This is a genomic window from Bradyrhizobium sp. 2S1 (assembly GCF_011516625.5).
GTDB lineage: Bacteria > Pseudomonadota > Alphaproteobacteria > Rhizobiales > Xanthobacteraceae > Bradyrhizobium > Bradyrhizobium septentrionale.
In genome coordinates this window covers 6,871,924-6,929,594 of record NZ_CP147717.1, presented here as the reverse complement: position 1 = coordinate 6,929,594, position 57,671 = coordinate 6,871,924, and the positions used below count along the sequence as shown (strand labels likewise).

The 57,671-nt window shown below is 60.9% G+C and carries 53 protein-coding genes and 4 pseudogenes; 26 read left to right on the top strand and 31 right to left on the bottom strand.

The features are described 5' to 3' along the window. Positions 1-59: 59 nt before the first annotated feature. The 11 genes and pseudogenes from HAP54_RS32470 to HAP54_RS32420 all read right to left on the bottom strand — a co-directional run bounded on the left by HAP54_RS32470 (position 60) and on the right by HAP54_RS32420 (position 6,996). Positions 60-572 (bottom strand): hypothetical protein, encoded by a 513-nt coding sequence (locus HAP54_RS32470; RefSeq protein ID WP_166294340.1) that lies wholly within the window; start codon positions 570-572, stop codon positions 60-62. A gap of 11 nt (positions 573-583) precedes the next feature. Further along, entirely contained in the window at positions 584-979 is a 396-nt protein-coding gene (locus HAP54_RS32465) for a DUF3085 domain-containing protein (RefSeq protein ID WP_035977338.1), read from the bottom strand. After that, positions 972-1,295 (bottom strand): hypothetical protein, encoded by a 324-nt coding sequence (locus HAP54_RS32460; RefSeq protein WP_029082603.1) that lies wholly within the window; start codon positions 1,293-1,295, stop codon positions 972-974. Before HAP54_RS32460 ends, HAP54_RS32465 begins: the two co-directional genes overlap by 8 nt. 18 nt (positions 1,296-1,313) lie before the next feature. After that, the gene (locus HAP54_RS32455; RefSeq protein ID WP_166294338.1) at positions 1,314-1,664 is read right to left on the bottom strand and encodes a superinfection immunity protein; all 351 of its coding nucleotides are present in this window, start codon (positions 1,662-1,664) and stop codon (positions 1,314-1,316) included. A 14-nt stretch (positions 1,665-1,678) separates the two neighbouring features. Beyond that, positions 1,679-2,023, bottom strand: a complete 345-nt coding sequence (locus HAP54_RS32450) for a hypothetical protein (RefSeq protein ID WP_166294336.1) — start codon at positions 2,021-2,023, stop codon at positions 1,679-1,681. Beyond that, positions 2,002-2,391, bottom strand: a complete 390-nt coding sequence (locus HAP54_RS32445) for a hypothetical protein (protein WP_224741680.1) — start codon at positions 2,389-2,391, stop codon at positions 2,002-2,004. Before HAP54_RS32445 ends, HAP54_RS32450 begins: the two co-directional genes overlap by 22 nt. 60 nt (positions 2,392-2,451) lie before the next feature. Beyond that, positions 2,452-3,039: a hypothetical protein gene (locus HAP54_RS32440; protein ID WP_166293418.1), complete on the bottom strand. Its 588-nt coding sequence runs from the start codon at positions 3,037-3,039 to the stop codon at positions 2,452-2,454. Between the two features lie 266 nt (positions 3,040-3,305). Further along, a complete protein-coding gene (locus tag HAP54_RS32435) occupies positions 3,306-4,640 on the bottom strand; it encodes an IS1182 family transposase (protein ID WP_166202952.1) in 1,335 nt (444 codons plus the stop codon). A gap of 96 nt (positions 4,641-4,736) precedes the next feature. After that, a complete protein-coding gene (locus tag HAP54_RS32430) occupies positions 4,737-5,054 on the bottom strand; it encodes a hypothetical protein (protein ID WP_166294332.1) in 318 nt (105 codons plus the stop codon). Positions 5,055-5,867: 813 nt separating this feature from the next. Then, positions 5,868-6,634 (bottom strand): annotated as a pseudogene (locus tag HAP54_RS32425) (IS5 family transposase). Positions 6,635-6,756: 122 nt separating this feature from the next. After that, complete coding sequence (locus HAP54_RS32420; RefSeq protein WP_166293416.1) at positions 6,757-6,996, bottom strand: hypothetical protein; 240 nt, start codon at positions 6,994-6,996, stop codon at positions 6,757-6,759. A gap of 229 nt (positions 6,997-7,225) precedes the next feature. On the opposite strand from HAP54_RS32420, the gene topA reads away from it, so the two are divergent. Genes topA through HAP54_RS32400 form a run of 4 tightly spaced genes read left to right on the top strand, consistent with a single transcriptional unit; the run spans position 7,226 to position 13,563 of the window. Beyond that, positions 7,226-9,985, top strand: a complete 2,760-nt coding sequence (topA, locus tag HAP54_RS32415; RefSeq protein WP_166294330.1) for a type I DNA topoisomerase — start codon at positions 7,226-7,228, stop codon at positions 9,983-9,985. Next, complete coding sequence (gene rnr / locus HAP54_RS32410; RefSeq protein WP_166294328.1) at positions 9,986-12,349, top strand: ribonuclease R; 2,364 nt, start codon at positions 9,986-9,988, stop codon at positions 12,347-12,349. Further along, positions 12,340-12,777, top strand: a complete 438-nt coding sequence (locus tag HAP54_RS32405) for a DUF983 domain-containing protein (RefSeq protein ID WP_166294327.1) — start codon at positions 12,340-12,342, stop codon at positions 12,775-12,777. The genes rnr and HAP54_RS32405 overlap by 10 nt, the downstream gene beginning before the upstream one ends. Before the next feature lie 36 nt (positions 12,778-12,813). Beyond that, complete coding sequence (locus tag HAP54_RS32400; RefSeq protein ID WP_166294325.1) at positions 12,814-13,563, top strand: NUDIX hydrolase; 750 nt, start codon at positions 12,814-12,816, stop codon at positions 13,561-13,563. Between the two features lie 29 nt (positions 13,564-13,592). Here HAP54_RS32400 and HAP54_RS32395 read toward each other — a convergent pair whose 3' ends face one another. Then, complete coding sequence (locus HAP54_RS32395; RefSeq protein WP_224741681.1) at positions 13,593-14,108, bottom strand: GDSL-type esterase/lipase family protein; 516 nt, start codon at positions 14,106-14,108, stop codon at positions 13,593-13,595. A gap of 147 nt (positions 14,109-14,255) precedes the next feature. Between HAP54_RS32395 and HAP54_RS32390 the strand changes: the two genes are divergently transcribed. Next, on the top strand, positions 14,256-15,581 hold the full coding sequence (locus tag HAP54_RS32390) for an LLM class flavin-dependent oxidoreductase (protein WP_166294323.1): 1,326 nt from the start codon (positions 14,256-14,258) through the stop codon (positions 15,579-15,581). A 20-nt stretch (positions 15,582-15,601) separates the two neighbouring features. Here the strand turns inward: HAP54_RS32390 and HAP54_RS32385 are convergent, their stop codons facing one another. Continuing rightward, a complete protein-coding gene (locus HAP54_RS32385; RefSeq protein ID WP_166294322.1) occupies positions 15,602-16,150 on the bottom strand; it encodes a hypothetical protein in 549 nt (182 codons plus the stop codon). A 220-nt stretch (positions 16,151-16,370) separates the two neighbouring features. Between HAP54_RS32385 and rpmG the strand changes: the two genes are divergently transcribed. After that, a complete protein-coding gene (gene rpmG, locus HAP54_RS32380) occupies positions 16,371-16,538 on the top strand; it encodes a 50S ribosomal protein L33 (protein ID WP_018271988.1) in 168 nt (55 codons plus the stop codon). Positions 16,539-16,645: 107 nt separating this feature from the next. Then, a complete protein-coding gene (locus HAP54_RS32375; protein ID WP_166294320.1) occupies positions 16,646-17,176 on the top strand; it encodes a hypothetical protein in 531 nt (176 codons plus the stop codon). Here HAP54_RS32375 and HAP54_RS32370 read toward each other — a convergent pair. Next, positions 17,173-17,301, bottom strand: a complete 129-nt coding sequence (locus tag HAP54_RS32370; RefSeq protein WP_256375187.1) for a hypothetical protein — start codon at positions 17,299-17,301, stop codon at positions 17,173-17,175. The two genes, HAP54_RS32375 and HAP54_RS32370, sit on opposite strands and share 4 nt — an antisense overlap. A gap of 71 nt (positions 17,302-17,372) precedes the next feature. Continuing rightward, positions 17,373-18,767 (bottom strand): ammonium transporter, encoded by a 1,395-nt coding sequence (locus HAP54_RS32365; protein ID WP_166294318.1) that lies wholly within the window; start codon positions 18,765-18,767, stop codon positions 17,373-17,375. Between the two features lie 295 nt (positions 18,768-19,062). Between HAP54_RS32365 and HAP54_RS32360 the strand changes: the two genes are divergently transcribed. Beyond that, positions 19,063-20,397, top strand: a complete 1,335-nt coding sequence (locus HAP54_RS32360) for an IS1182 family transposase (RefSeq protein ID WP_166202952.1) — start codon at positions 19,063-19,065, stop codon at positions 20,395-20,397. A gap of 54 nt (positions 20,398-20,451) precedes the next feature. Here HAP54_RS32360 and HAP54_RS32355 read toward each other — a convergent pair. Beyond that, positions 20,452-20,566: pseudogene (locus tag HAP54_RS32355) on the bottom strand (IS5/IS1182 family transposase); the annotation flags it as partial. A 1,286-nt stretch (positions 20,567-21,852) separates the two neighbouring features. Here HAP54_RS32355 and HAP54_RS32350 point away from each other — a divergent pair. The 3 genes from HAP54_RS32350 to asnB all read left to right on the top strand — a co-directional run bounded on the left by HAP54_RS32350 (position 21,853) and on the right by asnB (position 27,609). After that, a complete protein-coding gene (locus HAP54_RS32350; protein WP_166204319.1) occupies positions 21,853-22,917 on the top strand; it encodes an IS630 family transposase in 1,065 nt (354 codons plus the stop codon). Between the two features lie 111 nt (positions 22,918-23,028). Next, complete coding sequence (locus HAP54_RS32345; protein ID WP_166294316.1) at positions 23,029-25,647, top strand: glycosyltransferase; 2,619 nt, start codon at positions 23,029-23,031, stop codon at positions 25,645-25,647. Between the two features lie 48 nt (positions 25,648-25,695). After that, positions 25,696-27,609: an asparagine synthase (glutamine-hydrolyzing) gene (asnB, locus tag HAP54_RS32340; RefSeq protein WP_166294314.1), complete on the top strand. Its 1,914-nt coding sequence runs from the start codon at positions 25,696-25,698 to the stop codon at positions 27,607-27,609. A gap of 196 nt (positions 27,610-27,805) precedes the next feature. Here asnB and HAP54_RS32335 read toward each other — a convergent pair whose 3' ends face one another. Then, positions 27,806-29,149, bottom strand: a complete 1,344-nt coding sequence (locus tag HAP54_RS32335) for an IS1380-like element ISBdi2 family transposase (protein ID WP_166204320.1) — start codon at positions 29,147-29,149, stop codon at positions 27,806-27,808. Positions 29,150-29,456: 307 nt separating this feature from the next. On the opposite strand from HAP54_RS32335, the gene HAP54_RS32330 reads away from it, so the two are divergent. The 4 genes from HAP54_RS32330 (at position 29,457) to HAP54_RS32315 (ending at position 35,850) form a co-directional block, all read left to right on the top strand. Continuing rightward, a complete protein-coding gene (locus HAP54_RS32330; protein ID WP_166294312.1) occupies positions 29,457-30,377 on the top strand; it encodes a class I SAM-dependent methyltransferase in 921 nt (306 codons plus the stop codon). A gap of 185 nt (positions 30,378-30,562) precedes the next feature. After that, positions 30,563-31,345, top strand: a complete 783-nt coding sequence (locus tag HAP54_RS32325) for an ABC transporter permease (protein ID WP_166294310.1) — start codon at positions 30,563-30,565, stop codon at positions 31,343-31,345. Between the two features lies 1 nt (position 31,346). After that, positions 31,347-32,864: an ABC transporter ATP-binding protein gene (locus HAP54_RS32320; protein ID WP_166294308.1), complete on the top strand. Its 1,518-nt coding sequence runs from the start codon at positions 31,347-31,349 to the stop codon at positions 32,862-32,864. 91 nt (positions 32,865-32,955) lie between these two features. Then, complete coding sequence (locus HAP54_RS32315) at positions 32,956-35,850, top strand: glycosyltransferase family 4 protein (RefSeq protein ID WP_166294306.1); 2,895 nt, start codon at positions 32,956-32,958, stop codon at positions 35,848-35,850. 384 nt (positions 35,851-36,234) lie between these two features. On the opposite strand, the gene tnpC (HAP54_RS32310) is transcribed toward HAP54_RS32315, so the two are convergent. The 3 genes from tnpC (HAP54_RS32310) to ltrA are packed head-to-tail and all read right to left on the bottom strand — an operon-like array spanning position 36,235 to position 39,204. After that, positions 36,235-37,899, bottom strand: a complete 1,665-nt coding sequence (gene tnpC, locus HAP54_RS32310; protein ID WP_166294304.1) for an IS66 family transposase — start codon at positions 37,897-37,899, stop codon at positions 36,235-36,237. Positions 37,900-37,944: 45 nt separating this feature from the next. Then, the gene (gene tnpB, locus HAP54_RS32305; RefSeq protein WP_166294302.1) at positions 37,945-38,139 is read right to left on the bottom strand and encodes an IS66 family insertion sequence element accessory protein TnpB; all 195 of its coding nucleotides are present in this window, start codon (positions 38,137-38,139) and stop codon (positions 37,945-37,947) included. Positions 38,140-38,172: 33 nt separating this feature from the next. After that, positions 38,173-39,204, bottom strand: a complete 1,032-nt coding sequence (ltrA, locus tag HAP54_RS32300; RefSeq protein WP_166294300.1) for a group II intron reverse transcriptase/maturase — start codon at positions 39,202-39,204, stop codon at positions 38,173-38,175. Positions 39,205-39,301: 97 nt separating this feature from the next. Here ltrA and HAP54_RS32295 point away from each other — a divergent pair. Next, a protein-coding gene (locus HAP54_RS32295) for an IS630 family transposase (RefSeq protein WP_166293914.1) occupies positions 39,302-40,248 on the top strand; the annotation gives its coding sequence in 2 pieces (ribosomal slippage) (positions 39,302-39,641 and positions 39,641-40,248; 948 coding nt in all). A 13-nt stretch (positions 40,249-40,261) separates the two neighbouring features. Here HAP54_RS32295 and HAP54_RS52620 read toward each other — a convergent pair. The 6 genes and pseudogenes from HAP54_RS52620 to HAP54_RS32265 form a co-directional block, all read right to left on the bottom strand. Further along, positions 40,262-40,453 (bottom strand): annotated as a pseudogene (locus HAP54_RS52620) (group II intron reverse transcriptase/maturase); the annotation flags it as partial. Positions 40,454-41,014: 561 nt separating this feature from the next. Further along, positions 41,015-41,233, bottom strand: a complete 219-nt coding sequence (gene tnpB, locus HAP54_RS32285; RefSeq protein WP_166294299.1) for an IS66 family insertion sequence element accessory protein TnpB — start codon at positions 41,231-41,233, stop codon at positions 41,015-41,017. Further along, a complete protein-coding gene (gene tnpA / locus HAP54_RS32280) occupies positions 41,230-41,625 on the bottom strand; it encodes an IS66-like element accessory protein TnpA (RefSeq protein ID WP_166202956.1) in 396 nt (131 codons plus the stop codon). Before tnpA ends, tnpB (HAP54_RS32285) begins: the two co-directional genes overlap by 4 nt. Positions 41,626-41,633: 8 nt before the next feature. Next, the gene (gene tnpC / locus HAP54_RS32275; RefSeq protein WP_224741683.1) at positions 41,634-42,935 is read right to left on the bottom strand and encodes an IS66 family transposase; all 1,302 of its coding nucleotides are present in this window, start codon (positions 42,933-42,935) and stop codon (positions 41,634-41,636) included. Positions 42,936-42,989: 54 nt separating this feature from the next. Beyond that, a complete protein-coding gene (tnpB, locus tag HAP54_RS32270) occupies positions 42,990-43,340 on the bottom strand; it encodes an IS66 family insertion sequence element accessory protein TnpB (RefSeq protein WP_166202960.1) in 351 nt (116 codons plus the stop codon). Further along, positions 43,337-43,504 carry a hypothetical protein gene (locus HAP54_RS32265; RefSeq protein ID WP_166294297.1) on the bottom strand — a complete coding sequence of 56 codons (168 nt, stop codon included), beginning with the start codon at positions 43,502-43,504 and terminating at the stop codon, positions 43,337-43,339. Before HAP54_RS32265 ends, tnpB (HAP54_RS32270) begins: the two co-directional genes overlap by 4 nt. Before the next feature lie 167 nt (positions 43,505-43,671). Between HAP54_RS32265 and HAP54_RS32260 the strand changes: the two genes are divergently transcribed. Further along, a protein-coding gene (locus HAP54_RS32260) for an IS3-like element ISRj2 family transposase (RefSeq protein WP_166204126.1) occupies positions 43,672-44,801 on the top strand; the annotation gives its coding sequence in 2 pieces (ribosomal slippage) (positions 43,672-43,924 and positions 43,924-44,801; 1,131 coding nt in all). Positions 44,802-44,950: 149 nt separating this feature from the next. Here the strand turns inward: HAP54_RS32260 and HAP54_RS32255 are convergent. The 3 genes and pseudogenes from HAP54_RS32255 to HAP54_RS32245 form a co-directional block, all read right to left on the bottom strand. After that, positions 44,951-45,106: pseudogene (locus tag HAP54_RS32255) on the bottom strand (transposase); the annotation flags it as partial. 122 nt (positions 45,107-45,228) lie between these two features. Then, on the bottom strand, positions 45,229-45,378 hold the full coding sequence (locus HAP54_RS32250) for a hypothetical protein (RefSeq protein WP_166294293.1): 150 nt from the start codon (positions 45,376-45,378) through the stop codon (positions 45,229-45,231). Positions 45,379-46,755: 1,377 nt separating this feature from the next. Continuing rightward, the gene (locus tag HAP54_RS32245) at positions 46,756-48,090 is read right to left on the bottom strand and encodes an IS1182 family transposase (RefSeq protein WP_166202952.1); all 1,335 of its coding nucleotides are present in this window, start codon (positions 48,088-48,090) and stop codon (positions 46,756-46,758) included. Between the two features lie 182 nt (positions 48,091-48,272). On the opposite strand from HAP54_RS32245, the gene HAP54_RS32240 reads away from it, so the two are divergent. Beyond that, a complete protein-coding gene (locus HAP54_RS32240) occupies positions 48,273-48,890 on the top strand; it encodes a calcium-binding protein (protein ID WP_166294291.1) in 618 nt (205 codons plus the stop codon). A 6-nt stretch (positions 48,891-48,896) separates the two neighbouring features. Beyond that, positions 48,897-49,391, top strand: coding sequence for a calcium-binding protein (locus HAP54_RS32235; RefSeq protein ID WP_166294289.1), 495 nt, complete (start codon positions 48,897-48,899; stop codon positions 49,389-49,391). An 843-nt stretch (positions 49,392-50,234) separates the two neighbouring features. Here the strand turns inward: HAP54_RS32235 and HAP54_RS32230 are convergent. Beyond that, the gene (locus HAP54_RS32230; protein ID WP_166294287.1) at positions 50,235-50,609 is read right to left on the bottom strand and encodes a helix-turn-helix domain-containing protein; all 375 of its coding nucleotides are present in this window, start codon (positions 50,607-50,609) and stop codon (positions 50,235-50,237) included. After that, complete coding sequence (locus HAP54_RS32225; protein ID WP_166294286.1) at positions 50,609-50,920, bottom strand: type II toxin-antitoxin system HigB family toxin; 312 nt, start codon at positions 50,918-50,920, stop codon at positions 50,609-50,611. The genes HAP54_RS32230 and HAP54_RS32225 overlap by 1 nt, the downstream gene beginning before the upstream one ends. Positions 50,921-51,506: 586 nt before the next feature. On the opposite strand from HAP54_RS32225, the gene HAP54_RS32220 reads away from it, so the two are divergent. The 7 genes from HAP54_RS32220 (at position 51,507) to HAP54_RS32190 (ending at position 57,667) form a co-directional block, all read left to right on the top strand. Continuing rightward, positions 51,507-52,370, top strand: coding sequence for a YqaJ viral recombinase family protein (locus HAP54_RS32220; protein WP_224741685.1), 864 nt, complete (start codon positions 51,507-51,509; stop codon positions 52,368-52,370). Then, positions 52,354-53,532 carry an ERF family protein gene (locus tag HAP54_RS32215; protein WP_166294284.1) on the top strand — a complete coding sequence of 393 codons (1,179 nt, stop codon included), beginning with the start codon at positions 52,354-52,356 and terminating at the stop codon, positions 53,530-53,532. The genes HAP54_RS32220 and HAP54_RS32215 overlap by 17 nt, the downstream gene beginning before the upstream one ends. Beyond that, positions 53,529-54,083, top strand: coding sequence for a hypothetical protein (locus HAP54_RS32210; RefSeq protein WP_166294282.1), 555 nt, complete (start codon positions 53,529-53,531; stop codon positions 54,081-54,083). The genes HAP54_RS32215 and HAP54_RS32210 overlap by 4 nt, the downstream gene beginning before the upstream one ends. 767 nt (positions 54,084-54,850) lie before the next feature. After that, positions 54,851-54,991: a hypothetical protein gene (locus HAP54_RS32205; protein WP_166294280.1), complete on the top strand. Its 141-nt coding sequence runs from the start codon at positions 54,851-54,853 to the stop codon at positions 54,989-54,991. 351 nt (positions 54,992-55,342) lie between these two features. Next, positions 55,343-56,472 (top strand): IS3-like element ISRj2 family transposase gene (locus HAP54_RS32200; protein ID WP_166204126.1). Its coding sequence is split into 2 segments (ribosomal slippage): positions 55,343-55,595 and positions 55,595-56,472, totalling 1,131 coding nucleotides; the frame shifts between segments, so codons are not numbered across the junction. A gap of 209 nt (positions 56,473-56,681) precedes the next feature. Further along, positions 56,682-57,266 (top strand): hypothetical protein, encoded by a 585-nt coding sequence (locus tag HAP54_RS32195; protein WP_166294278.1) that lies wholly within the window; start codon positions 56,682-56,684, stop codon positions 57,264-57,266. 95 nt (positions 57,267-57,361) lie between these two features. After that, a complete protein-coding gene (locus HAP54_RS32190) occupies positions 57,362-57,667 on the top strand; it encodes a ParB N-terminal domain-containing protein (RefSeq protein ID WP_166294276.1) in 306 nt (101 codons plus the stop codon). The last annotated feature ends 4 nt before the right edge of the window (positions 57,668-57,671 follow it).

Here is a 57,671-nt window from a genome sequence, read left to right as displayed (position 1 = left end):
CCTTGCCCTTCCGGATGATCAGCGTGCCCGCGAGGATGTCGGCCTGCAGCTGCGCGATATCATCGTTGGTAACCTCGCGCGCCACCATCGAGCCGAGGCCGCACGAAGCGATTGAGATGGCTGGCCATGTTCGACCAGTCTTTCATGCGCGGCTTTCGCTTGATGATGACGCCGTCCTCGGTGTGGCGGCGCACCTCGATCTCCTCGCTGATCCATGCAATGCGCTGATCGATCAGCTGGCCGACCGTCAGCTGCTGCTTGGCCTGCCGGTCATGCGCCTGCCGCGCGGCCTGCGCGATGTCCTCGCCGTTGCCGATCCTGATCTTCAGCTTCATGGCTTCCCTGCGCCAATAGGCTACGTCGCGCGCTGGGCTGCCTTCACCTCCTTTCTGATAGATGCCCAGCCATTGGGTGGCGCGCTGCTTGGTGATCCGGCAAGTGTATTTGAGCGAGAAGGTCGGCGGCGCGGTGGGGCTCAGGCTGACGTACAGGCCCGAGCATTCCGCGTCGTAAATCTTTTCGCGCTTCTTCACTTCGCCGATGCAGTCCTTGTTGGTGATGTTCTGCGGCATGGTGATGCTCCTCAATGCTTGCGGCTAGGAAGCTGCTGCAGCTCCAGCGAGTCGGCGGTTAGGGTGATGATGATCTCTTGCGCGCCTTGCTCGATCTGCTGCTTGATCTCGGCGGCCCATAGCAGGGCCTCGCCGAAGTCATCGTCGCCAACCAAATCGCGGCTGGTGTCGTACCAATCGCTGTCGATCTTCGGATTGCAGCCCAGCGCGTGGGCTACATATGAGCGCTCGCCTTCCGCGATATCGCGCGGCTCGCCATTGCTCATCAGATAGACGCCCTCGTCATGCACCAGCAAGATCGAGGGCTCGGTGACCGGGCCGGTGAAGGCCGCGCACTGCTTCGGCGCAGCGAGCGTGTGCTCGACTACGCGCAGCACATCGGCGGCTTTGAAGATCAGGTTAGACATTGGGTGATGCTCCGCTCGCCATTAGAGCGCGGATAAATTTGCCGCCGCCCTTCTTGGTGTTCCAGCCGATGTTGCGTTCCTTGCGATGCTCCCACTCCATCGTCGCAGCCTCAAAGCGCGTGAGATTCTCGGCTAGAACCGTGAAGATGAAACCGGACGGAATGCGCCTGCTGTCCCTGTGCTCCTTCTGGCGGCTCTTACGATGGGTGATACCGACATAGCCTTGCGTAAAGGGATCGGTGTGCTCTGGGAGGTGGAGCCAGTACACGCCGTGTATCCGTTTCCCGTCCGATGGCTTTGGATTTTGAATCGTCATGGGAGATGGTTTCCTTTTTCAAAGATAGAGATGGTCGGCGATGTTGCGCTCGATCAGGGCGCGCTCCATCAGGGAGAGCTGGCGCGGCGGCTTCACCGGGGTGCAGCTCCAGATAAGCGAAGCCACCCAGCCGATGAAGGACCAGCCGAGAAACAGGTTGGCGATGAAGATCGCCAGCAGCGCATGATGATCGCGCCGCCAAGCGACATAGCTCGGCAGCAGGCACAGGAAGGCGCTGATCGCGAAGCCGATGATCCAGAAGGCGAAGTGGCCGAACTGCAGGCCGCTCGCCAGCGCGATGGTTTCGGCGGCGATGACCGCGAAGAAAGTGCAGGCGATCAGCGCGGGAATGAATGCTCGCTTTGACATTGGAAGCGTTCCTTTTACTTCTCGGTTTCGTTGCGGGGATGAGCCGGGTGCGGCATCAGATGCGCGTGCTCCAGATCGAGAACGAGGTAGTGGCCATTGCTGTGCAGGCCTTCGCACCAGCCGCGCGACTCCATCTCCAGCCGCAGAGTTTCCTCGCTGTCGTGGCCATACCAGCTGCGGCCCGCATTGAAGTTTGCGATCAACAGCATCATGATGGCAGGGCCTTCGTTGTCGCCCATGTAGAGCACGCGCATATCCTTCGGCTGCTGCATCGTGAAGGCCAGCTCGCTCACCTTGCGGGCCTTCGGATGAATCAGCAGATCGCCCTCGCTTTTGATCAAGCCGCGCTTCTCCAGCACCGCGAACTTCTTGTTGTCGAGCTGCCAATGCAGGGCCGCGCCTTCGGCCTTCTCCAACTCGGCGAGGCAAGCGGTGATCTCGGCGCGCTCTTCTTAACGGCCGCGAGGATCACCGCCCAGTCATCGGTGCAGATCGGATCGGTGATGTCATCGAGATTATCGGCGGGCTCCAGCGTGAAGCGTGAGCCGCCCGCGCTGATCTCGCGCTTCGCTGGATCGAAGTAGTCAATCCAGATGCGCAGGCCCAGCTCGGCGCTGGTGAAGTTCGGGCAGCTATCATTGTGCCATGATGAGTCCTCGAAGCCTTGCGGCATCGCGGGCATATCGGCGGCCGGGAAGTCGGAAAACTCGGTCAGATATTTTGTCATGATGATGATCCTTTGAAAGCCATTGCGGGCGGCCCTTGCGAGGCCGCCCTGATCGATGGGTTATTTCGGAGCCGAGGCAGAGAGCGTGCCGTCAGCGGCCTGCTTCAGCTTCATCCCCTTGCGAGTGCAGATCGCCTTGATGTTGATCGCAGGCCATGCAACCGCCTCGGCGATATCGGCGCGCGTTACTGGCTTCTTGCGGAGCAGCATCGCGATCACGATCTCGACCTTCGACTTGCCCTCGGGCTTCGCCTTCTTGGCTGGCTTGGCGGCCTTGGCCTTCTTCGCTGGCTTGGCCTGCTTCTCTGCCTTGGCGGCCTTGGCTGGCTTCGCAGCTTTCGCCGCATCGCGCGCCTTATCATCGGCCTTCGCTGCTTCGCTGCCTGCATCGGCTGGCGTGCGGCCATACAATGCGGGCACGAGGATCGCGCGGCCCTCGGCGGTGATCGCGTACACCAGCGCTTTGCGGCTATTGTTCGCAGTAGCGTTCAGCCTCGCCGCTTCGATCCGCGCAGCAGCGAGCGAGTCATGCTCGGTGGTCTGCGGCTTGTTCGCCTTCAGGATGGTCGCGGTGAACTTCTTGCAAGCCGGGATCAGTGCGAGATCGGCGGCATCAGCGGGGTGGAGTTTTTTGGTAGCGGTAGTCATGGGTAACACTTCCTTTTTTCAGAAGCCTGCGCCGGAATGGCGAGGTTCTGACCGCCTAACCCCGGCACCTTGCGGTGATCCGGGGCTTTGGCTGGGAAGCTGGGCCGCGCTATTGGTTCGCGGCTCCTTTGGTTTCGCGATGCAGAATCGCGGTGGCCGTTTCAATTTCCTTGATGCGGAGCGCGGCCTGCAGCGCTGCGATCATGCGCTCTAGGAGCCCGTCCAGATATGTTTTCGTGACGGGCATTTGTTGTAGAGTAGCAGGCTCAGGCTGCGTTTGCGAGGTTGAACAGCTTGAGGAGGTTATGGACGGTGCAGATCATTGTCCACTCGGCGCGCACTTTCTCGATGCCCCGCAACAGGAACTGGCGGAAGCCTCTTGCCTGTTTGATCTGCCCGAACACCGGCTCCACCACTTGCTTTCGCAATCGGTAGGGTGTTTCGAAGCCGCCATCGTCGATCTTCTTTCGCATGGCCTGTGTCAGCGGGCCGCCGACTTTTCCGTTCGCTACTGTCGGGTGCTTGGCGCGACCGGGCGCGACATAGCCATCGATGCTGCGTGTGTCGAGCGCTTCGAGATTGGCTTCGCTGCAGTAGCCGGAATCCGCTGAGGCCTGCCGCGGCTTGCGGCCAAGATTGCTCTCGATGGCCTCGATCAGGGGCACCAACTGGCCCTGATCGCTGCCGTGCTGGGTCAGTTCTTGCGCGACAATGATCTGGGCATGTGCATCGACGGCCGCCTGGGCATTATAGGCCTGAACGAAGCCATCCTTCGACTTCATGATGCGGCTTTCCGGATCGGTGAAGTTGCGTTGCGCCTTGGGATTGGGTTCCTCCGATGGCAGCGCCGCCGGTTTGCCCGGCTTCTTGCGGCCTTCGGCCTGGCGCTGCTGTTCCTTTTCGGCCTCGATGCGGCGCTCTTCCTCCGCCGCCAGTTTGGCGTCCGCTTCCAGCGCCGCCATCGCTTGCTGGATCTTCGCCAGCCGTTTCTGCTTGTCGACGGTCCAGTCCGGCAGTTCGTCGCTGTTGCCGAAAGTCTCATCCTCCGAGGCATCCGCCGCCTCGGCGGCCGCCAGCATGCGAGCGACCTCGGCCTTCAATTCCGCCTCGCGCTTCTTCATGCGCTCATAACTCATCGCCTTGTGTTTCGACGCGTTCGCCTTGATCTTCGTACCATCCAGCGCGACATGACCGAGCTTGACCAGCCCGGCCGTCTCGCACAACTTCAGAACCTGCACGAATAGCGCGCCGAGCGCCTTCAAATGTCGCTTGCGAAAGTCGCTGATCGTCCGAAAATCCGGCGCATCCAGCGCCACGATCATCACAAAATCGTTCCGCTCCCGGCAGGCCTTGGCAATCCGACGCGACGAATACAGCCCACTCGCATAGCTATGCAGCAGCAGCGCCACCATCATCCGCGGATCAAACGGCGGCTGCCCAAGCCCGCTCACATAGCTGCCCATGATCTCCCTGAGATCGAGGCTCTCCCGCACCAGATCAACCATAAACCGCGAGACATGGCCTTTCGGCACGAAGTCCTGCACATTCGGCGGCAGAAGCAGCGTCTGATCGATGTTCCAAGGCCGAAAATACTTGCTCATCGCCCAATGTTGAATCAGACCCGACCAGATTTGAACAGCGACTATCCAGACAAGCTCCTAGCTCGGCGATGCGAGCGCGGATGATCTCGCCCTCGGTCATGCTGCACCGCCAGTAATGAAGGCGGGCTCGTCGCCAGCGCAGCGGCAAACGAAGCAGAAGCCGGAATCGCTCGGCATGCTGCCCATCTGCCAAGAGCCAGCCCAGCCGAATTGTTCGGCGAGGGCCTCGGCGGCCTTCGCGTGATTGGCTTCGCTGCTCAAAGCATGATCGAGATGCAGGGTGATGTTGCCAGCGGCAGCGCTCGCCTTGATGCGCGAGCCCTTGGTGTTCGTCGCGCTGAGATACTTGGTGAGGATCGCTTGGTAGGTTCGATGCGCAGTCATTTTCGTGTAGGCTCTCTGGGCTGTGCCCATTGCTCGGTTTTGGGTGCTGCCTCTGGGTGCAGGCTCCAGCCTCGTCGGCCTGTGGAAGGGTTCGAGGCTGGGGCCTTGCCCCAGTTGCAGCGGTTCAGCGGCGAGCCTGCTGCCTTTGATCGAAAATGATAATTCCAAAAGGGCCTATTTTAGAAGCACTTAGATAGGCTCGCTTGGGGCCAGATAGGCTCGCCAAGGGCCAAAATAGGGCCGTGTGGTCCTGACGCCCTAGCGGCAGGTGTCCTCTCGCAGAACGCGCAAGCGTCCTTGCGAAGGCGGTGACAAACAAGCCCAGTCTCGCCGGGGAGAGCACGAAGTAAGCCGTAACCCATCGCGCAGGGAAAGCCGGGTCGTTTCCGGTTACACCTGTGGTCCTACCCCCGAGCTTTCCACCCTTTGCTCGGGGCCCATGGGTGCGATCGGCACCCGGCTTTCCCTGCGCCCTCTGTTCAAGAGAGGGCGAAACGAAATGCAAAGCTCGGACGATTCATGTCGCGAGAACGCGAATTTGCGCCCACACCCACACTGTCATCGCCCGGCTCGACCGGGCGATCCAGTACGCCGCGGCCTCTCGGCTCAAGCACCGGCGTCTCTGGAATACTGGATCACCCGCATGCGCGGGTGATGACACTGAACAAGCTGTTTGACCTTGAATCGAGAACCATCCCCATCGTCGTCCTGGCGAAAGCCAGAACCCATTTCCCCAAATGAGAATTGTTGTGCGATGCTGGGGCAACGATCCCATTCATCATCAAATTCGGTGGTTATGGGTCCTGGCTCCCGTGCGCAATTGCGCACTAGGTGGTGTGGACACTAGCGCATCCATAGAACGATGGCTGCGAGAGTGACGACGGCCCGGTAGTTCCGGGCCGTTTTTTCGAAGCGGGTTGCGACGCGGCGGAACTGCTTGAGCTTTGAGAAGCAGCATTCGACGAGATGACGCTGGGCATAGAAATGCTTGTCGAGTGGATATTTGAGCGCGCGTGACGGGTTGTTGGGGATCACGGCGAGCGCGCCTTTGGCGGCGATGGCTTGGCGCAAGTGATCGGCGTCATAGGCCGTATCGGCCATGACGACCTCGGCGGATAAGCCTTCGATCAATGCGGCGGCTTGCGGTGCATCGCCCTTCTGACCTGCGGTGAGCGTGAACCGCACCGGACATCCCAAGCCTCGAACGGCCATATGTATCTTGGTGCTCAGGCCGCCGCGCGAGCGGCCGATCGCTTGATCTTCCGCTTGATCTTCAGACCCCCCTTTTTGGCGCCGGCGGCGTGCTGATGCGCCCGAACGATGGTGGAATCGACGATCAGATATTCGAAGTCCGGATCATCGGACATCGCCTCGAAGATCCGCCACCAAACACCCTTGATGCTCCATCGACTGAAGCGCCGGAACACGCTGTTCCAGTCCCCAAACACCTCCGGAAGATCGCGCCAGGGAGACCCCGTACGCACGATCCACAGCACACCTTCCACGAACATCCGGTTGTCGCGCCCGGTGGAGCCCTTCTGATCGGGGCGCCCTATGATCAGCGGCGCTATCCGCTCCCACGCCGCGTCGCTCAATACCAAACGGTCCATCACACCCAAGGCGGCCTCCCCAAAAGCAGCCTTGAATCTGATTTGCTCCTAAAAGGGAATCCTTAGAGTCCACACCACCTAGGCCAGGACGACGCGGGAAGAGAGCCGAGCGCGACGTCCCCTCACGACAACCTCCTTCGGCTGCGCACACGCAACTGCTCGTCGGCTTCCAGGCGGGCCATCGCGAACAGCCGGTCGAGGACCTCGAATTTGTGGCGCTGGGCGAGTTTGGCGAGTTCGGTCGCGGCGGCTGCGATCAGGACCAGGGCGTCATCCGGACCGCCCTCCCCACCTGTCTCGTCGCCCGCCGGTCGTCGCCGACCGGATGCCTTGCGCTTCCGGCCGCCCCCTGTGCTGCTCAAAAGGCCTAGTCCGATTCCCACCCCTATATATAAAGAGATACGCCGTTTCCGGCCGCAACTCTAGGACGTATTTTTCAACTCTTGGGATAGGAACTCCACAGCCTGGACCCTCCCTTCAATATCTGGCGATTTGACAGGGACCGCCTCAGCACCCATGTTCGCCCCGACACGCGGGCCGCGAGTCTAGCGGAACCCACCTTCAAGTTTTCCCGTAAGCTATTGGAATGACATGAATATCGTCATTGTGGAGTCGCCTGCCAAGGCCAAGACGATCAACAAATATCTGGGATCCTCCTATGAGGTCCTGGCGTCGTTTGGCCATGTCCGCGACCTCCCGGCCAAGAACGGTTCGGTCGATCCGGACGCCAATTTCCAGATGATCTGGGAGGTCGACGCCAAGGCCGCTGGCCGTCTGAACGACATCGCCAAGGCGCTCAAGGGTGCCGACCGTCTGATTCTCGCAACCGACCCTGATCGCGAGGGCGAGGCGATCTCCTGGCACGTGCTGGAGGTGATGAAGGAGAAGCGCGCGCTGAAGGACCAGAAGGTCGAGCGCGTGGTGTTCAACGCCATCACCAAGCAGGCCGTCACCGATGCCATGAGGGCGCCGCGCCAGATCGATGGCGCGCTGGTCGATGCCTATATGGCGCGCCGTGCGCTGGACTATCTGGTCGGCTTCACCCTCTCCCCCGTGCTGTGGCGCAAGTTGCCCGGCGCCCGCTCCGCCGGCCGCGTGCAGTCCGTCGCGCTGCGGCTGGTCTGCGACCGCGAACTCGAGATCGAGAAGTTCGTGCCGAGGGAATACTGGTCGTTGGTCGCGACGCTGCTGACGCCGCGCGGCGACGCCTTCGAGGCGCGGCTGGTCGGTGCCGACGGCAAGAAGATCGCGCGGCTCGACATCGGCTCCGGTGCCGAAGCCGAGGACTTCAAGAAGGCGATCGAGGCCGCGCTGTTCAAGGTCGCGACCGTCGAGGCCAAGCCGGCCCGGCGCAATCCGCAGGCCCCCTTCACCACCTCGACCCTGCAGCAGGAAGCGAGCCGCAAGCTCGGCTTCGCGCCGGCGCACACCATGCGCATCGCGCAGCGGCTCTATGAAGGCATCGACATCGGCGGCGAGACCACCGGCCTGATCACCTATATGCGAACCGACGGCGTGCAGATCGATCCGTCCGCGATCACCCAGGCCCGCAAGGTGATCGGCGAGGACTATGGCAACGCCTACGTGCCGGACGCGCCGCGCCAGTACCAGGCCAAGGCCAAGAACGCCCAGGAAGCGCACGAAGCGATCCGCCCGACCGATCTGTCGCGTCGCCCCGCCACCATCGGCCGTCGGCTCGATACCGACCAGGCCAAGCTCTATGAGCTGATCTGGAAGCGCACCATTGCGAGCCAGATGGAGTCGGCCGAACTCGAGCGCACCACCGTCGACATCGAAGCCAAGGCCGGCGCCCGCACACTCGAGCTGCGCGCCTCCGGCCAGGTCATCAAGTTCGACGGCTTCCTCGCGCTCTATCAGGAAAGCCGTGACGACGAGGAGGACGAGGATTCGCGCCGCCTGCCCGCGATGAGCCAGGGCGAAGCGGTGAAGCGCCAGAGCCTTGCCGTCACCCAGCATTTCACCGAGCCGCCGCCGCGCTTCTCGGAAGCCTCGCTGGTGAAGCGGATGGAAGAACTCGGCATCGGCCGGCCCTCGACCTACGCCTCGATCCTGCAGGTCCTGAAGGACCGCGGCTACGTCAAGCTGGAGAAGAAGCGGCTGCACGGCGAGGACAAGGGCCGCGTCGTGGTCGCGTTCCTGGAAAACTTCTTCTCGCGATACGTCGAATACGACTTCACGGCCGATCTCGAGGAACAGCTCGATCGCGTCTCCAACAACGAGATCTCCTGGCAGCAGGTGCTGAAGGATTTCTGGAGCGGCTTCATCGGCGCGGTGAACGACATCAAGGATCTGCGCGTCGCCGAGGTACTGGATGCGCTCGACGAGATGCTTGGCCCGCACATCTATCCGCCGCGCGCGGATGGCGGCGACGTCAGGCAGTGTCCGACCTGCGGCACCGGGCGGCTCAACCTCAAGGCCGGCAAGTTCGGCGCCTTCGTCGGCTGCTCGAACTATCCGGAATGCCGCTACACAAGGCCGCTGGCGGCCGACAGCGCCGAGAGCGCCGACCGCGTGCTCGGCACCGATCCCGACACCGGGTTCGATGTCACGGTGAAGGCCGGCCGTTTCGGCCCCTACATCCAGCTTGGCGAGCAGAAGGATTACGCCGAAGGCGAGAAGCCGAAGCGCGCGGGGATTCCGAAGGGCACCTCGCCTGGCGATGTCGATCTCGAACTGGCGCTGAAGCTGTTGTCGCTGCCGCGCGAGATCGGCAAGCATCCGGAAACCGGGCAGCCGATCACGGCCGGCCTCGGCCGGTTCGGGCCGTTCGTCAAGCACGAGAAGACCTATGCCAGCCTCGAGGCCGGCGACGAGGTGTTCGACATCGGATTGAACCGCGCCGTCACGCTGATCGCGGAGAAGATCGCTAAGGGTCCGAGCGGCCGCCGCTTCGGCGCCGACCCGGGCAAGCCGCTCGGCGACCACCCGACGCTGGGCGCCGTCGCGCTCAAGAACGGCCGTTACGGCGCCTATGTCGCGGCCGGCGGCGTCAACGCGACGATTCCGAGCGACAAGACGCCCGATGAGGTCACGCTTGCGGAGGCGATCGCGCTGATCGACGAGCGCGCGGCCAAGGGCGGCGGCAAGGCAAAGGGCAAGAAGGCGAAGGCGGCAAAGCCCGCCAAAGCCAAGGCCGAAACGGCCGACGGCGATGCCGAGGCCAAGCCCGCCAAGAAGGGGGCGTCCAAGAAGGCCGCGGCGAAGCCGAAAACGGATGCGACCAGCAAGGCGCGCGCGCCGGTCGCCTCCGGTGCCAAGACGTCGCCTGCAAAGTCATCGGCACCCGCGAAAGCGCCCGCGAAGAAGAGCGCCGGCAAGGCAAGAGGATAAGTGAAACCAAAACCCGACCATGGCTTTCCGGGCCGGGACGCCATCGTCGCCTTCATCCGCGCCAATCCAGGCAAGATCGGCACCCGCGAGATCGCGCGCGCGTTCGGCCTGAAGAACGCGGACCGCGTCGAGTTGAAGCGGATCCTCCGCGAGCTCGCCGACGACGGCACGGTCGCCAAGCGCGGCCGTAAGATTCACGAGCCGGCGGCGCTGCCGCCGACCGTGCTCGCCGACATCACCGGCCGTGACAGCGACGGCGAGTTGATCGCCACGCCCGCCGAGTGGGACTCCGAAGAAAACGGCACCGCCCCGAAAATCCGCATCGAGACGCCGCGGCGGCCGAAGCCCGGTACCGTCGCCGGCGTCGGCGACCGCGCGCTGTTGCGGGTCGAGGTGACCAACGAGCGCGACGGCACGCCCTATCGCGGCCGCATCATCAAGGTGATCGATCACGGGCGCACCCGCATCCTCGGCATCTTCCGCAAGAACCCTGAAGGCGGCGGCCGCCTGATCCCGGTCGACAAGAAGCAGGCCGGCCGCGAGCTCAACATCGCCCAGGCAGACAGCGGCGACGCCGAGGACGGCGACCTCATCAGCGTCGATTTGATCCGCACCCGCGGCTACGGGCTCGCCTCCGCCCGGGTCAAGGAACGGCTCGGCTCGATCGCCAGCGAGAAGGCGATCAGCCTGATCGCGATCAACACCCACGACATCCCGCAGGTGTTTTCGTCTTCTGCGCTGCGCGAAGCCGAAGACGCCAAGCCCGCGACGCTGCAGGGCCGCGAGGACTGGCGCGACGTGCCGCTCGCCACCATCGATCCGCCTGACGCCAAGGATCACGACGACGCGGTTCATGCCGAGGTCGATCCCGATCCGAACAACAAGGGCGGCTTCATCGTCCATGTCGCGATCGCCGACGTCGCCTTCTATGTGCGGGCGGGCTCTGCGCTCGACCGCGACGCACTGCAGCGCGGCAACTCGGTGTATTTCCCCGATCGGGTGGTGCCGATGCTGCCCGAGCGCATCTCCAACAATCTCTGCTCGCTGGTGCCGGGCGAACCGCGCGGCGCGCTCGCGGTGCGGATGGTGATCGGCGCCGACGGCCGCAAGCGCTCGCACAGCTTCCATCGCGTGCTGATGCGCTCGGCCGCGAAGCTTGCCTACGCGCAGGCGCAGGCCGCGATCGACGGCAGGCCCGACGACACCACCGGCCCCCTGCTCGATCCGATCCTGAAGCCGCTGTGGGCGGCCTATGAGCTGGTCAGGCTCGCGCGCAACGAGCGTGACCCGCTCGATCTCGATCTGCCCGAGCGCAAGATCCTGTTGAAGCCCGACGGCACCGTCGATCGGGTGATCGTGCCGCAGCGGCTGGATGCGCACCGGCTGATCGAGGAGTTCATGATCCTCGCCAACGTTGCCGCGGCCGAGATGCTGGAGAAGAAGGCGCTGCCGCTGATCTACCGCGTGCACGACGAGCCGAGCCAGGAAAAGGTGCACAACCTCCAGGAATTCCTGAAGACGCTCGACCTGCCCTTCACCAAGCAGGGCGCCCTGCGGCCCGCGCAATTCAACCGCGTGCTGGCGCAGGTCTCGGGCGAGGACTACGAGCCGCTGGTCAACGAGGTGGTGCTGCGCTCGCAGGCGCAGGCCGAATACTCCGCCGAAAACTACGGCCATTTCGGCTTGAACCTGCGCCGCTACGCGCATTTCACCTCGCCGATCCGCCGCTATGCCGATCTGATCGTGCATCGCGCGCTGATCCGCGCGCTCGGCCTCGGCGAAGGCGCCTTGCCGACGGACGAGACGGTGGAGACGCTGGCCGAAATCGCCGCGCAGATTTCGGTGACCGAGCGCCGCGCGATGAAGGCGGAGCGCGAGACCACCGACCGGCTGATCGCGCATTTCCTTGCTGACAAGGTCGGCGCCTCGTTCCAGGGCCGGATTTCCGGCGTGACGCGATCCGGCCTGTTCGTGAAGCTTGATGACACCGGCGCCGATGGCCTGATCCCGATCCGCACCATCGGGAGCGAATATTTCAACTACGACGAAACCCGCCACGCGCTGATCGGCTCGCGCAGTGGAACCATGTATCGGCTTGGTGACGTCGTCGACGTGCGGCTGATCGAAGCCGCGCCGGTGGCGGGCGCGCTGCGCTTTGAGCTATTATCCGGCGGTCAGGCAATTCCGCGCGGCAGAAAACGCGACGGCGCAAGGCCTGAGCGCAGCGCTGTGGGATTTGGCAAGGGACCAGGCAAGGGAACTGGCAAGAAGGCACACAAGGAGCGGAAGGCGCGCAACAAGAAGGACCGCAAGCCGGCGAAGTCGAAGCCCGGCAAATCGAAGCGAGGCACGTCATGGAAGTGACACCGCCGACAGTGGTCTGGACTCGCGACGGAGCCGAGCCCGAGAAGCGCGACGTGTGGACCGCGATGAAACGCGGGTTCCTTGGTCGCTGCCCGCGCTGCGGAACAGGCAAACTGTTTCGCAAGTTTCTCAAATGTGACGGCCATTGCCCGGTCTGCGACCTCGACTTCTCGCCGCATCGCGCCGACGATCTGCCCGCCTATCTCGTCATCGTCATCGTCGGCCATATCGTGGTACCGACCGCGCTGTGGATCGAGACCGATTATTCGCCGCCGGTGTGGCTGCAACTTGCGATCTATCTGCCGTTCACGCTGTTCGCTTCGCTGGCACTGTTGCAGCCGGTGAAGGGAGCCGTGATCGGATTGCAATGGGCCCTGCGCATGCATGGCTTTGACGAAAATGCCCCTAGCGACATCCCGCCGGTCTAGCTAAACCGGCCCCCAAGAAGAAATGAAAGGGATGAAATGACTGAAGCTGCCGCACCTGCCGCCGTCGTCCACCAGGGCGAAAAAGAAGCCGATCATCATGCGTACTTCCGGCCGAAAGATGCGGCGACGCTGATCCTGATCGATCGCTCCGGTGCCAAGCCGAAGGTGCTGGTCGGCAAGCGCCACGACAAGGTGGTGTTCATGCCGGGCAAATTCGTCTTCCCCGGCGGCCGCGTCGACAAGGCCGACAACCGCGTGCCGGTCGCAGCCCCGATCACGCCGGAGCTCGAAACCAATCTGCTCAAGGGCAGCCCGAAGATCACACCCGGCCGCGCGCGTGCGCTCGCCAATGCAGCGATCCGCGAAGCCTGCGAAGAGACCGGGCTCTGCCTCGGCCGCAAGGTCGAGAAGACACTGAGGCTCGACGGTCCCTGGGCGCCGTTCGCCGACGCCGGCCTGCTGCCCGATCCGTCCGGCCTGCTCCTGATTGCGCGCGCGATCACGCCGCCCGGCCGCGTCCGCCGCTTCGACACCCGCTTCTTCACCGCCGATGCGTCAGCAATCGCGCACCGCGTCGAAGGCGTGGTGCATGCCGACGCCGAACTGGTCGAGCTGGTCTGGGTCGAGATTGGCTCCGAGCCGCTCGCGGACGCGCATGCCATGACCAAGAACGTGCTCGCCGAGCTCGACCGCCGTCTCGCCACCGGCCCGCTCCGCCACGACGCGCCGGTGCCGTTCTTCCATTTCTACGGCGGCAAGATGCATAAGGACGTGCTGGGAGCATGACCCCTGCTGCGCCGGGACACGGTGTCAGGTCAGTGCACGGCTGATATCACCGAGGGCAGCATGTGCGCGGCGACCACCCTGTGTCCCTCCGGCGTGAAGTGAATGTGGTCCGGCTGCAGATAATTGCGCAGCACCGCATTCCACCACATCGGGATCACGCGGATGCCCTGGCTGCGCAGCCGCGCCTCGATCGCCGCGAGCTCGGCGGTTTGATCCCCTTGATGCAATCGCCTGGCGTTCCAGCCGCCTCCGAGCCGGTCGAGCAGCACGATCTTCGTCCCTGCGGGGACCGCGGAATCGAGCCGGGCCAGCATGCCCGCATTGGTATCGCCGTTGATGCCGGCGTTGGTGACGTGAACGCTGCGGCCCTTCGCCGCCAGCATGCCTTCCAGTTGCGCCGGCCAGGCATCCGAACTGCTGACGCCCCGGCCTGCGACATTGCTTGCACCGATCGCAACGATCTGCGCCCGCGCCGGGCTGCCGAGACAGAGCGCGATCGCAACCAGGAAGCCCGCGATCAGCCATGGCCTTGCCGGATAGATCATGTCCCCCTCCACGATGACAAAGGCGTCGGGTTGAAAATATCCTCTGCTCGTCGCCCAGATTGCAAGATTCTTCTTAAGGACCCTCATGGCGTTGTCCGCGGCGTTCCCTATCTGTTCCGCTAACGACATCAAGAACGGAACGGGGCAATGGCGAAGCGTCAACTCAAGCTCGGCGCGTTCATGCGGCCGATCAGCATCCACACCGGCGCCTGGCGCTACCCCGGGGCCTGGCCGGATGCGAATTTCAACTTCGACCATATCAAGCAGCTGATCCGGAAGCTCGAGGCCGGCAAGTTCGACGCCTTCTTCATGGCCGACCATCTGGCCGTGCTGAACATGCCGATCAACGCGCTGAAGCGCAGCCACACCGTGACCTCGTTCGAGCCGTTCACCCTGCTCTCGGCGCTGTCCGCTGTTACCGAAAATATCGGCCTGATCGCGACCGGCTCGACCACGTTCGACGAGCCCTATCACGTCGCCCGGCGCTTCGCCTCGCTCGACCACATCTCCGGCGGCCGCGCCGGCTGGAATATCGTCACCACATCCAATCCGGACGCGGCGCTGAATTTCGGGCTCGACGATCACATGGAGCATGCCGAGCGCTACAAGCGCGCCCGCGAATTCTACGATGTCGTCACCGGCCTCTGGGACTCCTTCGCCGATGACGCATTCGTGCGTGACGTCGAGTCCGGACTGTTCGTCAATCCCGACAAGATGCATGTGCTCAACCACAAGGGCAAATATCTCTCGGTCCGCGGTCCGCTGAACATCGCCCGCCCCGTGCAGGGCTGGCCTGTCATCGTGCAGGCCGGCGCATCCGACGACGGCAGGCAGCTTGCGGCCGAGACCGCGGAGGCCGTGTTCACCGGCGGCGGCAGCCTTGCGGACGGACAAAAACTCTATGCCGACATCAAGGGCCGCATGGAGAAGATCGGCCGCGATCCCGAGCATCTGAAGATCCTGCCCGGCGCCTTCGTGGTGGTCGGCGACAGCGTCGAGGAAGCCAAGGAGAAGCGCGCGTTGCTCGACAGCCGCGTGCATTCCGAGAGCGCGATCGCCTCGCTCTCGGTGATCCTCGGCACCGACGCGTCCGGCTTCGATCCCGACGGGCCATTGCCGCCGATCCCGGAAACCAATGCCAGCAAGAGCGGCCGGCAGCGCCTCGTCGACGTCGCCGCGCGCGACAAGCTCACCGTGCGCCAGCTCGCCCAACGCGTCGGCGGCTATGGCGGGCTCGCCTTCGTCGGCACGCCGCAGACCATCGCCGATCAGATGGAGGAATGGCTGACCGGCCGCGGCAGCGACGGCTTCAACATCATGTTCCCCTATCTGCCGCAGGGATTGTTCGAGTTCGTCGACAAGGTCGTTCCCGAATTGCAGAAGCGCGGGATATTCCGCAAGGAGTACGAGGGCAAGACCCTGCGCGAAAATCTCGGCCTGCCGCGGCCGAAGAACCAGTTCTTCGAGGCCTGATCTGGCGCAGACGATCGATGCTAGTCCGCGTCGGGCTCGGTGCCGACATAGTCCTTCGGCCGCAGCTTCAGCTCGGCCCCGAGTGTCTGCGCAAACTCGTTCGCCTCGTCGCGGCGGCTGAAGGAGGACACCATGACCGGCCTGGTGCCGCGGCCTCCGCACAGGCTCACGTGATACGCGGTGAAGCTGCAATCGGGATCGGAGTGATCGGTGATACTGATGAACTTGAATTCGCTGAGTTGGCGCAGGCTGCGAAACTTCAGCGGACCGAATTGCCTGGTGACGATCAGCTGCCGCGCGATCGGGTCGACCTCGATGAAGTAGCGCAGCGTCGCCAGGATCAGTCCGGGCACGCCGATCACCAGCGCAAAGCCGGTCAGGAACAGCAGCCCGACCCAGCCCTCGCTCCAGTAGCCCGATCCCGTCAGCTCGGCCTTGAGGATCAGGCCGATGTAGTAGGCAAAGTAGAGGCCGCCTTCGAGGAACGGCAGCGAGGCCAGGCGGAAGTACCACTGCTTCAGCCATTCGACGCGCACGCCCTGGTCGTCATGGTTGATTGCAACCGACATCCTGTCCTCTGCCATCAGCTGGAAATGGGAACAGGCGGTAGTCGGCAGTCCGGTGCGCCAGGTTCGACGAAAATCGCCGCTTCTGGGTCGAAAAGCCTCGAAATCAGGCCCGTTTCGGCCGGGAAATCCTTGACTTCCCACGGTTTATGGCTAGTTTCCCGGCCAAACGCGGGCCGATTTGGCCGGCTCCCGATATCCCTGCATTTTCGAGGTTTTGCACATGGCCAAGGCGGTCACCATCAAGGTCAAGCTCGTGTCGACGGCCGATACCGGCTTTTACTACGTCGCCAAGAAGAATTCGCGCACCATGACCGACAAGCTGGTCAAGAAGAAGTACGACCCGGTCGCGCGCAAGCACGTCGAGTTCAAGGAAGCCAAGATCAAGTAAGATCGCCTGCTTCTGACGTTTCAAACGGGGCCCTTTGGGCCCCGTTTTTGCTTTGTGTCCACGCGTCATCCCTGATGCGTCCCGGACCGCCCGGGCGAAGGGCTCGCATGATTGCAACCTTGGACGAGGGAAACGTCGGCGGCTATTCGGTCGCCTACGGCCGCGAAGACATCTACTTTCCGGTCTATGTCACGGCCGCGCTGGCCGCGATCTTCCTGACCGCGAGCTGGATCACCGCCGCAATCTACTGGCTCGCCCTGGCGGCGGCGGCGGCCGGCTTCACCTACTACAACATCCCCCTGCTGGAGGCCGGTCGTCCGACCATCGGGGCCAACCAGTACGGCATCTTCATCCAGGCCTTCGGGCTGATCCGCTGGCGCGCCATCGCGCGCATCGACCTCGTCGAGATCGCCGAGCGCGCGATGACCGTTCACGAGTTGCAGATCGCGCTCAACGGGCCGCTCGGCAGCGCGCTAGTGGCCGATTGGCGCAAGCGGCCGGCCTATCGGCTGCTGATGCGCTTGCCCTGGCGCATGGACCATCGTGGCGTGGTGCGCGTCAATCTCGAGCCATTCGATCGGACGCCCGACGAGATCCACCGGACGTTCCTCAGGATGTGGCGCTACTACCGGAGCTAGCGCTTGAACGCCTCATCACGCAGATGCGCATCCGCAATTTGCGCATCAGGATTGTGCGTGATGGTCATGAACCAAACCAGGCTGAAGAACAGCGACCACGCTGTGTTCCAATAGAACCAGTTCATGGGATCACCTCGAACAGCTTTGACCCGCACCGGCCGGCGAACCTCGCCGGCCCTGCGGAACGCCGCCCAGTCTACTGCACGACCTCGCCGTGCAGCGCGAGATCCAGTCCTTCCCGCTCGATCTCCCGCGTCACGCGAAGCCCGACGAAGAGATTGATCACGAACAGGATGACCAGACTCACGACGGCATCATACACGAAGACGGTCGCGACGCCGATGCACTGATTGATGAACTGCGCGGCATTCCCCTCCAGAACGCCTGCCGTACCACCATACTGCTCGACCGCGAACACGCCCGTCAGCAGCGCTCCGACGATGCCGCCGACGGCATGGACGCCGAAGCAATCCAGCGCGTCATCGTAGCTGAACATGCGCTTCAAGCCGGTGCATCCCCAGTAGCAGAACACGCCCGCGGCAATGCCGATGGCAAACGCACCGACCGGGCCGACGAAACCGGAGGCCGGCGTGATCGCGACGAGACCCGCAACGGCACCCGAGCAGATGCCGACGCCGGTCGGCTTTCCCTTCAGCGCCCATTCCACCAGCATCCAGGTGAAGCCCGCCACCGCCGTGGCGATCTGGGTCACCAGCATGGCCATGCCCGCCTGCATTCCCGCCGTGACGGCGGAGCCGGCGTTGAATCCGAACCAGCCGACCCACAGCAGCGAGGCGCCGATGAAGGTCAGCACCATGTTGTGCGCCGGCCCCGTCTCGACGCGCTTGCCGAGCATGATGGCGCACATCAGCCCGGCCACGCCGGCATTGATGTGCACCACGGTGCCGCCGGCGAAATCGAGAACTTTGACATACGCGGCGTCGTTACCCGCAGAGAAGATCCCGTCGGGCCCCCAGACCCAATGCGCGATCGGCGCGTAGACGAAGATCGCCCACAGCCCGATGAACCAGAGCATGGCGGAGAACTTCATCCGCTCGGCAAACGCACCGGCAATCAGCGCCGGCGTAATGATGGCGAACGTCATCTGGAAGCAGATGTAGACAGACTCAGGGATGGTCGCGGCGAGCGGATTGGGATTGCCGATGCCGCCCTTGCCGATGTCGCTCAGGATGTCCTTGAGGAACATGCGATCCAGACCGCCGATAAACGGCGTGCCGGCACGGAACGCCAGACTGTAGGTCAGGACGGCAAACAGGATCGTGACCAGGCAGGTGACGGCGAAGCTGGTCATCACGGTATCGCCGACATTCTTCTTGCGCACCATGCCGCCGTAGAACAGGCCGAGGCCCGGTACCGTCATCATCAAGACGAGTGCGACGGATGTGAGCATCCACGCGGTGTCGCCGGGGTTTGGTGTGCACTTCTCGAGAATCTTGCCGCCGCAGGCCGGAGGCGCTGCGTCCTCAGCCAGCGCGAGGTCGCTGAACAGCAGGCACAGAAACGCCACTCCCAGCAGCGCAACCACTGTTCTCACGAGCTTCTGGCGCGTGTATGTCCCAGACTCCATCATCGTCCTCCCATCACAAGAAATGTTGCTGTTCGGAATGGGCGCGGTGCGCTCGAGGCGTGAGCGCCGAGAGGCCACTTGCGCGTTCGGTTATCGGGATGTCTCGAAGTGCCGCGATGCGGGTGGCGGGATGCAGCGAAGCCGCGGCGACATCACGCCGGACGCGAGGCACAAGCGCCCCCTGCTCAGCGGCGCGGCGAAGGCCGTGGTGCGCGGATGGCTGGAGAATGCCGGCGACTAGGAGCTTGTCTGGATAGTCGCTGTTCAAATCTGGTCGGGTCTGATTCAACATTGGGCGATGAGCAAGTATTTTCGGCCTTGGAACATCGATCAGACGCTGCTTCTGCCGCCGAATGTGCAGGACTTCGTGCCGAAAGGCCATGTCTCGCGGTTTATGGTTGATCTGGTGCGGGAGAGCCTCGATCTCAGGGAGATCATGGGCAGCTATGTGAGCGGGCTTGGGCAGCCGCCGTTTGATCCGCGGATGATGGTGGCGCTGCTGCTGCATAGCTATGCGAGTGGGCTGTATTCGTCGCGTCGGATTGCCAAGGCCTGCCGGGAGCGGAACGATTTTGTGATGATCGTGGCGCTGGATGCGCCGGATTTTCGGACGATCAGCGACTTTCGCAAGCGACATTTGAAGGCGCTCGGCGCGCTATTCGTGCAGGTTCTGAAGTTGTGCGAGACGGCCGGGCTGGTCAAGCTCGGTCATGTCGCGCTGGATGGTACGAAGATCAAGGCGAACGCGTCGAAACACAAGGCGATGAGTTATGAGCGCATGAAGAAGCGCGAGGCGGAATTGAAGGCCGAGGTCGCTCGCATGCTGGCGGCCGCCGAGGCGGCGGATGCCTCGGAGGATGAGACTTTCGGCAACAGCGACGAACTGCCGGACTGGACCGTCGACAAGCAGAAACGGCTGGCGAAGATCCAGCAAGCGATGGCGGCGCTGGAAGCGGACGCCAAACTGGCGGCGGAGGAAGAGCGCCGCATCGAGGCCGAAAAGGAACAGCAGCGCCAGGCCGAAGGCCGCAAGAAGCCGGGCAAACCGGCGGCGCTGCCATCGGAGGAACCCAATCCCAAGGCGCAACGCAACTTCACCGATCCGGAAAGCCGCATCATGAAGTCGAAGGATGGCTTCGTTCAGGCCTATAATGCCCAGGCGGCCGTCGATGCACATGCCCAGATCATTGTCGCGCAAGAACTGACCCAGCACGGCAGCGATCAGGGCCAGTTGGTGCCCCTGATCGAGGCCATCGAGAGCAATCTTGGCCGCAAGCCGCGGCAGGCCTCAGCGGATTCCGGCTACTGCAGCGAAGCCAATCTCGAAGCGCTCGACACACGCAGCATCGATGGCTATGTCGCGCCCGGTCGCGCCAAGCACCCGACAGTAGCGAACGGAAAAGTCGGCGGCCCGCTGACACAGGCCATGCGAAAGAAGATCGACGATGGCGGCTTCGAAACACCCTACCGATTGCGAAAGCAAGTGGTGGAGCCGGTGTTCGGGCAGATCAAACAGGCAAGAGGCTTCCGCCAGTTCCTGTTGCGGGGCATCGAGAAAGTGCGCGCCGAGTGGACAATGATCTGCACCGTCCATAACCTCCTCAAGCTGTTCAACCTCGCAAACGCAGCCTGAGCCTGCTACTCTACAACAAATGCCCGTCACGAAAACATATCTGGACGGGCTCCTAGACGTGTCGATCATTTGTAATGACGGCATGATGAGGGCCTGCCAGGGCGGTCATAATCTTGGCCCAGATGTCCGCTCGTCGCCAGCGAACGAAGCGATTGTAGCAGGTCGTATAACCGCGCGGCATGAGCGATGTGCGCGGATGCCCGTAGATGGCCCTTTTTTCGGAAGTGCCGCGCTGGCTATCGAACGTCCGGTGTCGGGGGTGAAGCGGACGTTACGGTTGCGCGTTCCGACTTCCGAGTTTGCCCCTGATGTATGGTCCGGCCGCGCGTTGCAAGAGGTTTCGTCAACCTGGCAGATGCGGTCTTGCATCAATGTATCCGGCCTCTGATTGGAGCGTGTGGTGCTCCGGGCCATCATGGATATCAGCGCGCATGCGCTGATTAGCGGACAGGCCTCGAACGGACCATTTGGGTCACCAGTGTTCGCATGCGCCGGGAAGACCGATCCTCCATCGTTGTCTCATCCTCTCGCAGACCTCGGCGGGTAAGGGGTGTTGTTGCTTACGTCATCGATAGCGCCTCGCTTCGCCCTGTTCCTTTGTTCGTGCCTGGCGGTCGTTCCTTCGTCCCGGCCTGCGCGCGCAGACGCGCCGCGCGCAAAGGGCCGTCAAGGCCGGCCGTCGTGCTGTCCCGACGTCTTACTCTACCGCTGCCAGGCCGCGCCTTGACGGCCCCGAGCACGGCGCGAGGATCAGGCAGGTCGGGACTGGTTGTCGTCGGTGAACCTCAACCTTGCCGTGCTGCTGCAAGGCGAAGCCGCAACCGGCGAAGTTCTAGTCGCGGAACGACGGCAAAACAATGGCGGACAATTCCACTCGGAGAATCTCGGCTTGCGAAGCCTGAAGGGCTTCCTCGCGCCCGTCACGGCTTACCGCGCTCGGGTTTCTCGTTTCGCGGCTCGATGCCACTGCAAGACTTGCCGTGAAGGTGCAGCGGCCCGACCCGACGCCCGCGGTCGCCGCGGGCTAATGCTCGCTGAGGAGATCCGTAAGCTGGTCGGACCGAGGGGGGAACAAGTTCAAGCTGAGGATCGGGCCAATCGTCGCCGGGGACCCGGTCGGCGATGCCGCCGTGGAGCGGGACCCGCCCGGGCAAACCTTGCTCCACGGTTGCAAGGCGAAGTCTCAGCCGGCAAAGTACTAATCGCGGAACCAGCCGTCTGCCTGCTTGGCGCTTGGACCCGGCAGACGCTGCCCGGCCGAAACCCGCTTCAGTGCAAGTTCGAAAGTTGTCCTACCTGGGGTTGCCTCATGTTCCTTGACAAGCTCCAGGCCGATATGCTCTCCGAGATACGGCAATCCAGGTCGATGGGGTTCGGAGTTCATGGCCGAATTCAGATTCGCCGGTCGCCTAGTACCTACTGTTCTTAAAGCGTGAGTCGTGATTCAAGGTCGGGATGATACCCGAAGCAAGAGAAGTCCACCTTTCGAGGAAAGATCGCAAGGTGCTTGAGGCGTGTTGCCGCTCCCCGGTGACGTTGCAGCGCGATTTGAAGCGGGCGCGGATAGTTCTGTTGGCGGCGGATGGACGCAGCACTCGGTCGATCGCCAAGGAAGTTGGGGTCCAGCCGCGGATTGTCAGCCTTTGGCGGCATCGCTATGCCGACCAAGGCCTTGAAGGGCTGCAAGACAAGCCGCGACCGGGCAAGCAGCCAATCTATACGAAGGCCACCGACAAGCGGATTCTGAAGCTGCTGGACAAGCCGCCGCCGGACGGGTTCGCACGCTGGACCGGGCCCCTGCTGGCCGGGGCGCTGGGCGATGTTGACGTCCAATATGTCTGGCGGTTCCTGCGCAGCCACAAGATTGACCTCGCGGCTCGTAAGTCCTGGTGTGAGAGCAACGACCCGAACTTTACGGCCAAAGCCGCCGATGTTGTCGGCCTCTATGTCGCCCCGCCCGCGAAGGCCATTGTGCTGTGCGTGGACGAGAAGCCCTCGATCCAGGCTTTGGAGCGAGCGCAGGGTTATCTGAAGTTGCCCAATGGCCGCGCCTTGACCGGCCAGAGCCACGATTACAAGCGGCATGGCACCACAACATTGTTTGCGGCGCTCGAAGTCGCCACCGGAAAGATCATCGCGGCGCATTCAAAACGCCGACGCCGCGTCGAGTTTCTCGACTTCATGAACAGCGTCACCGCGGCTTTTCCGAACCGGAAGCTTCACGTCATCCTCGACAACCTCAACACCCACAAGAAGAACGAGCATTGGCTCAAGGCCCACCCCAACGTGCAATTTCATTTCACGCCGACAAGTGCGTCTTGGCTCAATCAGGTCGAGGTATGGTTTTCGATCTTGCAGGGGCAGTCGCTCAGCGGCACCTCCTTCACAAGCCTCACGCAGCTTCAGGAGCACATCGATGCCTACGTCAACGCATACAACGACAGAGCCGAGCCCTTCGTCTGGACCAAGAAAAAGGTCCGTCAACGCCGTTTCAAAGGCCGCCGTATCACTCAGCTCTGATTCTGGGTACTAGTATCCAAGCCTCAGGGGACTGCCGTCTCTCAAATGTCCTGAACACCGACACGAGACACGATGCCAAACTCCGACGAGGTATGTTGAGGTCACTATTGCATGTCTGAATCGGCGATCGCCGCCCCCCCCACCTTGTTTCCCGCATGGTGCGACGCTGTCGTGATGTTGACCTGGTCCGATTGGCACCTTGAGCCGCGCTCGAACCGCTTTCATTATGCGACCCGCTTCGCTCGGCATCTGCCCGTCTATTTCGTGCAACCTGACAGCTTTGTTCAGGAAATCTCCAGCGAGAAAGTTTCGGGCCACAACATCGAAGTGGTGCATGTGGCCTCGCAGGATAGCGATTCCCGCGCCAAGGCCATTCAGGCCTTCCTGCGCACGCGCGGCGTTCGCAATCCATTGATGTGGATCTACAATCCCAATTTCGAGCGCTTCGTCGCACTCTCCGGCGCACCAATGCGCATCTTCCATGCAACGGAGGACTATCTCGGGTCGAATGGGCCGCTGGCCAAATCGACAGGCGGCGCCGAACTGATTGAGACAATCAGCAGAATGATCGCACAGTGCGACCTTGTCGTCGCCGTTTCCGACGGTGTCGCAGACAATTTTCGTGTGAATGGTCAATATAGCGGAGACATGATTGTCCTGCGCAATGGCTGCGATTTCAGCTTCTGGCAAGCAAGCGGTGCGGCTTTCGATGCCCCCAGCGAGGACGCTCCGGATACCGCGATCTTCCAGGGAAACCTCAACGGCCGAGTTGACTATGATCTGTTGATTGAGCTCACGGAACGCATGCCGGATTGGACGTTCGAATTCTGCGGCCAAATCGCTCATGCTCCGGCGGGTTGGCAGACTCTCAGCAGCAGGCCCAATGTCCGTTATCTTGGTGTGCTTGAACCGCAAGCCATCGCCGACGCTGCCCGCGGCGCGCGCGTCGGCCTGATTCCTTTTGAACAGGCCGACTACATATGGCGGTCGTTGCCCCTAAAGGCTTACGAATATCTGGCTTGCGGCCTTCCGGTTGTCAGCGTGCCCATAGAAGAAATGCAGAAGCACCCGGAAATGTTTGCAATTGCCAGTGGTTCTGCCGCCTTTGAGGCTGCCATGCGCGAGCGGGCTGCCTCACGCGCCGATCCGGAAATGATCAACAAGCGACTCGCGCATGCAAGGCGCGTTTCCTATGATGAGTGTTTTGAGCAGCTGCTGTCGCGCATGAAGACGACTATGCGCACGATAGAAGAGTGGCGGCCGCGGCTTAACATCCTTATGTTTTATGATGAGAGATCCGCTCACCTATCTCGTGTGCAATCCAGTCTCGATGCCTTCTCTTTGCATTCATCCTGCCGAATGCATTTCATGAGCGGCACGGCGATTTGGGGGCCGACATTTGAACCAATCGACCTGCGGATGTTCGATGCAGTGATCATCCATGACAGCATCGACCTTTCGGCTGCACAGCATTTGGGGCATGATATTGCCGCGTCCATTGAGATCTATGATGGTCCAAAACTCCTCCTTTCGGGCAAAGAGCTCAAAAATACGGAACGGCTGCGCCGCTGGATCGAGCGCATGAGCATTGACTGCGTCTTTACTCGCGTTCCCGAGCCAAGCATCGCTCGCGTCTATCCGCCGGACCGCTTCGGGATGGTCGATTTTCTGCAGATGCGAGACGCGCCTGCTACCGAATCGAGCGCGGGCCAGTACGTGCGCCGGACTGCCGAACGTGGGATTTCGCTGTGCAGCCGGTGGAGCAACCCGCCTTTGCTGGCCGGCAGGTCGGGATACGAAGCAAAATGGGCTGCACAGGAAACTAAAAGGTTAGCCGTCGAGTGCGGCCTAATCGTGGATTTCGCTGAGTATGCCTCCGGCACTCCGGCCAGTGAGTGGCATCAACTTCTTGGCTCCAGCCGGGCTATTTTCGTGGCCCCCCCAATATCGTTGCCGTTAGATGACAGCGGCGCCTTGGAGGACCTTGCCAGCCAACATCACGCGATGTCACATACCGAATTCGCACAGCGCTTCCTGTTACAACAGGATGAGCCGATCCGCTTGCATGAGATCCCATCCGTGATTTTTGATGCCATTTCGATGCGCACAGCGCTGGTCCTATTCGAAGGCGAATATGGGGACGTTTTGACGCCGGGGCGTCACTATCTTGCTCTCAAGAGCGATCTCTCGAATGCCGAGGACATATTCGAAAAGATCAAGGATGATGATGTTATCTCTGCAATGACCCAACAGGCCTATGAAGACATCATTGCTTCGGGGCGCCATAGCCTTGGCAGAGTCGTCGACGACGTCGACGACTACCTTCAAAAGCGCGCTCGAGGGCGCAAGCGGGCGACGCTTGTCACGCTTCCGATTTTAGCGGTGGCCGCGGGCCAGCAGATGCAGATTGCCCAACGCAAGGGCAGCCTGCGCCCGATCCTCGATCAAGTAATCCCGCCCGATGTTTTCACCCAGGACCAGATCTACAATCATCTGCTGCCGGCGGGCGCGCAGCTATTTCCGACGCCGGCTCGCTCGACGGAGGCGCAGATCGAGAAGGTGATGATGGTCCTTGAGGCTGTGGCTGCCGATTTGAAGGGTATGGGCGCGGCGGTTCAGCAGATCATCGAAAGCCAACGGCCGCCGCTCTGGTATCGCGGGGTCCAGGCCATGTGGCATGTAGTACCCGCGTCCGTGCGTTCGCGGTTGCGTACTCTGCGCGGCCGGTAGAAACCACGCTCGGCCCTTGCCCGTCGGCCTCCAAGGCAGGTTCTTCACATGTGCGGCATATTTGCTTCAATCGGCTTCGAGCCGCAACGCAGCGCTATCGACATTGTCGCCCATCGCGGGCCTGACGGATCCGGCTGGGAAACCTATGAAAGCTCGCGCGGCCCTGTGGCGCTCGGCCACCGCCGGCTGGCAATCATCGATCTGTCCGATCATGCACGCCAGCCCATGGCGGATGCGACCGGCCGCTGGCATCTCACCTTCAATGGCGAAATTTATAATTATCGCGAATTGCGCGAGGAGCTGCGCTCGGCAGGCGCGCATTTCTCGACGGAGAGCGACAGTGAGGTGCTGCTTCAGGCGCTAATTGTCTGGGGCGAGGTAACGGCTCTTCCAAAGTTGCGCGGCATGTTCGCCTTCGTTCTCTGGGACAATGTCGAAAAGCGCCTCATCGCCGCGCGCGACCGGTTCGGCATCAAGCCACTTTACTGGGTGGAGACGGCGCAGGGCATCGCGTTCGCGTCCGAGATCAAGCAATTGCTTGAGCTGCGCCACATTGCCCGGAGCGTCGATATTGCGCGCGTGCATGATTTTCTATTGGCGGGCATGGCCGATCATACATCCGAGACCATGTTCGCCGGCATCCGCCAGTTGCGCGGCGGTGAGTGCGCGATACTGGACGCGTCAACCGCATCAATCCGCCGCAGCCCCGTTATGTGGAGGTGGTATGCCTATTCGACCGCGACGATTTCTATTGACGAGGGTGAGGCGGCGACGCGTTTCAAGGCGCTTCTAACTGATGCGGTTTCGACCCATCTGCGCTCGGATGTGCCGCTCGGCTCTTGCCTGTCGGGAGGACTCGATTCTTCCTCCATCGTTTGTCTGATGAGCGACATGCTCGGCTCGCGCAGGGGGGGACCCAAGGTTGAGACGGTCTCGGCTTGCTACGGCGAAAAGTCCGTCGATGAAAAGCCTTTCATGGACGAGGTGGTGCGCGATGCGGCGACCAATCCGCATTTCGTCTACCCGCGCGTTGAGGATGTTTTTGCCCGCGCCTCTGACATTGCGTGGCATCAGGATGAGCCCTTTGGCTCGACATCTATCTTCGCCCAATGGTGCGTTTTCGAGGAGGCCAAGCGCGCCGGACTAAAGGTGATGCTCGACGGGCAAGGTGCGGACGAGCAGCTCGCGGGCTATCATGGCTGCTATTATTATTACCTCGACCGGCTGTCGAAGGATCGCCAGATTGGGGAATTGCTGGCCGTGATCTGGGATCGTCGTCGTAAGCATCGCACCCCGCTGCGCCAGCAGTTCGACCAGTTCGTGCGCCCACTCCTGTCCGAACGACTACGTCGGCGCATTCCCGCCGCCAAGCCAACAGGGCCGGTGGCGCGTCATTATGGCTGGCTGGACACCGATATTGTGGCCCAGGCCGGCAATCCTACCAGCGCCATGGCCACTGCGGTGGCCCCGTTCGGGTTGGAAGTCCCGAATGACATCAAGAGCTTCTGCTTTGCGACTGCCTATGCATCCAATCTCCAGTTGCTGCTGCACTGGGAGGATCGCAATTCCATGGCCCATTCCATCGAGGCCCGGGTGCCTTTCGTCGATCATCCCCTGATCGAATTCTCCTTGTCGCTAGGAGACCAACACAAAATGGTCCGCGGCACTACCAAGAAGGTCCTTCGGCGGGCCATGCGCGGCATTCTGCCCGACAAGATTACTGACCGGCACGACAAGCTGGGCTTTGCGACGCCTGAGGAAAGCTGGTTCAAGGGCTTCCTGCGGGAGCCGGTGATCGACGGCGTCGAGGCCGCGCTGCGGCGCTTTCCGGGTCTGATGGATGCCGATGAGACCCGTGCCCTGGTGCGTGACTCTCTGGACGGCCGACGGCCTTTCGATTTCGCGCCCTGGCGCATCGTGAGCCTTGGCCAGTGGGGCGAGCGCTTCGGGGTGAGCCTCTGAACCGCTGACAATGCCGGGGGCCTGTGCTAGCCCGTCCTATTCGTGAGAGTGCTTTTTTTAGTCCGATTGATGTGGCCGCACATCTGCTCTGACGAGGCGCGCGGGATTGCCTTCGGCTTTTCACCGCCTGACGACCCGTACTTTGCAACGCGCTTGAGGGATGGGTTGGGCGAACGGGGGGCGGACGCCCCGCCGGTCAAGGACCGAGCGGCAGCAGCGCGCCTGGCAAGCCGCGGATCAGGTCGGCTTCGGGACATGCCGCGGCAAACGCAAGGCGAATGCGGCTCGTGGTCTCGACGACACGGGCAGCGAGTTTCAAGAGACGAAGACGCAGCGTCGCGAACTCGGCTGTGGCCAATTCCCGGGCTTTGGGAATCGCGTCGCGCACGGTCAGCATCAGCCAATAAGCGGCGGTGTGGAGAACGAGGCGGACTTGATTGGCGAGCGCCGAACGGCAGCTGGTGCGATCGGAGGCGAGCTGTGTCTTATGCAGCTTGATCAGATTCTCGGCTTGGCCGCGCGCGCAATACAGGCTGTCGTAGATCCACTCGGCCGAGCCGACATCGAGGCTGGTGACGACGAAACGGATGTCGAGGCCGAGCATCGTCGCCTCAATACGGGCGACGGTACGCCGTTCGCGATCCCAGGACTTGGCCTTGTGGCGCGTCTCGGTATAGCCACGCAGAACCGGCAGGTTCTCGATGGCGCGTCGCGTGCGGATGTCGTCGGCGGCCTCGTCGAGTTTTCTGGCGAGCGGCTTGGTGCCGGACAGACCGAAGATGTAGTCGATGCCGTTGGTCTCGCACCACGCCATTGCCTCCGGCCGGGCATAGTGCCCGTCGCCACGGAACGTAATTCGCGTGTTGTGCCACCGCGTCCGGATATGCCGTATCAGGCGGCGCAGATGGGCACGCACCTCGACGCCGCCCGGCGTCTTGCCGGGCCGCAACACGACCGCCACGGGCCGGCTCTTCTCCGTGTCGTAGACGTGGATCGGCAGGAAGCAGCGTTCGTCATAATGAGCGTTGAACAGCGAGAGCTGCTGATGGCCGTGGACGACATCGCAGGTATCATCGATGTCGAGCGTGACGGATGCCGGCTCGCGCGGGTAGCTATCCATCCATGCGTCGACCAAAGTGTAGGTCAGTCGGATCACGTCGCGCAGGCGCGGAGCATTCTCCAGCCGCGACAGCGTCGGTTGGGAACACAGATCGCGACCCGTGTCCGGCAGCCGTCCGCAGGCCAGCTTGAATGCGGGATCGGACCGCAGATGATCGAGGTCGTCGGCGTCCTCGTAGCCGCAGCAGATCGCGAACATGCGCGCGCGGAACATATCGACAAGGCTGTGCACGACCCGCGTCGGATCGCGCCGATCCGGGAACACCCGGGCCAAATTGTCGGCCAAGCCGAGACGCCGCTCGGCCATCGCCAGAAGCATCACGCCCCCGTTCGAGGTCAGCCGACCGCCATCGAAGGCAGCTGTGACTTTCTTGGCGTGAACGGCTGGAAACGAGAAGGGCAGAATCGTATCATCGGTCATGGCGGGCCTGGCGGTTGAGGTGATGGGGTTGGCTTTGCAACCGAATCCTACGCCGCATCAGCGCTTTACACCACGCTCGCCAGCCTCTCAGGCGCACTCTGACGAATAAGACGGGCTAGTCATACCCCGCTCTGCGACCAATGAAAGTCAGGCGGCCAGGGTACTTCGGCGCGTCTATTTGGAGCGAGGGCAATGTGGCAAATGGCAAGTAGCGTGGCGCCGGAGCGTCAAATGGTTCGGGGGCTTTGAGCACGCGCTCAAAGCATGAACGTAGCGACGAAACAACAGAACTTGCAGAGGACTATACGTGGCCGGTTTTCATCACGGAACAATGCGATTCGAGCGTCCTTATCTGAAGATCGAGAATGATATTCCGGTCTTTGAGGAGAACGACGCCTATATCGAGAACTATGACAGGATCGCGTCCGATCACCTGGAAGGTTTGCGCCGAACCGGCTCGAATCCCTTCATGAGCGAGAAGCAGATTCAGCAGACTATCCAGTCTGTCCAAGATCTTGTCAGGGCTCATGTTGCGCCAGGCTCGCGCCTTCTTGATGTTGGCATCGGGCTTGGCGGCTTGATGGCTACGCTCACGGAATATGAGCGCTATGGTTTGGAAATTGCCATGCCCTATTTGCAGGAGTGCAAAAAGCTAGTACCCAACCTGTGTTTGTCGCGGATTGAAAATGCACCCTTTGAGTCGTCCTTCTTCGATGCGATCGTGACGGTGGACGTATTGGAACACGTGTTGCAGCTTGATAGGGCCATGCAGCAGATTGACCGGATGCTGAAGCCGGGCGGTTACATCATAGTGGATGTACCAAATGAGGAGCGCCTAGACTCTTATCTGCCCTCCGAGTCGGTCTACGATTATGTTCACGTTCGCGGGTTCAGCCTAAGTGGGTTGCGGCTGCTGTTTCAAAGAATCTGGGGCTATGAATATATCGCTCACCAGTTTAGCGGTTGGCTGCTGAACAGCTTCGACAACTTAAAACTATGTATCCCAGAAGGGACCGGACCTGTTCAGGACATACTGAACAGCGAAGAAGCGCAAGTGCCAGAGCTGGATGGTCTGCGGAGCTTGAGGCACTACGACCAGGATCGGCTATCGCGGGATCTTGTCTTTCTGCGCGACCGCCATCCCGATCTGGCCCGGAAGTTATTTCACCATATTTTGCGACCCGTCGAACTGACTTCCGTTTTCCGCAAGCCACTGAGCGCGCGGTGATAGACGATGCCCTTTGCCTCGTATGGGGATCAAGTATCCCCCGAGCGTGTTTTAACATTTGTTCTCGCGAGTCAGTTGCTTGCTGCCAGAAGTGCGAACGCCTAAGACGCGTCGCCGACGCGATTGCTTGGACCTTTGCCTTTGCGCAAGAGGACGTCGCTCTCCGTCAAGCGGACGATTGAAAAATGATGCGCTGGTTTGAAATTTATGGGCCGCGGCTGTTCCACGCCGTTCGGCACGATGTACGTCAACGGTATGCGGGTTCGGCCTTGGGTTCTGCTTGGGCGGTCCTGTATCCGGCCGCCATGCTGACTTTTTATGCCACGATCTATGTACTCATATTCCAGATACGCGCGCCAAATATAACACCAGCAACGTATACGGTTCTGGTGATGAGCGGCCTTGCGCCAATTTTGATGTTTTCAGAAAGTTTGTCGTCGGGGCTGGGGATTATCATCGCGCACCGTACATTGCTCATGAATACGGTGTTTCCTGCGGTGTTGCTGCCTCCTCGCTCTGTCCTGGCAAGCCAAGTTCCCTCCCTTGCGGCATTGGCAATCACAAGTGTGGCCGCGATCCTGCTTTCATCGGCTTCGGCGATCGCGCTGCTTGTCGTACCCGTTACTTGGATACTACTGATCATGTTCATGATGGGGTTGGTTTGGATTTTTTCGCTCGTTGCGCTGGTTGCGCGCGACATCCAACAGGGGATCGGAATCATAAATATGGCGCTCATGGTTCTCAGCCCCATGGCCTACACCCCCGAAATGGTTCCGGCGCAATTGAAATTCATCATTTGGTTCAATCCATTGAGCTATTTCGTCCTGTGTCTGCAGGCGCCTTTAGCGCTCGGAACCTGGCCGACGGCCTTCGCAATGGCAGGCGCCGCTGTGCTGGGACTAGGTACTTTTTTTGTTGGTCTGGCGTTCTTCCGTCGCGCTCGCTTTGCCTTTGTTGACTTTGCTTGACATGTCCAAACCACACCCGCCCGCCATTCGCTTCGATCGTGTCACGAAGGTCTATCGCCTGGGAACCGGACCGAAAGACCAGTTGCTCGAGGCCTTTGGTCTTTCAAGATTCGTCGAACGGAAGCGAACTATCACCGAATTCCGGGCCTTGGACGATGTGTCCTTCACTCTGGGCCGCGGACGGCGGATGGGCATTATTGGTCGCAATGGCGCGGGCAAGACCACGCTGCTTCGCCTGATCTCCAGCAATTTTCGTCCCACCACCGGCAGCATGGAAGTCAATGGCTCGATCCAGGCCCTGATGACCATGGGGCAAGGCTTTCATCCCGATTATACAGGGCGGGAGAACATTCAAGCTTCATTGCAATACAATGGGCTGTCCAATGCCGACACCCAGGCGGCGTTCGATGACGTTGTTGATTTTTGTGAGCTGGGCGCATTTCTGGATCAACCATTCAAGACTTATTCAAGCGGCATGCAGTCGCGTCTGATGTTTGCGACAGCGACAGCAATCCGGCCAGACATTCTGATTGTTGATGAAGTGCTGGGGGCGGGTGATGCCTATTTCCTCGCCAAGTCAAAAAAACGGGTTGATCAGATCATCAAGAGTGGTTGCACACTTCTTCTGGTGTCGCATGCGATGGGACAGATATTGGAGTTGTGCGACGAAGCCATCTGGCTCGAGGGTGGCCGGATCGCGAAGATGGGGGGGGCCTTGGAAGTCGTGAAGGCCTATGAGGAGGCAGTGTATGGCGCCATGCCGGGAAGTGGCGACCCGTCCGCGACCCGACGTCAAGTCATGGCGGACGGCGGGCTTAAGGAACCTGCGGCCGCGCTCCGGGATACCGAGCTTTCGCGGCCATTTGCCGACGGTCTCACGGATCCAGCCAGCGCAATGCTTGCTCCACAGTACAGGCAGATTCCCTATTTCACGCCTCATATGCAGCAGGTGAACTTGCCGGTGGTACCCGCCGCGATGGCAAGGGATCTATCTTTCATTGCACCTGGTGGTATCTCGCGATGGGAATCCGAGGGGGGCTTGAAAATCGTCGGGTTCAGCGTGAGCGGCCCAAGAGGTCAGACGGATCGTATTACTTCGCTGCAGCCGGCTATGTTCACTGTCTTCCTTGAGGTGGAGGAAGCTGGCGAATTCGACTGCACGTACGGGCTGGCAATTCATGATCTTCAAGGTCGCGCCATGTCTCGCCTCTTCGCGCCGCCCGATCGATTTGATGCAAATGCCGGGGATGGCCGTCGGGTTGAAATGGTCCTTAACCCAAATCAGCTTGGGCCAGGTATCTACACCGTAGGCGTCTCGGTGCTTGGAAAGACAACGCTTGAGGCCGCCGGACATGCAAAGCGCTATGATCTCTTAAGTCGGAGTTTCACAATCATAGTGGAGCTTCCCGACAGTTATGCCAATGCGAGCGCAGAATTTTTTCACACGAGCGAATGGCGTTTTTCGCCAGTAGAGCTGCCTACTCCGCAGAACAGCCTATCGAGCGACGAGCAAGCCTGAATTGGTACGCCGTACACATTTATTCTTTTATCGTCAGGGCAATGGCTTAGAATGCCCGCCGCCGCAGGATCCAACGGAATAGGAGTTACACGTGGGGCCGGAATTTCCAAAGCCCCGCCTGGGCAGGAGCGCGATAGCCAAGGCCGGGCGGGTATTGTTCATCGCATATTTTGAACCGCACGGCACCGGCGCGATTATTGAAAACATCGCATTCTGGCAGCAGCACAGTCGTTACGATCTTGAAGTCGTGAATCTTTGGCCGACGCGCGGCCCCTATTTCACGCTGCCGCATACCGTCAGGCTGGAAGATTATGATGCGGTGCTGATCCACTGTACTGTGTCCTACAACCCGGACAACGCTTTTAGCCTTGATTCAGAATTGGCACGCGGATTCTCTGAATACGACGGCGTTAAAGTCCTGATGAAACAAGATGAGCAAGTTCGCACCGCACGGTTCGCCGAATTTTTGCGAGCCAAGTCATTCGACGCCGTCATAAGTTGTGTGCCGCCTGGTGAGGTTGAGCGGGTCTACCCACGTGCAATTATTGGTGACGTGACTATTCATCACGCTTTGACCGGATACGTGTCTTCAGCGATGCTTCAATGGAAGCGCCAGCCACTTTCAGGAAGAACCTTCGATGCTACTTATCGCGGCTCGCTTCAGCCGCTTGAATTCGGGCAGTTGGGTTTTGACAAGCGCAAGATTGCCTATGACCTAAGTCGACTGTTCGACAAAGAGCCCGACATTCACTCCAACATTTCTTGCCGTTGGGAAGACAGGCTGTCCGGCAACGATTGGGTGTCCTTCCTGCAAGAGTCGCGAATTGTGATTGGCACGGAATCTGGCGCCAATCTTTTCGATTTCGATGGCAACGTGGCGGCTTGGTGCCGCAATTTCGAGAAGACCAGTCCGAACAGTGACCGGTGGTCAGAAGCTTTTTATTGCGAGGCGCATGATGCATTTCTGCACAAATATGAAGGCAATGTGCATTACGCGCAGGTGTCGCCCCGTCATTTCGAGGCGGCGGCCGCGGGCGCCGCTCAGATCCTCTATCGCGGTGATTATTCCGACCTGTTCCATGCGGGAATACATTACTTCCCTCTCGAGCGCGACCTCAGCAATGCGCAGGAGATGTTCGAATTTATCAAGGACCAGCGAGCTCAGGCTCAAATGGCCGAGCGTGCTTATGAAGACATCATTGCCAACCCTCGCAACACATATCTGCATTTTGTGGATCGCTTCGACAATATGTTGGAAACCTGCTTGACCTCGAAGGGTCTGAAGCAGAAGGCGGCGAGAAAGGCTGAAGCGGTCCAGGCGAGAACGCCAGACATATGCGGGCCGAAGGCGGTGCTACTCGTGCCCCATCGGGTAACGCTCGATCCGCGAGTGCAATGGCTGTCGGCCTCGTTGCAGGCGACGTTCGATGTTTGCGAGTTAGCCGCCTACGCGATGGAAGGTGCTTCGCCTTTGATCGAGAGGGTCGATCGTAGATCGCTGCGCGTGAGCGTGGACGACCGACGCCATGACTGGACGTGGTTGCAAGGAGAAATCTTGAGCGCGCGCCGGTCTCCGGGAATTGACGCGCTCCGGAGTATATATCTTGCCGCGACCTTGCCAGCATCAATACTCGGAACCGCATTCGGCGCAATTGATGCGTCTGCGGCAGATTTGAATCGGTTCCGTCACATCTGCCAGCATTTCTTGAGGGTGAATGGCGCTTTGATTCAAGCTGGAAGAGCGCTCGGACCCAGTGATGTTATCATAGCCTGCGATCTTGACACGCTTCCGGCGGCCGCTGTTTTAGCTGAAGAAAGCGGGGCGCGTCTTGTTTACGACGCGCATGAATACTGGCCCTATGCAATTCAGGCTTTTCGACATTGGGAATGTGAGTTCTGGGTGTCGATCGACAGGGGCTTGGCGGCAAATGCCGACCTTCGCAGCACTGTGTCCCCGCCTCTGGCCGCCCTTATGTCTGATACATATGGCATGAACTTCTTTTCAGTGCCAAATTGCGTCCCATTGAGCCAGGCGTTGCCGGGAACGACGACCAAATTCAATGATGAGATCATTGAATACTTGTACCAAGGTATCTTTGCGCCTGGGCGAGGACTCGAAGAACTCATAGATGCATTTGTGCGAACGACTGGGAGAATTAGGCTAAAGTTACGCGGCCCAGACGGGAATTATAAAGACGAGTTGAGGGCCCGAGTTGCGTCGCATGGAGCCAACACGGAGCGCATTCAATTTGCACCTAGCCTGACTGAGGAGGAGCTGATCCCTGCAGCATCCCAATCGCATGTGGGGATTATTCCCTACCTTCCCAGCAACATAAATAATAAGTTCTGTTCTCCGAACAAACTCTCACAGTACCTGGCTGCTGGCTTACCCATTGTCTCCAACGACCTGGAATTTGTAAAGCAGGTGGTGGTGGGCAATGGCTTAGGGCTCTGCATCGATTTCACGAAGCCCGATGTTCTGGCAACCGCCTTGGACAAGTTGGCTGAGGATCGTCCGACTCTAGAAGCCATGTCCGTGCGAGCGCTGGACTACTTCCGGAGGCAATTTAACTGGGAGGCCCAGAGTGCGCAGCTGGTGAATCCCATTTTGCAATGGGCAGACACTGGTGATCGGAAAACCTCCGCCTTCGACGTAGAAGCTCTTCGTCAGGCTGGCGCGATGACACGCAACTTGTCGCAGCTGGGCACTGTTTTGCCGTTGTTTCCAACGGATCTCCAGCCCCTGCAATTGGAGATCGACCGTCTTAACCAAGTTTATCCGGACGAGATCAAGCGCATCGCAGAGATTTACGTCGGCCAGATACAGGATTTGCAGCGCACCGTTGGCGATCTGACAACTCGAATAGCAAAATTGCAGGCTGGACAATGGGCTACCCGCCCAAAGTACTTCGCCCGGAGTCTGGCGCAGAAATTGCTGCCATCCTCCGTTCGCCGGTTCGTTGGACGGGTCTTGGGTCACGAGTGAGAGAGATAAAATCAGCTAACAGTCTGCCTGACGACGAAGCGTTACATCGCGGTGGCATATGGTCGCTGCACGGCAAACCACGTCGCAAGAGCGTTGAGTCCGAGCCGCAACCAGGAAGCTGACTGCGTCTTTCGGCTCGACGTTGATAAGGAATAACCAGTCGAGCTAAGCGCGCGCAAAGAAATGCACATCTTGTGATCAAAGGTAAGCGCTTAGCCGGAACCCTATTGATGCTGGCTTGACGTTTTGCGGAATCGCCATGGCATAAGGTCGTCGATTCTGCTTTGGGGATGGCCGGCGATGATCGGTACGCATACGACGAAGGCCGCCTGATTGACGCATGCGCGCGGGCGTGGCGATCTGTAAGATAGCGTTTGGTGAAGATCAGGCGGCTTGCTGATCGTCGGGCTTGCGGGTTTGGCGCAGAAGCTTCCATTCCCAGGGCAGCAGTTCGTGCAGGCGCGAAGCGGGAAGATCGGCGATGCGGGCGAGGACGTCGGCGAGCCAGGCCTTGGGATCGACGTCGTTGAGACGACAGGTCGTGATCATCGTCAGCATGATTGCGGCACGGTCGGCACCACGCTGGCTGCCGGCGAAGGTCCAGTTGCGCCTTCCCAAGGCGATGCCTCTCAATGCGCGCTCAGCACAATTGTTGGTCAGGCAGATCCGGCCATCGTCGAGGAAGCGGGCGAAGTCGTCCCAGCGCCTGAGCATGTAGTTCATGGGCTTCAGAACCTCGGAGGAGCGCGAGAGGGTTTCGCGCTCACACAACAACCAGGCGTGCATGTCGTCGAGAATCGGCTTGCTCTGCACCTGGCGCACAGCACGGCGCTTGTCGACGCTGCTGCCGTTGATGGCGCGCTCGATCTCGAACAGCGCATCCAGACGCCTGACTGCCTCCAGCGCGATCGGGGAGACCGGTTTGCCCCGGCGGCCCTCCCTGGCATTCTTCTCGATGTCGGCCAGCTCGAAGAAGCCCCGCCGCGCATGGGCGAAGCAGAATGCCGGCGTGATCGGCAGCACCTTCCTCTGCGGGTCGAACAGGGGTTCGAAGCCGCTGTAACAGTCCGCCTGCAAGATGCCGGCGAAGCCAGCCAGATGCTTCTGGGGGTGTGCGCCGCGGCGGTCGCCCGAAGCATAGTAAACCGCGGCCGGCGGCGCAGGCCCGGCGAACGGCTGGTCATCCCGCACATACGTCCAGATCCGCCCAGTCGTGCACTTGCCCTTCGCCAGGATGCGGATGGTGGTGTCATCGCCATGCAGACGCTCGGCCGCGAGCACATGGTGCTCGATCAGTTGGAAGAGCGGCATAACGGCGAAGGTCCCGTGGCCGACCTGGTCGGCCAGCGTCGACAGCGGCAAATCGATCCTCTCGGCCTTAAAGCGCACGCTCTGACGGTTGAGCGGGATATGCATGCCGAACTTGTCGAACAGGATCGTCGCCAACAATTGTGGGCCGATGAAGCCACGCGGCGTGGCATGGAACGGCGCGGGCGGCTGGCTAATTTTCTCGCAATCGCGGCAAGTGAACTTCTCCCGCACCGTCTCGATGACCTTGAACCGGCGCGGGATCTCCTCCAGCGTCTTGGTCACATCGTCGCCGACCTTCGCCAGTCGCGACCCGCCGCAACAGGCGCAGGTCGTCGGAGCCTCGATGACGACACGCTCGTGTTCGATGTCGTCCGGCCAGGGCTTGCGTACCGGCCGCCTGCGTGTGAAGGCCCGGACTTTCTGTACCTTTGCCGCCGCGGCACGCGCGGCGAACTCATCCTCACTCGCAGTGGTTATGAGTTCTTCGAGCTCCAATTCCAATTGCTCGATCAGCCGCGCCGTACGCTCGGACCGCGGCCCGTACAGTTCGCGTTTGAGCTTCTCGATCCTCAGCTCGAGATGTGCGATCAGTGCTTCGTTGTCCGACAGCTCCGCACGCGCACTGGCGGCATCCGCGACGGCGACATCGCGCTCAACCTGCAACGCTTCACGCTCGACCAGCAGCGCCATGTAGGCGCTCGCAAGGTCCGATGGAAGGTCGTCCGGCTTCGATGTCATGAAGCCATTGAATCAGATCAAGCGGCAAGTTCAAACCCAAAACGGTTATCCGACCCGCGTCGGACGCTGAGTTTCTTGTGGGGTGCGCCAATCGATCCCGGACAACAGATAGCTCAACTGCGCCGGCGAAATCGTCACCGTTTCACCGCCAACCGATGGCCAGATGAACCTTCCTCGCTCGAGTCTTTTGGTAAAAAGGCATGCTCCCTGGCCATGGTGAGTCGGCCCCGGGGGTTGCACCCGGAGCCGCTCTCCGAACCGTACGTGACGCTCTCACGTCATACGGCTCTCAACAAGTAACGAGGCAGAACTCAACATCGCCCAATGAGCGAACAGCTTCGGCCTGCGGCAGCGGATCAATCTGAGCCAGGTGGAGGCTCTGACTTTTCCATTCTTCAGCCCTTTGTATTTGCGTCGCGCCCAGCGGTTAAGAGATTCGTCGACATATCGATACAGGTTGTGCATTTCTGACCGCCCATATCTGCCGTAGTACTGCCTCCATCCACGAAGGACGGGGTTCAGTTCCAAGGCAATTGCGTCGACTTCCGTCTGCGAGCGAAGCCTGAGGCGGAGCTGCCGGATCGTCATACGCATAGACGTCATCGCCGCCCTGCTGACCGCTGGCGAGAACGTACAGAAGTTTTCTTTCTTCTGATGGTTTCTTGCCCTGCGCGGTCGAAAGGTAAATCCCAGAAAGTCAAATGACTGACTGGCATGGCTACCCGGGCGATTGCTGTCTTTGCAGTAGACGATCTTGGTCTTGTCGGGATGCATTTCGAGTTCGCATTCCTTAAACCTTGCTTGCAGCGCCGCCTTGATGGCTTCCGCTTCAGCCTTGGTTCGGCAATGAACGAGCCCGTCGTCCGCGTATCGACACCACGGCGACTGCGGGAAGTTCCGCGCCATCCATGTATCGAACGCATAATGCAAGAACAAATTGGCAAGGACGGGACTGATCACGCCGCCTTGGGGTGTGCCCCGGTCGCGAGCGGTGATCGCTCCGTCTCTGTCTTGCATCGGCGCTGTTAGCCAGCGTTCGATGTAGAGCAGAGCCCATTCGTCTTGCACATGCTTCCTGACGGCCTTCATAAGCAACTTGTGGCTGATATTGTCGAACAGGCCTTTGATGTCGAACTCCAGCACCCAGTCCATCCTCCAGCACCGTTGCCGGGTGACGCCGACGGCGTCCAGCGCGGATTTTCCGGGCCGGTAGCCGTAGGAATCGGGAAGGAAGATTTCCTCGAGTGCTTGTTCAATCTGCAGCTTGACGACCGTTTGCGCCACGCGATCTGCTACTGTCGGCACACCTAGAGCATTTTCCGACCGGAATGAATCGGGTGGGGATTCCCAAAACGGCGCGAGTCAGATTCAAGCTGCATGCTGGCGAGGGAGGCCAGCATGTATGGCCAGGGCGCTTTCGGTTGATCTTCGTCAAAGGGTGATAGCCGCGATTGACGGTGGCATGTCCTGTCGACAGGCTGCTGAGCGCTTTGGTGTCAGCGCGGCCAGTGCGATCCGCTGGCGCGGTCGCCTCAAGGAAGTTGGCGACATCGTTCCTAAACGCCAGGGCGGTGACCGCAAATCGCAGCGCATCGAAGCGCATTCGCAATTGATTCTGGAGGCAGTGACAGCGAAGCCGGATATCACGCTCGCCGAGTTGCGAGAACTGTTGAAACGTCGTGGAATATCGACTGGCATCGCGTCGCTCTGGCGTTTTTTCCAGCGCAGAAAGATCACACTTAAAAAAAGACAGCGCACGCCGCCGAGCAACGGCGCGGCGATATAAATGCCGCGCGTGAGGAGTGGCTCGAAGGGCAAATCGATCTTGACCCTGAGCGTCTCGTCTTCATCGACGAAACCAGCGCCAACACCAAAATGGCGCGGCTTTACGGCCGCTCGCCACGCGGCGAGCGATGTCGTGCAGCTATCCCACACGGACATTGGAAGACGACGACATTCACCGCTGGATTGCGCTCCGACGGTCTGATCGCGCCGCTTGTTCTGGACGGTCCAATGGATGGCGACGCTTTCCTGGCCTACGTCGAGCAATTGCTCGCCCCATCGCTGCGGCCGGGCGATACCGTTATCATGGACAACTTGCCCGCTCACAAGGTCCATGGCGTTCGAGAGGCCATCCGGGCGGTCGGAGCAAGCCTGCTCTATCTTCCGCCCTACAGTCCAGACTTCAACCCGATCGAAATGGCCTTCTCTAAACTGAAAGCCCTGTTGCGGGCCGCCGCAGCGCGCACCATGCCCGATCTCTGGCAAGCAATCGCCAACGCTCTCAAGCGCTTCTCACCCGAGGAATGCCAAAATTATCTCGTCGCGGCTGGTTACGACGCAACGTGATCGGAAAATGCTCTAGAATGCGTTGCCCGCCGTTCTTCTTGGGAATGGAGACAGCCCGAACGGCAGGTGGAAAGTAGCTGCCAGAAGACATTCGATTCCAGACCTTGTAAAGGTTGCCCTTCAAGTCCTTCTCAAAAGCTTCGAGCGACACCTTATCCACGCCGGCCGAGCCCGCATTGGCTTTGACCAATCGGTAGGCCTTCATCACTGTCTGCTTGTCGATATCGTACTGCTTACGTCCGGTTACACTCACATGTCCTCCTGCTCATCACAGTTGCATATGGGAGCAACCCACTTGTTTCGGCCCCTTCGCTCCAGTCCCATTACAGCACCTTCATCACTACTACGAGCCGATCCGCCCCAGTGTTGTGCTTCGGTACTCTCGTCTCGCGGTGTGCGCCGCTTGAACTTCTCCCTTGGCATCACAACGACTGGTTCCTGCAGTTCTCTACAAGAGCCTGTATCCAGATCGCGTCCCCTAAACGCCGGTCGCCATCCGCGCAGTAATCCAGGCGCCTCACGGATTGATCTCAGGGATGGCACGCGCCCCTGATTTTGGCGACGCCTTAGTAATTTTCGACGCGTCATCGGAAGATTCGCTTTCGCTCGCCTTCTGGATACTTACCTGCCCCGTACACCCGGGACTTTTGCAACACTTGCTCATGACCGCGCCTTTTAAGCGAAGCCACAGTGTCGTGGTTTTGCATCTGCGCCTGAAACGCCGATGCAGGAGGGCCATCCTCCATCTCTCATAAAGCTGTACGCATTAAATTCGGTTATTCACCTCCTTCATGCTCTGCAGCACACCGTGCCAAATGACCTTCAATAGATCACCGCGTTTGCCCCGGAAGCAGAAAAGACCGCCGCCCATGGCGTCGCGCTTGAGCACTTCCTGCACGCGCAGAGCCAGGCTCGGAAAGCCGCACCGCATGTCGGTATGGCCCGTCGCCAGCCACACCCGCACGCCCGTCGGGATCGGGATCATCGGCGCGCCAGGCCCCGAGCAATTCGAACGACCGCCTCGATATCCGCACCGGGGCCGAAGACCACGCGCAGCCCCTGAGGGCTCACGATTTCGATCTGACCTGTCTCGACAGCTTCCGTCGTTGGCGGCGTACTTGCCGCAACTATCGCAGGGACGAATGTCGGGCCGATCGAATCCTCTTCGGCCGGATCATGACAGGTCCAAGCCTTGCGCCAGCTCAGCAGAAGCTGACGTGATATCCCATACCGGCGAGCCGTCGCCGACACCAGTCGTGGCCCCGAGAAGCTCTCCTCTACGATTCTGAGCTTCTCCGCACGCGTCCAGCGTCGCCGCCGACCGGTCTCCACCAAATCCATGCGGCTCAGCACCGCACTGTCCTTATGTCCGTCCATAAGGACAGTCAGCTACAGATCGGAAAAACTCGCAAGACGGCCGCCCTCGGACGGATACGTCGCGCCTCGAGCCAGGGCTTGAAGTCCTCGATCAGCGGTCTGGTGTCGGATTGTCGCACCGCAGCTCGCTGCGTCGCCGGCAAACCGCGAATGCGATCCTCAATGGCGTAGAACATCGCGATCCGCTGCAGCGCTTCCGCGGCAATCGGCGATTTCGTCGCGATGTGGACGTCCCAGAACTTCCGCCGCGCATGCGCGAAGCAGAACGCCAGTTGTACCAGACGGCCGCCGTTTTTAATCAGCCCCTTGTACCCGGCGTAGCCGTCGACCTGCAGGATGCCGTCGTAGTCTCCAAACAGCTGCCTGGCGCGGATTGCCTTGCGATCCTCGGCGAACACGTAGACTACTGCCGGCGGCGCCGGGCCGCCCCACGGGCGGTCGTCGGTGGCGATCGCCCAGAACTGGCAGACTTTGGTTCTGCCACGGCCGGGATCGAGAACTGGCAGCGGCGTCTCGTCGGCAAACAGCCGCGGGTAGGACATCACTGCGCGGCGCAACAGCGCGTGAAGCGGCTTCAGCCACCAGGCGACGCGGCCCATCCACGAGGCCAGCGTTTGCCGGTCGAGCGTGATGCCTTGGGCGGCAAACATCTGTTCCTGGCGATACAGCGGCAGCTGGTAGCCGTATTTCATCACCGCGACGTGGGCCAGCAAGGCTTCCGTCACCATTCCACCGTCGATCGCCTGGGCCGGCGCGGGTGCCTGCAGAACACCCTGGCGGCATCCCCGGCAGCCGTACCGTGGACGCATGATGCGCTTGACCCGGTACTGCATCGGAATGACGTCGAAGGCTTCCTTGACGGTCTCCCCGATCTTGTGCAGCTGCTCGCCGCAGCAAGGGCAGATGTGGCTCTCGATATCGATCACGACATCGATGCGCGGCAAATGCTCCGGAAGCTTCCCCCGGTTGCGTCGCGCCGGTCGCTTTCCACGGCCCTCCGCTCCGTCAGGCAGCCTGCCTCCGGTCACGTCGTCGTTGGCGGCGGCACGAACCGCCTGTGCCCTGATGGTGAAGAGAGACAGCTGTCCGATATCCAGTGTCTCGGAGCGCGGACCGAAGATCGTGCGCTTGTACTGGGACAGGATCATCAGGAGCTTGTCGTTCTCCTGGATCGCAGCGTCGCGTTGGGCGATCGCTGCATCACGCTCGGTCGCCAGCGTGCTGCATTCCTCCGACAACGCCGCAAGCCGTGACGATAGCGTCATCACGGCTTGTCGGAGCAATGCTGGATCGGAAGGCAAATCACTCATGCAGAGCGATTCTACAACAACTCCGCATGAGTGACGAACGACTCTTGATAATGATCAACCAGCTCGCATCGGCTGATCCACAACTCGCATCGGCACACGCTTCCAGTCCGAGCCATCGAGCAGCACCGAGAGCTGAGCATGAGATAGCGACATGACGCCTTCCTTGATCGGCGGCCAGGTGAACTGCCCCTCGATTCTTTTGTAGTAAAGGACAAGGCCGCTTCCATCCCAAGTCAGGATCTTCACGCGATCTCGGCGCTTGGAGCGGAAGACATAAAGTCCGCCGTCGAACGGATCGGCTCCAAAGGCCTCGCTCACCAGCATCGCCAGCGAGTCCATGCCGCGGCGGAAATCGACCGGCTGCGTCGCAATCCAGATCGACAACCCAGCTCGAAGCCCGATCATCGACCAACCGTCCCGACCGCCGCCAGCACCTCGCACAGTGCCTCCCGGTCGACTGTCCCCCTGACACGGATGCGAATCGCGCCGACCTCGATCTCGATCGCCGCCTGCTCCTCACTCGGGCGCCCACAGCCGGTGATCGCGACCGGCACAAAGCCAGGTGGCATGCCTCTGTCCCCGCGCTCCGCGACCTGCGCCCGCGTAGCCTGGCGACGCCAGAGAAACAACAGGCTTGGACTGATGTCGAGAGCTGGCTCCGCAAATTCGGACAGTAGCTTGAGTGGATTTTCTGCCTGACAGCGGCGAGGATTCTTGCCGCGAATCAGGAGCGAAGATGACGAAGAAGAGCCGCCGGATGCATTCTCCGGCATTCAAGGCGAAGGTTGCTTTGGCTGCGGTCAAAGGCGACAAGACGCTGGCGGAGCTGGCGCAACTGTTTGATGTTCATCCGAACCAGATCACGATCTGGAAAAACCAGCTCCTGGAAGGCGCCGCCGGCGTGTTTGGGCATGACAAGGCGTCGGCCGAGACGCCGGTCGATTTGAAGGCGTTACATGCCAAGATCGGCGAGCTGGCGTTGGAAAACGATTTTTTGTCCGGCGCGCTCACCAAGGCGGGCCTGCTGAGCGCAAAGCGATGATCGACCGCGGTCATGATCTTTCTATCGTGCGCCAGGCGAAGGTCCTGAAGCTGGCTCGCAGCACGGTCTACTATGAACCTCGGCCAGTTTCGGCCGAGGACCTTGCCTTGATGCGTCGGCTCGATGAGCTGCATCTCGATTATCCCTTCGCGGGAGCGCGTATGCAGCGATCGTTGCTGCGGCGGGAGGGCGTATACGCCGGTCGCCGCCACATCGCGACGCTGATGAAGCGCATGGGGATCGAGGCGGTCTATCGTCGCCCGAACACGAGTAAGCCGGCACCGGGTCACAAGATCTACCCGTACCTGTTGCGCGGATTGAAGATCGAGCGGCCCGACCAGGCGTGGGCAATGGACATCACCTACATTCCGATGCGGCGTGGCTTCGTCTATCTCGCGGCGGTCGTCGATGTGTTCAGCCGACGGGTCCTGGCCCATCGCGTCTCGATCACAATGGAGGCGGCCTTCTGCGTCGAAGCGGTCCAGGAGGCGTTGGCGAAGCACGGCAGGCCCGAGATTTTCAACACGGACCAGGGCAGCCAGTTCACCAGCCTCGAGTTCACCGATGTGCTGCTGGACGCGAAGATCGCCATCAGCATGGACGGCAAGGGCGCCTGGCGCGACAACGTGTTTGTCGAGCGGCTCTGGCGCACGGTCAAATACGAAGAAGTTTATCTCCGCGCCTACGACAGCGTGTCCGAGGCGCGAGCGTCAATTGCCAAGTATCTGGCCTTCTACAATCAGGGACGCCCTCACTCGAGCCTTGACGGGCGCACGCCCGACGAGGCTTACTTCGGCACGCAAGCTATGGTGATGGCCGCATGACCGTCGCCGACGATTTTGTCGTCGCTCTGGTCGGGCTACGCCCTCCCGACGCAACGACAAAATCGTAAGGCCCCGCGTTCAGCATAACCCGGCAGGAATCCACTTAAATCCCGCGGGGCGCTGTCCAAACAACCGGCGCCAGCTCTGTCGTGTCGCCGCGCCACTGCGGACACGCTTGCACCCGGCGCAAAACTCTCCGCAACAATCGCCGCCTTCGCATCGGTCGACCAGCGCCGACGTCGGCCCGTCCCGGTGATGATCTCGACACGCTGCAGCGTGTCGGCGCCGTGTTCGAGGATAGGCATATGCCTATCCTTATCGCTATCCTTACGACTATCCTTTGACATTGTGACCTCGCGACAAACCATTCCGCGAGATCTTCCTAGCCGACCAGATCAACCCTCAGCGCGTGGTCTCCGCATGACGCTCACCAAAATGCCGACTTATAAGCGGCGTCGCTTAGGCCAGGCATATTGAGCGCAGCAATAAAACGCGCGCTCTCGGCGTCGTAGAGATCAAGGACGGTCGTGGGGTCGTCTTTAATCTGATCCAATTCGGCTTCTGAGAAGAAGCTCATGATGTCACCTTCGGCGAATCCGGAAATATTAGGAAATGTGTCCGCAATCACGGCGCGAGAGATTTAGCCTCTTCGCGCCGCGTAGCGCATCCAATAAATCGACGCATCTGAGATTTCCGAGAGATGTGTGACGCTTAGGCCATAGTGGTACATGTGTGCGCCACCTCTCGGTCGAGCCCCGCGACATAGCCGGATGCGTCCGATCCAGTGCGTGCACCGGCCGCCGCGGTAGGGGCGATCTGAGCTCTTCGACACCAGGCCCTCAAACCCGAACTCGCAAGACCTTTCGGAAGAGTCCTGGGCCAAGCTCGCCTTGCTCGAAGTCAGAAAGGAACATGCCCTTTGGCCAGCGCTAGAAGTCGTTGGAGGTTCGTTTGCACATCGAGGGGTGGGCGCTTAGGTCGTCACCCGTCTGGCCAATACGTCCGTCGTCATCGATTACAAACCGCTTCTGACAGCATCAGGGCGGCCTCGACAATCTAGGGATGAGCCTGGTCCAGTCTTGGCCACCCTTGCTGATCCGCCGGACGCGGTCTCCGTCGCGGCGGCGGCGCTAGCCGTCGTACTCTCGTGGAACCACTCCGGGCCAGATTGGGCATACCCAGGAGAAAGTGATATTACGTGTCGGTCCGGCGATTCAAATCAAGCGCCCCAGCAACCTTTTTGGATGCTAGGGATGCTGGGGCCCGGCCATTCCCGTTGACGGTCGGGAATGGCCTTCGCAATCATGAAGCAGGTTGGGTTCCGAAAGCAAGCTGAGTGACGAACGTTGCGACGCGCATATCCAGAATAGTCAGCGGGACATTCATTCTCCGAATGTTTTCGGGGCGCGTCGATGCCGGGGTGTATCCAAGTTGTGAGGACTGTTACACAGGGGGTGCGCTTCGCATGGCTGTCGCAAGCTGTGATTGGCACGTTTGACTTCGGCAGCGCGTGACCGATAAGATTTTCTCGCTTTAGATTGCCGAGTCTTTGAGCCGCTCGACGAAGAGCCGCACGTCAGAACGCTCGACATATTAACGGAGATGTTTCATCGTCAGCAATGAAACGTAGATCCTGTGGATCTGCGCGAGTGTGAACGCCACCACAATATTCGTTCGACGGCGAATTCGTCTATAGTTAGCTAGCGAGACGGGGTCCGGGAACTTTCCTTCCGAGCCTCTTTCCACTGTCTCAAGCCGGAGGAGCCTCCTCGCAACTCCGGCTTGTGGTGCCAAACGCCGGCCACCTATTTCCACGGCCGGCTTTGGAAGTTGAAGCAAGGTGTTTTTTCGATCCCATTGAACCTTGCAACCGTCGCCGATACCAACATGGTTGGATGCTAGGAGCCCGTCCAGATATGTTTTCGTGACGGGCATTTGTTGTAGAGTAGCAGGCTCAGGCTGCGTTTGCGAGGTTGAACAGCTTGAGGAGGTTATGGACGGTGCAGATCATTGTCCACTCGGCGCGCACTTTCTCGATGCCCCGCAACAGGAACTGGCGGAAGCCTCTTGCCTGTTTGATCTGCCCGAACACCGGCTCCACCACTTGCTTTCGCAATCGGTAGGGTGTTTCGAAGCCGCCATCGTCGATCTTCTTTCGCATGGCCTGTGTCAGCGGGCCGCCGACTTTTCCGTTCGCTACTGTCGGGTGCTTGGCGCGTCCGGGCGCGACATAGCCATCGATGCTGCGTGTGTCGAGCGCTTCGAGATTGGCTTCGCTGCAGTAGCCGGAATCCGCTGAGGCCTGCCGCGGCTTGCGGCCAAGATTGCTCTCGATGGCCTCGATCAGGGGCACCAACTGGCCCTGATCGCTGCCGTGCTGGGTCAGTTCTTGCGCGACAATGATCTGGGCATGTGCATCGACGGCCGCCTGGGCATTATAGGCCTGAACGAAGCCATCCTTCGACTTCATGATGCGGCTTTCCGGATCGGTGAAGTTGCGTTGCGCCTTGGGATTGGGTTCCTCCGATGGCAGCGCCGCCGGTTTGCCCGGCTTCTTGCGGCCTTCGGCCTGGCGCTGCTGTTCCTTTTCGGCCTCGATGCGGCGCTCTTCCTCCGCCGCCAGTTTGGCGTCCGCTTCCAGCGCCGCCATCGCTTGCTGGATCTTCGCCAGCCGTTTCTGCTTGTCGACGGTCCAGTCCGGCAGTTCGTCGCTGTTGCCGAAAGTCTCATCCTCCGAGGCATCCGCCGCCTCGGCGGCCGCCAGCATGCGAGCGACCTCGGCCTTCAATTCCGCCTCGCGCTTCTTCATGCGCTCATAACTCATCGCCTTGTGTTTCGACGCGTTCGCCTTGATCTTCGTACCATCCAGCGCGACATGACCGAGCTTGACCAGCCCGGCCGTCTCGCACAACTTCAGAACCTGCACGAATAGCGCGCCGAGCGCCTTCAAATGTCGCTTGCGAAAGTCGCTGATCGTCCGAAAATCCGGCGCATCCAGCGCCACGATCATCACAAAATCGTTCCGCTCCCGGCAGGCCTTGGCAATCCGACGCGACGAATACAGCCCACTCGCATAGCTATGCAGCAGCAGCGCCACCATCATCCGCGGATCAAACGGCGGCTGCCCAAGCCCGCTCACATAGCTGCCCATGATCTCCCTGAGATCGAGGCTCTCCCGCACCAGATCAACCATAAACCGCGAGACATGGCCTTTCGGCACGAAGTCCTGCACATTCGGCGGCAGAAGCAGCGTCTGATCGATGTTCCAAGGCCGAAAATACTTGCTCATCGCCCAATGTTGAATCAGACCCGACCAGATTTGAACAGCGACTATCCAGACAAGCTCCTAGGTCAACGCCTTGTTTAGAGTCCGGCCTTTTGAGGCCATATCGTCCCGGCCGTCTCAGTTTTGCGGCCGCCTGAGTTTTTTTGGCTGGCTCGACGAAGAGCCGATATTGATGGAGATGTTCCATGACCGTGTTTTACGGCGATAGCACCAACAACAGCGTTGCCCCGGGGGCTGCTGACTCACTCTATGGCGGCCAGGGCAACGACACGCTGGGAGCCAGCATCGTCGGTTTCGACTATTGGGAAGGCGGCCAGGGCAATGATTATCTGTATGCGCTCTGGAGCAGCACCGCTTGGGGCAATTTCTATGGCGGTGACGGCAACGATTTGATCCAGGGCGGCAATAGCGCCGTTAAGCAGTACGAGTATGGCGGCAGTGGCGACGACTGGGTTCAGGATGGCGGTTCGCTCGCCACGCAGCAGCACGTTATCGATGGCGGTGCCGGTCGCGATGCCCTGTATGGCTCGAACGGCAGCGATACGATCTACGGTGGCGAAGGTGATGATAGCGGCGCCAACATCAACGCTTCGGGCTTCACCGCTTCGCCGGGCCTGTACGGCGGACTCGGCAACGACGTCCTTGCAGGTGGCGCCGGCAACGACCTTCTGTTCGGCGGCGACGGGGCCGACTTGATGTATGGCGGCACCGGCAACGATACATCGTATGGCGGCACCGGCAACGATACTCTCAGCGGAGATGGGGGTACCGATCTGCTCGAAGGCGATGCCGGCGACGACTGAATCTACATGAGCAGTGGCGACCTCAGCAACGCCTACGGCGGAGCCGGGAACGACATCATCATCGCCGCCCAGGGCCAGGTGATCGAGAACGGCGACGACGGCAACGACGTCATGTATGGCAACCAAGGCAACGACTATCTCTACGGCGGCAATGGCGACGACACCATGTATGGCGGCGACGGCGTCGATGTTCTGCTCGGCGGCGCCGGCAATGACTATTTCGACGGCGGCAGCGGCGTGAACTACTACTTCGGCGGCGGCGGCAGCAACGCCTTCGTCTCGAACGACGTGCCGGGTGTCGAGGTGGTTCAGGACTGGAACGCAGCCACGGATAACGTGCAGCTGAATGGCACCGGCTTCAGTTCGTTCTCGGACGTGCTGTCGCACTCCTACCAGAACGGCGCCTACTTCGTCATCCAGGTCGACAGCGACACTGCGGTCTGGCTGAACGGCGCTACCGCAGGCACGGTCACGGCAGCCAATTTCAGCATTGTGTCGTAGGCTTCGAGATCCTTCAGAAAAGGGAGAACGGCGCCCCTTCTTAGGGTCGCCGTTTTTCCATTACGACCCTAAGGCGATGGCGCCCAAGATATACGCGCGAGACGTCTTCCCCACAGAAGCGAGGCAACTCGGCAAGCTCTGCCAGCGTGTACATGAGCGCTTCTATGTTGTTTGGGGCTCGGCGAAAAAAATTGACCATCAATGGCCAGCCTGCTGAATGGTTTGCCTTAAACGGTTGTCCCTCCACGTCTACCGAAATTCCAGTCGTTTCTGACGCGGCTCGACTGCTCCTGCTGGCCAAGGTAACGCGCTTCCGCTTTGCAAACGCCGTTGCTTTCGTAACGCGCAAGGCCGCGAATCCGCTTTGCTAGCGCCGTGTTCGGGGCCAACAGGAATGCGGCGAGCATTCGTAACGAGCCGTGCGGACGCGGGCAAGCTCCTGCTGGGTGCTCACAAGGACGGCCGGCTCGAGCGCCAGCCCTTCTTGCTCAAAGCGATTGAGAAGAGCGCGCCTTAGCGCGTCAGTCCCTGTGCTCTCGTACACCATCGACCGCGACAGCCCGTGACGGAGCGCATTCCCGCTTGATCGGGCCTTCCCTTGTTCTGTCTTCGGACCGGTGCTGCGGTTGGCATTTTTCCGATTGGCTTCGATTTGTCGATCTGACGCCATGCCCTCTTCTCCCCTCACCGGTCACTTCCTCGCTCAGATCAAACCGGCATCAAGGTTTCAGCGAAAAAAGAGCAAGAATGTCACGTTGTCGATCCGGGGTTTAAGGTCGCCAAGTTTAGTCCCGCCAATCGCCGCCACCTTAACGGCGCGCTCTCGCACCCCTATCGACCTAGCTAGGCCGCAACACTTCCACTCGCAGAAATCAACAAATCCGCCGGAATATGGAAACGTTCGCGCAGACGCTTGACCATCGTCATGCTCAATTCGCGCTTGCCTGACATGACCTCACTGACGCGACTCGCAGTGCCCAGAAGTGGCGCAAGATCAGCACGCGTCAAACCATGTTGCTCCACCAGGTAGGTCAGCAAATCGGGCAATGGCGGCGCTTTGCGCGGCCAGCGCGCGCGTTCATACGCCTCGATAAGGCGAGCCTGTGCTACCATGCGCGCACGATCGGCAGCTTCGTTCGATTGCATCAGCTTGCCGACAAACGCCTTGGCCGCCTCATAATCGGCTCGGTTCTGGATAATGATCAAAGTCGCCTTCATCAGACCGTCTCCGCGTCCACCTTGTCATAGTCTTCATGACTGCCGAAAAAGCGGATCATCAATACGCCATCACGATATTGAACCAGGGCGATCAGGCGGTAGTCGTTGGCCTTGATGTTAAACACCACGCGTCCGCCTTTCAGGATGCTCGCCTTGGGATGCGATTGCTTCACCTGTTGCGGCGTCCGCCAGTCCGAAGCCTCCGCAATCGCCAGCCATGCCCTGTATTGAGCGCGCGCCGCATCGATGCCCCGATGACTGGAGCGTTCGGCAAAATAGCGCTCAACGATGTCCGTGCCGATCACCAGCATTGATGGATACTATCCGGATTTCCAAGAAATGGAAGAGGGCATTTCCATTTTTGGGAAAGTCATTCAAGAGGGTGTTATTCGGCGTGGGGTCCCGACGCCGATCGGCGTCCGAAGTGCTTGGGAGCTTATTCACAACCTTGTCGGCAAAAACCTCGATCGCTTGATCGAGTCCGCCTCGGGATTCGTCGGTCCCAGCTTCTTTAGAGGCCGACGCGCGATGATGATCGCCGTTGCCGCGCCGTGGCGCAACGCGTTTTGGTTGAACCTGGCTGCGCCATCGCCGGTTTTGGGACCCATGCTTCGTTGTTGCGATTGGCTTCGATTTGTCGATCTGACGCCATCCCTGTTCTCCCCTCGTCTTTCCTTCTCCGGTGACGTCCACCAGCTCGCTCCGATCCGCTCTCGGCATCAAGCTTTGACGCCAAAAGAGCAAGATTGTTGCTGCAGAAAGGACTGGTCTTCCGCAGCAAACGGAGCGTTACTGAGTCGGCCGGGCATAGAAACGGCCTCGGTCTCTCACCTCGCATCCCGCGGGGTTTGGGCAGTGCGGCAACCATCGCCGCGCTGTTCACATCAGGAGAGACCGGTGAGTGCTGTTCAGACCGGTGGCGTCACAGAGCCACAATTCCAACTCGTCAAATTCAACCCGGCCGATCGCCGTCATTTCATCGGCGGCTCGGATGCGCGCGTCATCATGGGCCAGGATGCGGCGGACCTTACGCGTCTGTGGCAGGAGAAGCGGGGTGAGATCGCGCCGGAAGACCTCTCCAACAATCTCGTCGTGCAACTCGGCAGCATCACCGAGGCGCTGAACCGTTCCTGGTACCAGCGCCACAGCGGGCACACCATTGCGGACGTCCAGAAGCGGGTCCGGCATCCCGTCCATCGCTGGATGGCCGCAACCCTGGACGGCATCGTCGAACCGACCGGCGCGGTGTTCGAGGCCAAGTTCATGCTGCCCTGGGCCTTCACCGAAGAGACAGCTGCCGCAAAGCACATGGCGCAGCTGCAGCACAACATGTGGGTGATCGCGGCGCGCTCGGCCGTGCTGTCGGTGATCACCGGCGGCGGCAAATGGGTCGAGATCAAGGTTCATGCCGATCCGCTCTACCAGCACCTCCTGCTCACCGCCGAGAAGAAGTTCTGGCGCTGCGTCCAGTCCGGCGAGCCGCCATCCCTGTTCGACGTCGAGCCGCCGCGGCCGCGGCTGGAAGCCATCAAGGTCGTCGACATGAGCGGGTCCAATCTCTGGGCCGAGCTGGCCGCGACCTATTTGCGCACCCGGGCCGCCCATGGCGACCACGAGGTGGCGAAAGCGGACCTGAAGACGCTCGTCCCCGAGGATGCCAAAGAGGCGACCGGCCACGGCGTGCGCGCCAAACGGTCCAAATCCGGCGCCATCAGCTTCGATGCCATCGAGCTGGAGAATGCCGATGCTGCAGTCCAGTGAGCACATCGGCGCCATCGCCGCCGCCCTGGCGAGGGCCCAGGCCGACCTCGTCAACCCCGAAAAGACCCTGATCGCCACCATCCGCTCGGCCTTCCCCAGGGAGGACGATCGAACCTTCCGCTACGCCTCACTCGCGAGCGGCCTCGACATCGTCCGCAAAGCCCTAAGCCAGCAGGAGATCGCTACCGTCCAGACCACCCGCCTGGAGGCGGCCAGCGCGCAGATTCACCTGACCACCCTGCTTGCCCATTCCTCCGGGGAGTGGATCTCCTCCGAGCTGCCGGTCTGCGCCGCCAAGGACACCGAGGCGCCGCACCGGATGGGCGCGGCCCTAACCTACGCCCGCCGCTACGCGCTGTTCGCCCTGGTCGGGATCGCCGGCGAGGATGATCTCGACGCCCCCGACGCGATTGCCGCCCCTCCCGCCGCCAAGCCCCAAACCGTCCTCGGAGCGAAGGCCAAGCCTCTTAAGGGCGTCCTCAACCGCCCGGCGGTGCTCGGCCGTGAGCAATCCGCCGAGCTCTGCGCGCGGCTGCTGAGCGAGCTTGAGGCCGCACATTCCACCGAGGCTCTACTAGTGTGGGCCAAGGCGAGCCTGCCGCTCAAGAACACCCTCATCGAGGACGACGCCCGGCGCGTGGAGGCCGCCTACCAGAGGCGGCTTGAGACCGCGCCTCCCGCGGCCAGCAGGGCAGCGAACGAGCCATCGGTGTCGCCGGCCCCTGCCCCGCAGCCTCGGCCCGAAGCCACCGCCGGCGAGGCCGGACAAGATCACGCCCGTCACGATGCCGGGGATGCCGGGCTCGCTTTCCCGAAGGAGAGCCCCCGCAAGCGCAGCAAGGCGCATCTCCTCTTCATTCGTGGACAGCCCTGTCTCGTCTGCAAACAGAGCCCGACCGATGCCCATCACCTCAAGTTCGCTCAGCCCAGGACGTTGGGCCGCAAGGTCAGCGACGAGTTCACCGTGCCGCTCTGCCGCACGCACCACCAGGATCTGCACCGCCATGGCAACGAAAAAGCCTGGTGGGCCGACATGCAGATTGCGCCGCTCCCACTGGCCAAGGAGCTTTGGCAGGCGAGTCCGATGCAGGAAACCCGCACGGCGCCTCTTGACAACGGCGCGCGCCCCGCCAGCGTCGGCCGGGCGGCGGCCGCGTCATGAACGGGCCCGTCCCCGCCGCCCAACAGCTGGCGGTCGCCGCGCTGCCGCGGGACCTTGATGCCTTGATTCCAGCTCCACTGTTACTGCCCGGTGAGAGCCTCGAAGCGTATCATTTGCTGCGGCAGGCCGTCTTCGCCGACGTCGCGCCGCGATCGGCCCTCGAATGGCTGAGCGCCATCGATATTGCGGAACTCTCATGGGAGATCCGTCGCTACCGACTGCTGCGCCACGCGCTGTTGGAGGATCACCGCCAGCAAGCGATTGAGGCCTCGCTGCGCCGCATCGACCTCGCGGGCATCGCACCGGAGTTCGCCGAGGACGCCACCTCCCACCTCCGTCAAAACGCCCTAAGCTGGCGGTCGGATCGCACCGCCGCGCACGAAATCGAGGCGCGCCTGGCCGGTTACGGATTTGATCACCAGGCGTTGAACCTGGAGGTCTTTGTCCAAGCCAGGGAGATCTTCTTGATGTTCGAGGGGCTGTTGATTGCGACCCAGAAGCGCCGAACGCTGTTACTCAAGGAAATCGATCACCGTCGGAACGGCCGATAGGTGATCGCAACTGGCAGAGAAATTCCGCGGCTCGTCGGTGCGAGATTTGCGACCCGCAACGGCGCAATCATCATCAGCGCACGAAACAGCCGCCGCGTCGACGCGGTGCTGATGCCGAACTAGTTTGGCGCGGGCGGCGCGAGCGAAGCGAACCCTACCGTATGCGGTGCGAGGGATCGCTTCGTGGCTTCGCTCCTCGCAGTGACGGGTACGAGACGAGTACGCTTTCGCGAAGTGGCTCGCTGCAACAGGCCCTCCTCCGCGGCTAGGCTTCTGCATGTCATCCTTCGCTCACCTTGCGAGCGAAGGATATGGCGGGCCCGGCCTACCGTAACCAGTCTCGAAGGCCCAATTCCCTGCATAACAGGGCAATAACAGGGACTTCGTCCTGTTTCGTTGCCTCGAAATGGCGACTCCGTGGCAAAAAGCCAATGAATGCCGGTCTTTCGAGAGATCGAGCACGGAAGTTAACAGGGGAATATGCTGCGATAACAGGGGAATGGATTCGCAGTAACAGGGCAATCGGTAACAGGGCAAATCCTCCGATCCAGCCATCCCCCATGCCTGCGCCCTGCGGAGTCTGGTAAGCACCGGCTTCTCATCTGGCGCCGCAGCGCCCTCTCATTTTGTCTGGACATGGCTACTCCCTCTGCGGTTGTGAGCCTAGTCGATCTCGCGCGGGTCGTCTTCTAGAGTTAAGCAGCAGACAACAATAGCGTGACCTTGCCGGCCGTCGATGTGGATATCCGTGGAACGCCGGTGACGTCGTGCCACATACCGATCGCCTCCTGTTTGCGGCTGGACTGGCCTGCGTCGGCTATGTCGTGATCACCCATGTCATGGTGCTGACCGTCACGTTCAGGCGAACTGGCTCGATGGGCACGGCATCGCAATCCGGGCCCCCGTAGGCTGGATCACGGCAATCGGCATAATGATGACCCGCCTCTCGCTCGCCTCGAAAGTTCGCGTCGCGAACATTGTCGGGCGGAGATCCGGTCGCGCGCCAGGCTCGGCGGCTGTGCCTACAGTAAATTGCATTCCGCGCATCTACTTTGGCGACGACAATCCTCAGACCTCTCCAGCAATCCCTGCTAAATAGGTGCCTGGCACCGAACTGGTGGCGCGTGAGTTGATTGGACTAGTCTTAGCTTTTGGGAGCTTGCGAATGCTCAGAGCTGGCTCCGCAAATTCGGACAGTAGCTTGAGTGGATTTTCTGCCTGACAGCGGCGAGGATTCTTGCCGCGAATCAGGAGCGAAGATGACGAAGAAGAGCCGCCGGATGCATTCTCCGGCATTCAAGGCGAAGGTTGCTTTGGCTGCGGTCAAAGGCGACAAGACGCTGGCGGAGCTGGCGCAACTGTTTGATGTTCATCCGAACCAGATCACGATCTGGAAAAACCAGCTCCTGGAAGGCGCCGCCGGCGTGTTTGGGCATGACAAGGCGTCGGCCGAGACGCCGGTCGATTTGAAGGCGTTACATGCCAAGATCGGCGAGCTGGCGTTGGAAAACGATTTTTTGTCCGGCGCGCTCACCAAGGCGGGCCTGCTGAGCGCAAAGCGATGATCGACCGCGGTCATGATCTTTCTATCGTGCGCCAGGCGAAGGTCCTGAAGCTGGCTCGCAGCACGGTCTACTATGAACCTCGGCCAGTTTCGGCCGAGGACCTTGCCTTGATGCGTCGGCTCGATGAGCTGCATCTCGATTATCCCTTCGCGGGAGCGCGTATGCAGCGATCGTTGCTGCGGCGGGAGGGCGTATACGCCGGTCGCCGCCACATCGCGACGCTGATGAAGCGCATGGGGATCGAGGCGGTCTATCGTCGCCCGAACACGAGTAAGCCGGCACCGGGTCACAAGATCTACCCGTACCTGTTGCGCGGATTGAAGATCGAGCGGCCCGACCAGGCGTGGGCAATGGACATCACCTACATTCCGATGCGGCGTGGCTTCGTCTATCTCGCGGCGGTCGTCGATGTGTTCAGCCGACGGGTCCTGGCCCATCGCGTCTCGATCACAATGGAGGCGGCCTTCTGCGTCGAAGCGGTCCAGGAGGCGTTGGCGAAGCACGGCAGGCCCGAGATTTTCAACACGGACCAGGGCAGCCAGTTCACCAGCCTCGAGTTCACCGATGTGCTGCTGGACGCGAAGATCGCCATCAGCATGGACGGCAAGGGCGCCTGGCGCGACAACGTGTTTGTCGAGCGGCTCTGGCGCACGGTCAAATACGAAGAAGTTTATCTCCGCGCCTACGACAGCGTGTCCGAGGCGCGAGCGTCAATTGCCAAGTATCTGGCCTTCTACAATCAGGGACGCCCTCACTCGAGCCTTGACGGGCGCACGCCCGACGAGGCTTACTTCGGCACGCAAGCTATGGTGATGGCCGCATGACCGTCGCCGACGATTTTGTCGTCGCTCTGGTCGGGCTACGCCCTCCCGACGCAACGACAAAATCGTAAGGCCCCGCGTTCAGCATAACCCGGCAGGAATCCACTTAAATCCCGCGGGGCGCTGTCCAAACAACCGGCGCCAGCTCTCCCTCTCCTCGTACGTTCGTCCTCGATGCTCGCAGTCAGACTCTCTTCGAATGCGGGGCGGCATTGTTTGTACTCCTCGCTTTTCCTTTAGCGACGGATGCAGAGCGCGCGGACTTAGCGACGTCTGTTTGTGCGGCTCACTTAAGAGCAATGTTCAAGGAGTTCGGCAGCGCAGACGGACTCGTGAAAGAGAAATATGCTTTTCGTGACGAACAAAGAATCAAAGATGACCTAAAGACACTAGACCGTCTCATTCGGGATCGCATGGTCGCTGCCAAAATTGTTATCCCATTCTTACGACGGGCCTCAGGACATACTGTTAAGCTTCCTCGCGGAGTTCAGCGACTTTCCCTCAATCAGCTCGCCGAATACGCAATGAAAGAAGCAAACCAGTCCAGCCCCGAAAACTTTAAGACAAGGGTCTGGCGGCCGAGCCTGCCGGTGATCCATCTTGCGGCCGCGGTTGCTGTGACGATCAACGATCGCGAGCGCGTGGGCGAAAAGAAGACCGGCTACGGCAACCTGATCGCCGACGCGGAATTCCTGTTTATGGTCCTAACATACACAAAGGAATTCGAATTCATTATCAAAAACAATAAGTTACCGATCGATCCCAAGAAGCTCGTATCCATCCAGTTGGCCCGATAACTGGGTTCATTTTTTTCTTCAATCTGTGAACTCGATCCCTGCAGCCGAATAGCCCATGTCTCGCCTGCTCTCTCGACTTTTGAGGACCAGGCAACGTGAACATCCCTCCGACCATCAACCCGAAGTACATCCGCGCTGCGGAGGTCCGTCACCAGATCACATATCCGGCGATCGACCAGATCAAGCCCAACCCGGGTAACCCGACGACCCACTCTCCCGCGCAGCTCCGCAAGCCGGCCCGATCGATGCGGGCGCATCGCTTCGCCCGGCTAATCGTGGTCGATCCCAACAACGTGCTCGGCGCCGGCCACGGGCGGCGCGAAGCCGTGCGGCACCTGGAGCTGACGGAGATTCCCGCAATCTGCACCAGCCATTTGCCCACCGAACTGTCACCCAGATAATCCG

Coding starts and splice junctions, on each gene's coding strand:
- HAP54_RS32395 (WP_224741681.1), bottom strand. CDS start 14,108: ATGATCTATCCGGCAAGGCCATGGCTGATCGCGGGCTTCCTGGTTGCG.
- HAP54_RS32405 (WP_166294327.1), top strand. CDS start 12,340: ATGGAAGTGACACCGCCGACAGTGGTCTGGACTCGCGACGGAGCCGAG.
- HAP54_RS32240 (WP_166294291.1), top strand. CDS start 48,273: ATGACCGTGTTTTACGGCGATAGCACCAACAACAGCGTTGCCCCGGGG.
- tnpA (WP_166202956.1), bottom strand. CDS start 41,625: ATGGACGGACATAAGGACAGTGCGGTGCTGAGCCGCATGGATTTGGTG.
- HAP54_RS32235 (WP_166294289.1), top strand. CDS start 48,897: ATGAGCAGTGGCGACCTCAGCAACGCCTACGGCGGAGCCGGGAACGAC.
- HAP54_RS32470 (WP_166294340.1), bottom strand. CDS start 572: ATGCCGCAGAACATCACCAACAAGGACTGCATCGGCGAAGTGAAGAAG.
- rpmG (WP_018271988.1), top strand. CDS start 16,371: ATGGCCAAGGCGGTCACCATCAAGGTCAAGCTCGTGTCGACGGCCGAT.
- HAP54_RS32230 (WP_166294287.1), bottom strand. CDS start 50,609: ATGAAGGCGACTTTGATCATTATCCAGAACCGAGCCGATTATGAGGCG.
- HAP54_RS32430 (WP_166294332.1), bottom strand. CDS start 5,054: ATGGGCACAGCCCAGAGAGCCTACACGAAAATGACTGCGCATCGAACC.
- HAP54_RS32455 (WP_166294338.1), bottom strand. CDS start 1,664: ATGTCAAAGCGAGCATTCATTCCCGCGCTGATCGCCTGCACTTTCTTC.
- HAP54_RS32350 (WP_166204319.1), top strand. CDS start 21,853: ATGATACCCGAAGCAAGAGAAGTCCACCTTTCGAGGAAAGATCGCAAG.
- tnpB (WP_166202960.1), bottom strand. CDS start 43,340: ATGATCGGGCTTCGAGCTGGGTTGTCGATCTGGATTGCGACGCAGCCG.
- HAP54_RS32360 (WP_166202952.1), top strand. CDS start 19,063: ATGAGCAAGTATTTTCGGCCTTGGAACATCGATCAGACGCTGCTTCTG.
- HAP54_RS32460 (WP_029082603.1), bottom strand. CDS start 1,295: ATGACGATTCAAAATCCAAAGCCATCGGACGGGAAACGGATACACGGC.
- HAP54_RS32320 (WP_166294308.1), top strand. CDS start 31,347: ATGTCCAAACCACACCCGCCCGCCATTCGCTTCGATCGTGTCACGAAG.
- HAP54_RS32265 (WP_166294297.1), bottom strand. CDS start 43,504: ATGCCACCTGGCTTTGTGCCGGTCGCGATCACCGGCTGTGGGCGCCCG.
- HAP54_RS32335 (WP_166204320.1), bottom strand. CDS start 29,149: ATGACCGATGATACGATTCTGCCCTTCTCGTTTCCAGCCGTTCACGCC.
- HAP54_RS32400 (WP_166294325.1), top strand. CDS start 12,814: ATGACTGAAGCTGCCGCACCTGCCGCCGTCGTCCACCAGGGCGAAAAA.
- HAP54_RS32215 (WP_166294284.1), top strand. CDS start 52,354: ATGCTGCAGTCCAGTGAGCACATCGGCGCCATCGCCGCCGCCCTGGCG.
- HAP54_RS32390 (WP_166294323.1), top strand. CDS start 14,256: ATGGCGAAGCGTCAACTCAAGCTCGGCGCGTTCATGCGGCCGATCAGC.
- HAP54_RS32385 (WP_166294322.1), bottom strand. CDS start 16,150: ATGTCGGTTGCAATCAACCATGACGACCAGGGCGTGCGCGTCGAATGG.
- HAP54_RS32440 (WP_166293418.1), bottom strand. CDS start 3,039: ATGACTACCGCTACCAAAAAACTCCACCCCGCTGATGCCGCCGATCTC.
- HAP54_RS32445 (WP_224741680.1), bottom strand. CDS start 2,391: ATGACAAAATATCTGACCGAGTTTTCCGACTTCCCGGCCGCCGATATG.
- asnB (WP_166294314.1), top strand. CDS start 25,696: ATGTGCGGCATATTTGCTTCAATCGGCTTCGAGCCGCAACGCAGCGCT.
- HAP54_RS32210 (WP_166294282.1), top strand. CDS start 53,529: ATGAACGGGCCCGTCCCCGCCGCCCAACAGCTGGCGGTCGCCGCGCTG.
- tnpB (WP_166294299.1), bottom strand. CDS start 41,233: ATGATCCCGATCCCGACGGGCGTGCGGGTGTGGCTGGCGACGGGCCAT.
- HAP54_RS32225 (WP_166294286.1), bottom strand. CDS start 50,920: ATGCTGGTGATCGGCACGGACATCGTTGAGCGCTATTTTGCCGAACGC.
- HAP54_RS32375 (WP_166294320.1), top strand. CDS start 16,646: ATGATTGCAACCTTGGACGAGGGAAACGTCGGCGGCTATTCGGTCGCC.
- HAP54_RS32345 (WP_166294316.1), top strand. CDS start 23,029: ATGTCTGAATCGGCGATCGCCGCCCCCCCCACCTTGTTTCCCGCATGG.
- HAP54_RS32435 (WP_166202952.1), bottom strand. CDS start 4,640: ATGAGCAAGTATTTTCGGCCTTGGAACATCGATCAGACGCTGCTTCTG.
- HAP54_RS32365 (WP_166294318.1), bottom strand. CDS start 18,767: ATGATGGAGTCTGGGACATACACGCGCCAGAAGCTCGTGAGAACAGTG.
- topA (WP_166294330.1), top strand. CDS start 7,226: ATGAATATCGTCATTGTGGAGTCGCCTGCCAAGGCCAAGACGATCAAC.
- tnpC (WP_224741683.1), bottom strand. CDS start 42,935: ATGAGTGATTTGCCTTCCGATCCAGCATTGCTCCGACAAGCCGTGATG.
- HAP54_RS32370 (WP_256375187.1), bottom strand. CDS start 17,301: ATGAACTGGTTCTATTGGAACACAGCGTGGTCGCTGTTCTTCAGCCTG.
- HAP54_RS32245 (WP_166202952.1), bottom strand. CDS start 48,090: ATGAGCAAGTATTTTCGGCCTTGGAACATCGATCAGACGCTGCTTCTG.
- HAP54_RS32250 (WP_166294293.1), bottom strand. CDS start 45,378: ATGAGCTTCTTCTCAGAAGCCGAATTGGATCAGATTAAAGACGACCCC.
- HAP54_RS32325 (WP_166294310.1), top strand. CDS start 30,563: ATGATGCGCTGGTTTGAAATTTATGGGCCGCGGCTGTTCCACGCCGTT.
- tnpC (WP_166294304.1), bottom strand. CDS start 37,899: ATGACATCGAAGCCGGACGACCTTCCATCGGACCTTGCGAGCGCCTAC.
- HAP54_RS32465 (WP_035977338.1), bottom strand. CDS start 979: ATGTCTAACCTGATCTTCAAAGCCGCCGATGTGCTGCGCGTAGTCGAG.